The organism is Vibrio sp. 10N.286.51.B11 (assembly GCF_041469245.1).
GTDB lineage: Bacteria > Pseudomonadota > Gammaproteobacteria > Enterobacterales > Vibrionaceae > Vibrio > Vibrio crassostreae_C.
In genome coordinates this window covers 36,108-93,778 of sequence record NZ_JBFRKI010000040.1, presented here as the reverse complement: position 1 = coordinate 93,778, position 57,671 = coordinate 36,108, and the positions used below count along the sequence as shown (strand labels likewise).

The following is a 57,671-nucleotide window of genomic DNA, read 5'->3' as shown; positions in this document are numbered from 1 at the left end:
AGAGTGTGTAGTGGCCTGCAAATGCATTAAACAGCGTTTGTGCGACTGAAGCTAATGACGCATCTGAGTGCATCAATAAGAATATTACGCTCGATAAACCGAGGGAAATTGCAATTGGTACACCGACCAACATGAAAGCAATTACCATTAAAAATAGAAATAACATTGCCATGATTAGTCTTCCTTACCGTTAGATTTTGTACTCGACTCATTCGCTTTGTTCTGCGGAGTCGAATTCAATACCGCTGTTGCATCTTCGTCAGGGCCCGCTAGCACGTCTGCTTTCAACGCATCCAGCTCTTCTTCGGCTTCGTGTCCTGCAATCATGCGGTCAAGCTTGCCTGTGACGACTTGGTAAGCAACTTGAGCAAAACGGAACGTTAGCATTGCCATACCAATCGGCAGCGCCATATAAGGAATAAAACGTGGCAGTTTCTCGTATCGCTCGCCTTCATTCAGCCAGTCAGCAAGAAACTGAAGCATCTCTGGCATTGGAATATCGTCGGTCTCGTACCATGCGCGATCGGTCGCGAATGGGTACCAATAATTCCAAGAACCGATAAGAAGTAAGATTGAAAATGCTAGGCAGCTTGTCACGGCGATGAGCGCATACACTTTGCGTAGCTTTTCTGGGGCAAGGTTGATGATCACATCAACACCAATGTGGAAGTGTTTTTTAACGCCATAAGATGCGCCCACTAACACCATCCAAGCAAACATGAACACGGTCAGTTCCAGTGCCCATAAGATGTTGTCATTGAATGCGTATCGAAATACCACGTTGGCAAAAGTAAGTAGCGTCATTGCGCCAAGGAAAAATGCGATTAGTGACTCTTCAATCACATCCGTAACTCTTCCGACTTTGGAAAAAAGAGAGGTTTCCAGTGCTGATTCGCTAGAATTTGGTTGTTCCATTTGAGGCTTTTCCATAATTGACTCCGCTTATAATTGTTTTAATAAGGAGTGACGAATACTCGCCACTCCCTTAGCGGTGTTATTGGTTTGAAGCTAACGCTGCATCGATAAGGTCTGAACCGATGTCTTTTTCAAACTTCTTCCATACTGGTTGAAGTGCAGCTACCCATGCTTCACGCTGTTCAGGCGTAAGTGTACGAACCTCACCACCCGCTTCGATGATGTTGTTTTTGTTCGCTAGGTTAACTTTTGAAGATTCTGCGTTACGCGTCTCAGACACTTCTTGAACGATAGTGCCAAGCTGTGTGCGTACATCTTCAGGTAGGTCTTTCCAGAAGTCGTTTGACGTTACAACTAGGTAATCCAAGATACCGTGATTAGTTTCGGTCACGCCGTCTTGTACTTCAAAGAACTTCTTACCGTAGATGTTTGACCATGTGTTCTCTTGACCATCGATAACTTTAGTTTGCAAGCCACCGTACACTTCTTTGAAAGACATCTTCTGTGGGTTAGCGCCTAGTTGTTCAAACTGAGCCACCAATACATCCGATGCTTGAACACGGAATTTCAAACCTTTTGCATCTTCAGGGCTGATAAGAGGTTTGTTCGCCGACATCTGTTTCATGCCATTGTGCCAAAACGCAAGACCTTGCAGGCCACGACGCTTCATCGCGTTCTTCAGCTTTTCACCAGATTCTGAGTTTTGGAAACGGTCAACGGCTTCTACGTCTTCAAATAGGAAAGGAAGGTCAAAAATGCGGTATTTCTTAGTGAACTTCTCAAATTTTGACAGCGATGGCGCCGCCATTTGAACATCACCATTTAACAGGGCTTCCAGTACCTTATTATCATCGTAAAGTGTTGAGTTAGGGAAAACTTGCATACAAGCTTTTCCATTCATTTCTGTGTTTACTCGCTCTTCCAGTAAAGAAGCGGCGATGCCTTTCGGGTGCTTATCGGTATTGGTTACATGACTGAATTTAATCACGATTTCACCAGGGTCACAGTTTGCAGCAGCATTAAAACTTGTGAGCGCCAGAGCAGATACAGACAGCAGGGTAAGAGGCTTAAACATTATTATTCTCCTTAGTAAACAAAGCAGCCCTTCAATGGGAACTGCGTGCTTTCACTAAGGCAATTAGCGCGCCATATTGACACAACTCATTAACAAACCTTTAACCGCAAGGCTTCATCAGATCTGCCTGCAGTTGTCGCTAACTCGCTACAAAAATTAATGGGTGGAAAATGACACATAGAATATTTGTAAATGGGTGGGAGTTGACCAAAGCATCAGTGATAAATGAGGTCTGACCAAAAGCCCCTTTCACGATGATGCCTTGAAGTAATTTCAACCTATCCTGTAGAGTGCTGCACAACTTAGTCAGATTTACTGATCCACTACTTACCAAGAGTTGCTACCCATGAGTCAGATCTACCATCACCCAGTACAGATTTACTACGAAGATACCGATCACTCAGGTGTGGTTTATCACCCTAACTTTCTTAAATACTTTGAGCGTGCGCGCGAGCATGTGTTGGGCAGCGATAAACTGGCAGAGTTGTGGAATGAACATGGACTGGGGTTTGCGGTGTATAAAGCCAATATGACCTTTCAAGACGGCGTTGAGTTCGCAGAGATCTGCGATATCCGAACCTCTTTTGAGCTCGATGGCAAATACAAAACCTTATGGCGACAAGAGGTATGGCGTAAAGATGCAACCAAACCTGCCGTGATTGGTGATATCGAGATGGTTTGCCTAGATAAAGACAAACAACTTCAGGCTGTACCCGCAGAAGTATTAAAAGCGATGCTTGGCGAAACGAGTTAGCCAATATTACGAATGGCTGAGAGCGAGCCGTGTTCAAGATTAGAAGCTAAAGGTTCTAGTGTAACGAACGTAAACTCAGCCAAGTAGCTTCGATTTGGGGAAGCACTTAATCTCTAATTGCATAGGAAGCGTTGCACCACCAAGCGTCACGGCAAATCGAAACTGGTTATCCAGCCTTCCTAAACTGCATTGCCAATCTGTTGAAGTATTGTCATTTTCAGCAGCATCCAACCCTACACCGTTATGGACAATGATTCCTCCATGTAACTCTGGTCGTAAACCCGACGAATGAACTGGCAGCGTTTGTTGAGTTAGATTGGAAAAATCGAACGAAAAACTTTTCAATGATGTGGCCAACCCCTTACCTGTCGCTTTGATGTACGACTCTTTCAGTGCCCACAAATCAAAAAAACGTTCTCTTTGAGATACCTCATCCAGCTCGAGTAAATCGTTAATCTCAAATTCCGAAAAGTAATGCTTCATGATCGCCGCGATGTTGGTCGAGCTTCTTGCATGTTCTATATCCACCCCAAGCTGTAGTGGTTGCCCTTTCGTTCGGCAGACAGCAATCAGTAAATGATCTTGACTGTGGCTAATATTGAAATTCAGTCCGGTTTTGTGTTGCTGCTCTGCAATCAAGTTTGGTTTGCCTTTTTCACCATACTCAAATCGCCACTCTTCAGCCGTCAAATCAGAGTAGATCGACAGAACCTCTCGTAAGTAGTTACGAACATAGAGCGCTTGGATCTGAGATGAAGGCATTCGATAACGCTCAACCTTAGCGACTTCATCGTCGGTCAGTTTCTGTTTAAGGCACGACACATGATCAGTACCTTCATCCAAATTGCTTAGAGAACAAAGCCACAAATCAACGACTGGTGTTTCCATCTTTTGAGCACTCACTTCTTAAAAATCACTATTCATAAAGCCATCAATAAAACATCAAAACGAACAAATTTAACTCACCTATGTTTTGAGAGAAACATAGAGAATTTGGGCAGGAAACACCCTTCATATGCGGACTTAAAACTAATTTTTCAAATAATAACAAATTAAAACACAGATCACACTTAGCCTTATGGAACAGTCATCTATTAAATGTTACTTACAAAAATCTGACATAGATCTCACCAAGTCAAAAAATAGAGCATAAACACTAAAAAACTACTCATATCCATTAATTATCAATAAGTTAATTGCATTAAAAATACAAAAAACAAAAGTTCAGTAAAATCATCTGGTCTGAACAGATCATAGTGGCCTCTGGGAGCATTGTATCGGCCACTCACCTCGGGTAGCCTGCTCAACCATTAAACAAATTCACACGTTTTTATTGCGGATACCTGCTTTGCATAAAGCAGTACTTTGGACAGGATTTAAATGGACATTAACCTCACATTCGAATACCCCCTTCACGCATGAAACACGTTCTCAACGTCTGCAAGTCAATGAACTTCGCACCCCCTATTTCAGTCAGGTGGCCAACTTTCGGCAGCCTTACTCTTCAGCTGCGTTTGCCCAAATCTGTTTCAGATTTATTTTCGATTCAATTAAAAGCGCAGCCTCAAAACACGACATCGCCCTCAGTGATTTCAAGTGGAGACTCATAATGAGCCAACCCGAAAAAAATACACCGGAATCAGTCGACGACACTCGACTTAATAAACGTCTTAAAGACATGCCTATTGCTATCGTTGGTATGGCAAGCATGTTTGCGAACTCTCGCTACCTAAACAAATTCTGGGATTTGATCAGCGAAAAGATCGATGCAATTACCGAAGTGCCTGATACACACTGGCGCCCAGAAGATTACTACGATTCAGATCGTACTACGCCAGACAAATCTTACTGTAAGCGCGGTGGCTTCATCCCAGAAGTTGACTTCAACCCTATGGAATTCGGCCTTCCGCCAAATATCCTAGAACTGACTGATACGTCACAGCTGCTATCTCTGATCGTGGCAAAAGAAGTACTTGAAGATGCGAAACTTCCTGAAGGTTACGATCGCGATAAGATCGGTATTACACTCGGTGTAGGCGGTGGTCAGAAGATCGCTCAAAGCTTGAATGCTCGTCTTCAATACCCTGTTTTGAAAAAAGTCTTCAAGAGCAGTGGCATCAACGACGAAGACAGCGAAATGCTGATCAAAAAATTCCAAGACCAATACATCCACTGGGAAGAGAACTCATTCCCTGGTTCATTAGGTAACGTAATTTCAGGTCGTATTGCTAACCGCTTTGACCTTGGTGGCATCAACTGTGTAGTAGATGCTGCGTGTGCAGGTTCTCTAGCCGCAATGCGCATGGCACTGAGCGAGCTGGTTGAAGGCCGCAGTGAAATGATGATCACTGGTGGTGTGTGTACTGATAACTCACCAACCATGTACATGAGCTTCTCTAAAACCCCAGCATTCACTACAAACGAAACCATTCAACCTTTCGACATCGATTCAAAAGGCATGATGATTGGTGAAGGCATCGGCATGGTTGCTCTTAAGCGCCTTGAAGATGCTGAACGTGACGGCGACAGAATCTACTCAGTGATTAAAGGTGTCGGTTCTTCTTCGGATGGTAAGTTCAAGAGTATTTACGCGCCTCGCCCTGAAGGACAAGCAAAAGCACTCAAACGTGCTTATGATGATGCAGGTTTCGCACCGCACACGCTTGGCCTACTAGAAGCGCACGGCACAGGTACTGCAGCAGGCGATGTTGCTGAATTTGGTGGCTTAAACTCGGTATTCAGTGAGAACAATGAAGAGAAGCAACACATTGCGTTAGGCTCTGTGAAATCTCAAATTGGTCACACTAAATCAACCGCGGGTACTGCAGGTTTAATCAAAGCTGCCTTAGCACTGCACCACAAAGTACTGCCGCCAACGATTAACGTATCGGCTCCGAATCCTAAACTGGATATCGAAAACTCGCCGTTCTACCTAAACACACAAACGCGCCCTTGGATGAAACGTGTCGACGGCACACCACGCCGTGCAGGTATCAGCTCATTCGGTTTTGGTGGCACTAACTTCCACGTGGTATTGGAAGAGTACACACCAGAGCACACTCGCGGTGACAAATACCGTCAACGCCAAGTGCCGCAAACTCTGTTATTCAGCGCAGAATCTCGTCAAGCACTGATCAATGAACTTAAACAGGTTTCAACTCAAACTGCAGATGCAGCGTTCAAACTGGAAGCGCTTGCTGAGCAACACGCTCTACGCGAAGTTGACGCTAAGCATGCTCGTCTTGGTTTAGTTGTAACTGACCAAGCAGACCTTCAAGCGCAACTGACTCAAGCGATTCCTATGCTTGAGAGCCAAACCAAAGCACATTGGCAGATGCCAAACGGTACTAGCTACCGTGAGTCAGCACTGATTGCTGAAAACGGCACTAGTAAAGTAGCAGCGCTATTTGCAGGTCAAGGTTCGCAATATCTCAACATGGGTCGCGAGCTTGCTTGTCATTACCCAGAGATGCGCCAACAGCTTGCTCAAGCGGACCAAGTATTTGGTCAGCACAAGAAGACGGCTCTGTCCCAAATTCTATTCCCCATTCCAACCTTCACACCAGAAGCAACCAAAGCTCAAGAAGCGGTGTTAACCAACACGGCCAATGCGCAAAGTGCAATTGGTACTGTGTCTATGGGTCAGTTCGACATCATGACTCAAGCTGGCTTCAAAGCAGACATCGTTGCAGGCCACAGCTTTGGTGAACTAAGCGCACTATGTGCTTCGGGTGTTATCTCGCAAGACGATTACTACCAACTAGCTTTCGCTCGTGGCGATGCGATGGCGGCGACACCTGAACAAGGCGACAGCGGTACTATGTTTGCGGTCATTCTAGACGCAGACAAACTTCCAGCCGTTGAAAGCTGCATCAGCCAATTCGAAGGCGTGAGCATTGCCAACTACAACGCTCCGACTCAATTGGTTATTGCTGGTCCAACAGCAACCGTTCAGCAGGCAGCCCAAGCGCTAACTGAGCAAGGCTTCAAAGCAATTGCTCTGCCAGTATCTGGTGCTTTCCACACCCCGCTTGTTGCTCATGCTCAAAAGCCATTTGCAGCTGCAATTGATAAAGCTTCATTTAGCGCTCCAACGCTGCCGCTTTACTCAAACGCAACGGGCAAACTGCACAGCAAAGACGCTAAAGCGATTAAGAAAGCATTCAAACAACACATGCTGCAATCGGTTCGTTTCAGCGAGCAAATTGAAGCGATGTATGAAGCAGGCGCGCGCGTATTCGTTGAGTTCGGTCCGAAAAACATTCTTCAAAAGCTGGTTGAGAAAACACTGGCTGATAAAAACGAAGAACTTTACGCAATCAGCATCAACCCAAGCCCTAAAGGAGACAGTGACCAACAGCTTCGTTTAGCTGCGGTTCAACTGTGCGTGACAGGTGTTTCATTAGACAACATTGACCCTTACCAAGCTGACATTGCTGAACCTGCAAAGGCATCACCAATGAACATCAAGCTGAATGCAACCAACTACATCAGCCCTGCTACTCGTAAGAAAATGGATCAATCATTGGCTTCGGGCAACGTCACCGAAAAGACTGAGATTGTTGAAGTGAAAGTTGAAGTCGAGAAAATCGTGGAAAAAGAAGTGATTAAAACAGAAATCGTTGAAGTACCTGTGGCTGCTCCTCAAGCTTCAAATGTACAACAGTCAGTTGCAGCAGCGCCAAGTGCACAAGTAGCTCAGCAACCTCAAGTGGCGCAAGCTGCACCAGCGACTATTCAGCCAGCAGCTCAAGTAACGGTTGATGAATCTTCACTGCAATCGTTCTTCAATGCTCAACAACAAGCAGCAGAAGTACATCAGCAGTTCCTTGCAATTCCTCAGCAATACGGTGACACGTTCAACACCCTAATGTCTGAGCAAGCGAAAATGGCAACAGCAGGCGTAGCAATTCCTGAAAACCTACAACGTTCTATGGAGATGTTCCACCAGCACCAAGCAGAGACGCTAAAAGCTCACGCTCATTACCTAGAGATGCAAGCGCACAGCAACAACTCAGCACTTAATATGCTGACGCAAGGTTCAGTACAAACGGCACAACCAACCTTCGTTGCGTCAGTAAATGCTCAACCAGTGATTCAAGCGGCTCCAACAGCTATCGTTCAAGAACCTGTAGCTCAAGTACAAGCTGCTCCTGTACAAGCTGCGCCAGTTCAAGCTGCACCGCTTCAAAAGACAGCAGCTCAGCAAGCTCCAGTACAGAAAACCGCTCCTGCACCACAAGTAGCGGCTCAAGCGGCAGCGCCTGTTGCAGCTCAACCTGTGCCAGTTAAAGCGCAAGCGGCTCCTGTGGCGGCACCAGTAGCAGTACAATCAGCAGATGCTGAAAAAGTGATGCTGGAAGTGGTCGCTGAGAAAACGGGTTGCCCAACGGAGATGCTTGATCTAGAAATGGACATGGAAGCAGATCTTGGTATCGACTCAATCAAGCGCGTAGAGATCCTTGGTACCGTTCAAGACGAAATGCCAAACCTACCTGAGCTGAACCCTGAAGATTTAGCTGAGTGTCGTACTCTTGGTGAAATCGTTACTTACATGAACAGCAAGATGCCAGCATCAGCGCCTGTGGCAGCACAGCCAAGCGCAGCCGTTCCTGTTCAAGCCGCTAACGGTCTTGATGCGAAAGTCGTTCAACAAACCATGCTTGAAGTGGTTGCTGAGAAGACAGGTTACCCAACGGAAATGCTTGATCTAGAAATGGATATGGAAGCAGACCTTGGCATCGACTCAATCAAACGTGTTGAGATTCTTGGTACGGTTCAAGATGAACTGCCTACTCTTCCAGAGCTAAACCCTGAAGACTTAGCTGAGTGTCGTACTCTTGGCGAAATCGTTGCTTACATGAATACTAAAAGCATGAACAGCAAGCTTCCGGCTTCTGCTCCAGTCTCTTCACAAGCACCAGTAGTTGCTCCGGCAACAGCTAGCAATGGTCTAGATGCGGCTGTCGTTCAAAAAACCATGTTAGAAGTGGTAGCAGAGAAGACGGGCTACCCGACTGAAATGCTAGATCTAGAAATGGACATGGAAGCAGACCTTGGTATCGACTCAATCAAACGTGTTGAAATTCTAGGTACGGTTCAAGATGAACTGCCTACTCTTCCAGAGCTAAACCCTGAAGACTTAGCTGAATGTCGCACTCTAGGCGAAATCGTAGCCTACATGAACAGCAAGCTTCCAGCTTCTGCTCCAGTAGCAGCTCAAGCATCTGCGCCAGCAGTATCAAACGGTTTAAACGCAGAACAAGTTCAAAGCACAATGCTGAGCGTAGTGGCTGATAAAACGGGCTACCCAACAGAAATGCTCGACCTAGCAATGGACATGGAAGCAGACCTTGGCATCGACTCAATCAAACGTGTTGAGATCCTTGGTACGGTTCAAGACCAACTACCAACCTTGCCAGAGCTGATCCCTGAAGACCTAGCTGAGTGTCGTACTCTGGGCGAAATCGTTGACTACATGAATAGCAAGTTAGCTCCTAGTTCGGAAGCAGCGACAGTAGCTCCTGCTGCAGAAGTAGAGGCAATTGTAGAAAGCACGAGCAATGACCTAAACCCTGCTCACGTTCAATCAACCATGATGGAAGTGGTTGCCGACAAAACAGGTTACCCAGCAGAAATGCTCGACCTAGCGATGGATATGGAAGCTGACCTTGGCATCGACTCTATCAAACGCGTTGAAATTCTAGGTACAGTTCAAGACCAGCTACCAACGCTGCCAGAGCTAAACCCTGAAGACCTAGCTGAGTGTCGTACGCTTGGTGAAATCGTTACTTATATGCAAAGCAAGCTATCCACAGCTGCACCCGTAGCGACTCCAAAAGCTGAATCAGTAACGCCTATCGCAGAAACAGCGACAGCGGAACTTCCACCACACAATGAGGTGGCGCTAAAAAAGCTACCAGCGGCAGATAAACTCGTCGATTGTTTCTCAAAAGACGCTTGTGTCGTGATCACAGATGATGGTCACAACGCCGGTGTTCTAGCAGAAAAGTTGACCGCTAACGGCATTCAAGTTGCTGTAGTGCGTAGTGCTCTTTCTGCCGCGTCACCTTTAAACAGTGAAATCGCAAGCTACACACTCAACAGCGTCGATGATGCTGGTGTGACTGCAGTTATTAACGAAATCGAAGCAGACCTTAAAACGTCGAACAAAGTGATTGCTGGCTTCATTCACCTACAAGCTATCGTTGATGCTAAACAAAGCAACGAGCAAGCGGTTAACTTGAATGCAGACTCAAGAGCTTCACTGACGACAGCGTTCTTATTCGCCAAGCACCTAAATGGCCAACTGAATGCCGTTTCTGGTCGTAGCGTGTTCTTCACACTAAGCCGTATCGATGGTGGCTTTGGTTACCTAGATACTAAGCAATTAGCGAATGCAGAACTTAACCAAGCGGCTCTATCTGGTCTAACTAAGACACTGAGCCATGAATGGTCAAACGTATTCTGCCGTGCATTGGATGCTGACGCTTCTATTGATGCTCGTCACCTAGCTGAAGCTATCACAGGTGAACTGTTCGATATCGATACCAACACGGTTGAAATCGGCCTTAGCCATACGGAAAACGGTGAATCTGGTCGTGCAACACTGATTGCGACAACACCAGGCGCTGCACAAACTAAAAACACAGGCGCTCAACTCACCAAGAGCGACAAAGTTCTCGTAACTGGTGGCGCTAAAGGCGTGACGTTTGAATGTGCACTGACGCTTGCTAAGCAATGTAAATCTCATTTCGTTCTTGCAGGTCGTAGTAAGCATATTACTTCAGTTGAGCTACCTCAGTGGGCACAAGGTAAGCAAGAGAAAGAGCTAAAACCAGCGGCTATCGCTCACCTACAAGCAACAGGTGACAAACCAACGCCGAAGAAAGTAGATGCCTTGCTAAAACCTGTATTGAGCAGCCTTGAAATCAACGCAGCACTTGCCGCTTTCAATGAGATCGGCGCGAGCGCTGAATACCTAAGCCTAGATGTATCGAACCATGAGTCAGTAGCAAAAACACTGGCAAACTTCGAAGGCATCACAGGTCTTATCCACGGTGCAGGTGTACTGGCTGACAAGCATATTCAAGACAAAACGCTTGATGAACTGAACATGGTTTACGGCACCAAAGTGGGCGGACTAGAAGCGGTTCTTGGTGGTCTTGATAGCAGCAAGCTAAAACTGATTGCGATGTTCTCTTCGGCGGCGGGTTTCTACGGAAACACAGGCCAAAGCGATTACTCAATGTCCAACGAGATCCTGAACAAAGCGGCTCTACAGCTGTCTGCTCGTAACCCTCAAGCGAAAGTGATGAGCTTCAACTGGGGACCGTGGGACGGTGGCATGGTCAACGCAGCACTGAAACGTATGTTTACAGAGCGCGGTGTGTACGTAATTCCTCTTCAGGCGGGTGCAGAGCTATTTAGTTCTCAACTACTGAACGAAACTGGCATTCAACTGCTGGTTGGTACGAGCATGCAAGGTTCTGACAACAAGGAAGCTGCTGTAAAAAAGCTTAATGCGGAGTCTGTGCACCTTGCAGAGAGTCCGCTGAATACAAGCATTACTGTGACACGTCATCTTGATCCAAAGGCATTGCCTTTCATTCAAGATCACTGCATTGCCGGTAACCCAGTGTTACCGACAGTGTGTGCCATCCAATGGATGCGTGAAGTCGCAGAGCAACTGTTAGGGGTGAACGTTAGCGTTCACAACTACAAACTGCTGAAAGGTGTGATTTTTGATACTGATGAAGTGAAAGAGCTGAAACTGGTTCTTTCCTCTGATGCTAAATCAAAAGATCAGCTAAAAGCAGTAATCAGCTGCCAAGGACGACCACAGTATCAAGCTCAGTTGCAAGTTGCCTCTGTGCAAATGTCTGAAGATGTTCAACAAGCGTCGACAAAACGCTTTGAAGCCAGCACTTCAGCACCTGTAACAACGGCACAAGCTCTATACAGTGACGGCACTCTGTTTCATGGACCAAGATTGCAAGGTATTACCTCAGTTGAGCGCTTTGACGACTTAGGCTTATTGGCTCAGTGCCAGTTGCCTCAGATTGAAAACAGCGACTGCGGATCATTTATTCCTAAGCAAGGCTTTGGCGATAGCCAACCATTTGCTGAAGATTATCTGTTGCAAGCCATGTTGGTATGGGCTCGATTGAAATACGGCGCGGCAAGCCTACCGTCTGCAATCGGTGAGTTTGTGTGTTACGCACCGATGCACAATGGTGACCAAGGTTGGCTAGAACTGAGCGTGATAAAAAGCACGACTCGTTCACTGCAAGCTGATATCTCGCTTTACCACCAAGATGGTCGTTTAAGCGCAGTAATGAAAGGTGCCAAAGTCACCATCAGCAAGAGCTTAAATGACGCATTTTTGCCAAAATCTAGCTCAGCAGTGCCGAAGAAAGAAGCGACTAAGAACCCAGAAAAGGAGCAATTGTCATAGTGACTGTTCCTACTAATAAAGCGATGCCATTGCGCATCGCTCTTTTAGCTCAGCCAGCAAACGCGGCTGAGCTTTCTGCCGACTTATTTCCCTCGTTCCCAGAGATGATAACTGTTGTGGTTGATGGCAATTTTAATCAAGCACTTGCTCACGCCATCGAGACAGTCAATCAAGGTAATGTCGTTAAGCTCTGTTTGGATCATCACTCACCATCATTGTTGATGTTAAGTGCGCTGAATGCTGCTCAGAATAAGATTCACCCACACGCGAATTTGGCGAGCTTTGTAGATACAGCTACCGGAAATAGCATTCAGCTAGCTCTGGATATTGCACGCCGCCCCGCTTCAGATTTAAGTCATCAACAGCAACACTCTGACTTATCGGCTTCGCAGCAGTTTGATGAATTGTTGAATATAGTTAATGCGATATCGAGCCGTTCATTACCGAGCCATTCATTACCTAACCATTACTGGTTCACTGAGCCAAACAAAGCACGTGTTGCTGCGTTAACTTTCAGTGACGATAGCCCAAAAGCCACCAGCCTGATATTGACTCAAGCGACCGGTTTGCACGAGCCAAAGCCATTGCTATCCAGCGAGAGTTTGATGTTTGTGGTTTCTGGCTGCGAGCAAACTGAATTGGTTTCTCAGTTGGCCTCACTAAGAGCTGAGCTTAAATGCGTTAGTGATTCGGCAGACAGAGAACTTGCTATCGCCAGCTTGATGTATTCAAACCTAAGTCATTTCCAAAGCGCTCAACACAATGCTGACTGTGGTGCGAATATCGTGATTCAGGCGGCTTCAATCGATGCTGCACTGCAAGAGATCACAGCGCTAGAAAATGCGTTGCCAAAAATAATGGCTGACAATAGCCAATACAAGACTCCAGCAGGCAGTTGTTTCTCACCAAAGCCTCAAAGCAAAGGTGGCGTTGCATTTGTTTACCCTGGTGTTGGCACGGTTTATCCCGGTATGTTGCGCGATTTTCACCACCATTTCCCACAGTTATTTGCTCGTTTAGAACGTGAGGGTAACTTGAAAGAGATGCTGCAGGCAGAGAAAACCTACGCTGAAGATTCGCAAGAAATGTCGCTTAGTGAATTGGCAATTGCCGGTGTAGGCAGTAGTTACCTGTTAACACAACTGCTATGTGATGAATTCAAAGTGCAGCCAGATTTCGCTTTGGGTTACTCCAAGGGTGAGGCTTCCATGTGGGCCAGCTTAAATGTTTGGAAAAACCCACATGCGCTGATTGAGATGACTCAAACTAGCCCTATTTTCACCACGGCAATTTCTGGCGAACTCACTGCAGTGCGTCAAGATTGGCAGCTGAACGGCGACGAAAGCATCCAATGGAACAGCTTTGTGGTTCGCAGTGATGCGCAAGCGATTGAGGCTCTGTTACCAGAGTTTCCACGCGCTTATCTCGCTATCATCCAAGGTGACACTTGCGTACTGGCAGGTTGTGAAAGCACATGTCGTGCATTGCTCAAAAAACTGGGTAAACGTGGCATTGCCGCGAATCGTGTTACCGCAATGCACACCACACCAGCATTGAGCCAACATAGCCAAGTGCGTAAGTTTTACACGCAACCACTGTTCGACGAATTGCCAAAGCATATCCGCTTTATCAGCGCAGCAGGTCTAACGACGGGCGCACCAATCAATATCGACAGCGACAGCATCGCCCTTTCAATTGCCGATACTTTCTGTTCGACGCTGGATTTCACCGCGTTGATCCAGAGTGTGCGTCAGCAAGGTGCTCGTCTGTTTGTCGAAGTAGGTGCCGATCGTCAAACCAGCACATTGATCGACAAGATCAATCGTAGCGACAACGTAGCCGACCAGTACTGCACAATCGCTTCCAATGCCAAGGGTGGTGACGATATTGTCACGCTCATCAAGTGTATTGGCCAGCTCATTACTCATCAAATTCCACTGTCTGTCGAGCCACTTATTCAAGGGCTAGAACAACAGATCACCGCCGCTAAGCAATTACGTGGTGTGCCTCAAGGCAGCGCAGTGAATCATCAAGGAGAGCTAGTATGAGTTCTCAATCGAACCAGTATCAGGCTCAAACTAAGAATAAGCAGCAAGTGAAGTGCAATAAGATCGCGATTGTTGGTATTGCTAACCAGTATCCAGAAGCGGATACGCCAAAAGACTTTTGGCAAAACTTGCTAGATAAAAAAGATTCTCGCACCACATTAAGCGCTGAAAAGTTAGGTGCTAAACCTGAAAGCTATCAGGGCGTGCAAGGCGAATCAGACCGCTTTTACTGTGATAAAGGCGGCTACATCGAAAACTTCAATTTCGACAGCAATGGCTACCGCTTAACAGCTGAGTCATTCAACGGTGTTGACCAAAGTTTCCTATGGGCTTTGGACACCAGTCGTAAGGCTTTAGTCGACGCTGGCATTGATCTGAATGCCGATGTTTTAGAGCGCACAGGCGTGATCATGGGTGCCCTTTCGTTCCCAACCACACGCTCAAACGATCTGTTTCTGCCGATGTATCACTCGGTGGTCGAGAAAGCACTACAAGCTAAATTGGCTAATGACCAGTTTTCACTGCTGCCAACCAATGAAACCGTGCAAGACCTCAACCCGATCAACGGTGCGGCAGCACACAACGCCTCTAAGTTAGTGGCTGATGCATTGGGTTTAGGCAACGTCCAACTTAGCCTAGATGCCGCATGTGCAAGTTCCGTGTATTCATTGAAGTTAGCGTGTGATTACTTGAACACGGGCAAAGCCGACATGATGTTGGCGGGCGCAGTATCCGGTGCTGACCCATTCTTTATCAACATGGGTTTTTCCATCTTCCACGCTTACCCTGACCACAGTGTGTCGGTTCCGTTTGATAGCAACAGTAAAGGTCTATTTGCTGGCGAAGGTGCCGGTGTTTTAGTCCTAAAACGTTTGGCTGATGCAGAGCGTGATGGCGACAACATCTACGCAGTCGTCAGTGGAATCGGCTTGTCGAACGATGGCCGTGGTCAGTTCGTATTAAGCCCAAATAGCAAAGGACAAGTCCAAGCCTTTGAACGCGCTTACGAAGCTTCTAACCTAACACCAGACAGCATCGAAGTAATTGAGTGTCACGCAACCGGCACACCGTTAGGTGACAAGGTTGAGCTAACCTCAATGGAACGTTTCTTTGCTGACAAACTGAATGGTTCTAACCCGCCATTGATTGGCTCTGCGAAGTCCAACCTCGGTCACTTACTGACTGCGGCGGGTATGCCGGGGATCATGAAGATGATTTTTGCGATGAAAGAAGGTGTTCTTCCGCCAAGTATTAATTTGGACAAGCCGCTATCGTCGCCAGAAGGTTTATTTGGCTCACAGACGCTACCAACGCAAGTTCAACCTTGGCCAAGTAAAGCGGGCAACTCAGAGCGCTGTTCGGGTGTTTCTGTATTTGGTTTCGGTGGTTGTAACGCACACTTACTGCTTGAAGCGTACTCAGATAAGAGTCATGTAAACCAGACTCTAGAGTCGGCATCTCCAAGCCTACAGCCGTCTAATTTAAGCATTACTGGCCTAGCGTCTCACTTCGGTTCTCTGCAAAGCATCAACGCGCTGAGCACTGCGATTGAAACCAACAACGATGCTTTCATTGCTTTGCCTAAGAAGCGCTGGAAAGGTTTAGACCAACATCCAGAACTGCTGAATCAGTTTGGTTTACACGGCATTCCAAACGGGGCTTACATCGATCAATTCGACCTCGATTTCCTACGCTTCAAAGTACCGCCGAATGAAGATGACCGTTTGATCTCTCAGCAGTTGCTACTGATGAAAGTTGCAGACGAAGCGATCAAAGATGCCAAGCTTGTGGCAGGCCAAAAGGTTGCAGTACTGGTAGCGATGGAAACTGAGCTTGAGATGCACCAATTCCGTGGACGCGTAAACCTGCATAGCCAATTGGCTGACAGCTTTGCCAACATGGGTATTGAGCTAACACAAGACGAATACCAATCGCTAGAAACCATCGCGATGGACAGTGTGATGGACGCAGCCAAACTGAACCAATACACCAGTTTCATCGGCAATATCATGGCTTCGCGCATCTCTTCATTATGGGACTTTAATGGCCCTGCCTTTACGATTTCAGCCGCTGAACAGTCAGTTGCTCGTTGTGTCGATGTCGCGCAAAACCTGATGTCGCAAGAATCCATGGATGCAGTCGTGATTGCAGCCGTCGACCTAAGCGGCAGTGCGGAACATGTGATTCTGAAGAACAGCGTGAGCCCAGTGTCGCTTGATCCAAAATTCGGACAACCGCAAGACGGCAGTTGGAATGTGGGCGAAGGCGCAGGTGCAATTGTTCTTGTGGAAGAAGGTCGAGTAGCGAGCAACCAAGACACAGCTTACGGCAGCATTAACGCCTTGGCCTTTGGCTCAAGCGAGCGTAACAACGCCGTTGTTGATGAGTTACTGACTCAAGTCGGTATGAGCTCAAACGATGTTTCTCTGCTTGAGCTTAACCATGCACCTGAGTCTTTGTCACACGAGCTTGTATCTCTCAACTTAGAAGTTACCAAGACCACTCAAGCGAGCCAACGTGTTGGTCACTGCTCTGCAGCTTCTGGCATGGCAAGCCTGCTACACGGTCTCCTCAACCTGAACCTTGAGTCTCTGAATCCAAATATCAGCTCTAAGAGCGCGATTGTTGCCAACATCAGCGAAGGACAATGTTCACAGCTGCTACTAAGACAGTCGAGTGTTGAATCTCAGTCACTTTCCGTTCGTTTAAGCAATGAACTGGCGAGCGATGCTAAACGTCAATTGGTTAAGCAAGTGACTCTTGGTGGTCGCGATATCTATCAACATATTGCCCAAACCCCAGTGACTAACTTGGCAACGATTCAGCAGAAAGCTTCTGGCAAACAAGCAGCAAAAGTGGCGTCGATTCCAACGACAGCAAACATCAAAGCAGCCCTTGCGCAAAAAGAGTTAGAGAAGAAGGCATTAGCGCAGAACGCGGTAGAGCCAGTCATCGAAACTCCTACATCAGTATCCCCTACTCTGGCGCCAACTCGCCACAGTCAGCTAACAGGTAACCACAGCAATATGACTCATGTCCTATCCGCTAAAAATGGCGTATCAAATATCGACGCTAATACGGATGCAGCATCACAGCCGTCTGTAACACCACACAACCAAGCTTTTGCTCAAAATCAGCAAGCAGCTCAACAGGTACACAAAGCATTCCTGCACACTCGAGCCCAAGGCATGCAGATGGCTGATGCGCTATTAAAAGCACAGTTAAACGCAATTACGTCTGGTTTAGATAGCTCAGCCGAAACATCAACTCAGCCTGTGCAAGCTCAACCAGCTCAGGTTCAGTCAGCGCCAGTAAACGCACTTGCGACACCAGCACCAGTAAAACCTATCCGTAAACCATGTATCTGGGATTACGATGATCTGGTTGAATACGCTGAAGGCGACATCGCCAATGTATTTGGCCCTGACTACGCGATCATCGATAGCTACTCGCGCCGCGTTCGCCTACCAACCACAGACTACCTATTGGTATCTCGTGTAACCAAGCTCAACGCGACAGTGAACGAATACAAGCCAAGCACCATGACCACAGAGTACGACATCCCAGTTGATGCGCCGTATCTTGTTGATGGTCAAATCCCTTGGGCTGTAGCGGTAGAATCTGGTCAGTGTGACCTAATGCTGATCAGCTACTTAGGCATTGATTTCGAAAACAAAGGCAAGCGTGTTTATCGCCTGCTTGATTGTACACTGACCTTCCTTGGCGACTTGCCTCGTGGTGGCGATACGCTGCGTTACGACATCTCAATCAACAGCTTTGCTCGCAATGGCGACACGCTACTGTTCTTCTTCTCGTACGAATGTTTCGTTGGCGACAAGATGATCCTGAAAATGGATAACGGCTGTGCGGGCTTCTTCACTGATGAAGAGCTAGCCGATGGCAAGGGCGTGATTCACACTGAAGATGAAATCAAGGCTCGTAAACTTGCCACTAAGCAACGTTTCGACCCTATGTTGCACTGCCCTAAAACCCAGTTTAACCACCAAGAACTGCGCCACCTACTGACTGCAAACATTGCAGAGTGTTTTGGCCCGACTCACCAATCTGATCGCCACCAGCCTTCTTTGTGCTTCAGCGCAGAGAAGTTCATGATGATCGAAAAGGTTAGCCGTGTTGAACCGCAAGGTGGCACATGGGGACTTGGTCTGATTGAAGGTCACAAACAGCTAGAGCCTGAGCACTGGTACTTCCCTTGTCACTTCAAAGATGACTCAGTAATGGCTGGCTCTTTGATGGCAGAAGGTTGTGGTCAACTGCTGCAATTCTTCATGATGCACCTTGGCATGCACACGCTTGTTCAAAATGGTCGTTTCCAACCGCTTGAAAATGCCCCTCAACAAGTACGCTGTCGTGGTCAAGTTCTACCACAATCGGCAGAACTGACTTACCGCATGGAAGTGACCGAGATTGGTCTAAGCCCTCGCCCATACGCGAAAGCTAACATCGATATTTTACTGAATGGCAAAGTGATTGTTGATTTCCAAAACTTGGGTGTGATGATCAAAGAAGATGACGAATGTACTCGTTACCTGCCTTCTTTAGAAACAGCTGTCGCGACCCCTGTTATCGAAAACTTGGACCATAAAAGCTTGGGCCATACACCCGCCATTAATCAGCAGGCTTCAGCAAATGCGCCGTTGATGGCGCAAATTGAAGACCTAGAAACAGCGCCAAATAAAGGCGTGATTCCTCTTCAACATGTTGAAGCTCCGGTAACGCCTGATTACCCGAACCGCACACCCGATACGGTTCCATTCACGCCATACCACATGTTCGAATTCGCGACTGGCGACATCGAAAAATGTTTCGGCCCTGATTTCTCTATCTACCGTGGGATGATTCCACCACGTACTCCGTGTGGCGACTTGCAGTTAACCACTCGTGTCGTTGAGATCGACGGCAAGCGTGGCGACTTCAAGAAACCTTCATCGTGTATCGCTGAATACGAAGTGCCAGAAAATGCATGGTACTTTGATGAAAACAGCCACCATACCTTGATGCCTTACTCGGTGTTGATGGAGATTTCACTGCAGCCAAACGGCTTCATCTCTGGCTACATGGGCACCACACTAGGCTTCCCAGGTGAAGAACTGTTTTTCCGTAACCTAGACGGCAGCGGCAAAATGCTGCGTAACGTCGACTTGCGTGGCAAAACGATCACCAACGATTCTCGCCTGCTTTCAACCGTAATGATGGGTACAAACATCGTACAGAGCTTTAGCTTCGAACTGAGCACTGACGGCGTGCCATTCTACGAAGGTACAGCGGTATTTGGTTACTTCAAAGGCGCAGCACTGAAAGACCAACTGGGTTTGGACAACGGTAAGGTGACTCATCCTTGGCACGTTGATAACAACCGCACGCCGGATGTAAACATCAACCTGCTAGACAAAACGACGCGTTACTTCAATGCACCTGTCTCGTCTACTGGTGAAGTACAAGAGCACTACAAATTGGCCGGCGGTCGTTTGAACTTTATCGATACCGTGCAGATCACTAGCGATGGTGGTAAAGACGGTCTTGGTTACCTATACGCTGAGCGTACGATTGACCCAAGTGATTGGTTCTTCCAATTCCACTTCCATCAAGATCCTGTAATGCCAGGTTCTCTAGGTGTCGAAGCGATCATCGAGCTGATGCAAACCTATGCGCTAAACAAAGATCTTGGCGCTGACTTCCGCAATCCAAAGTTCGGTCAAATCCAATCTGAAGTGAAATGGAAATACCGTGGTCAGATTAACCCTCTGAACAAACAGATGTCTCTCGATGTACATATCACAGCGGTTAAAGACGAAGACGGCAAACGCACCATCGTTGGTGACGCAAACCTGAGCAAAGATGGTCTGCGTATTTACGAAGTGAAAGACATCGCCATTTGTATCGAAGAAGCATAAGCCTGACACGGAACTAGGAAAGAAATAATTATGACAACTCAAACTACTATCAATAACGAAAAGCTATCTCCGTGGCCTTGGCAGATTGAAGAGAACACAACTCATTTTGATAGCGCGGCAATGTCGACCATCTTAAAAGACTTAAGCCTTGCTTGTTACGTAGTGAGCCACCCAGAAAAAGGCTTAGGCGTCAGCCAACAAGCTGAAATTACATCGGGTGATTCAGCAAGTGCAGCGAACAGCCAACCTGTTAGCGCATTTGCTCCTGCACTCGGTACACAAAGCTTGGGCGACGAAGAGTTTCGTCGCTGTCATGGCGTAAAATACGCGTACTACGCAGGCGCAATGGCCAACGGCATCTCATCTGAAGAGCTTGTAATTGCGCTTGGTCAGGCAGGCATTCTTTGTTCATTTGGCGCGGCAGGCTTAATCCCGTCTCGCGTTGAGCAAGCGATCAACCGTATTCAAGCAGCGCTACCAAACGGCCCTTACGCGTTTAACCTGATTCACAGCCCAAGTGAACCTGCACTAGAGCGCGGCAGTGTAGAGCTGTTTTTGAAGCACAAAGTGAAAACGGTTGAGGCTTCAGCCTTCTTAGGTTTAACACCGCAAATTGTTCACTATCGTGCTGCTGGTCTAAGCCGTGATGCAAAAGGCGAAATCCAGATTGGCAACAAAGTCATCGCAAAAGTGAGCCGTACTGAAGTCGCAAGCAAGTTCATGCAGCCTGCTCCTGTGAAAATGCTGCAAGCTTTGGTTGATGAAGGTCGAATCACAGCAGAACAGATGGAGCTAGCACAGTTGGTTCCAATGGCGGATGACATTACTGCAGAAGCGGATTCTGGTGGTCACACCGATAACCGCCCTCTAGTTACCCTGTTACCAACGATTCTTGCGTTGAAAGAACAGATCCAAGCTCAGTACCAATTCAAAACACCGCTGCGTGTTGGTTGTGGTGGTGGCGTCGGCACGCCTGACGCAGCTCTAGCAACGTTTAACATGGGCGCGGCATACATTGTTACTGGTTCTATTAACCAAGCCTGTGTTGAAGCTGGCGCGAGCGAACACACACGTAAGCTGCTTTCGACAACTGAAATGGCTGACGTGACTATGGCTCCGGCAGCAGACATGTTCGAAATGGGCGTGAAGCTGCAAGTGGTTAAGCGCGGTACCTTGTTCCCAATGCGTGCAAACAAGCTTTACGAGATCTACACACGCTACGACTCCATTGAAGCGATTCCAGTTGAAGAACGTCAAAAGCTAGAGAAGCAGGTATTCCGTTCAACATTGGATGACATCTGGGCAGGTACTGTTGCTCACTTTAACGAGCGCGACCCTAAACAGATCGAACGCGCTGAAGGCAACCCGAAGCGTAAAATGGCGTTGATTTTCCGCTGGTACTTGGGGCTTTCTAGCCGCTGGTCAAACACGGGCGAACAAGGTCGTGAAATGGATTATCAAGTATGGGCTGGCCCTGCACTTGGCGCATTCAACGCGTGGGCAAAAGACAGCTACCTAGATGATTACCAGCAGCGTAATGCGGTCGACCTTGCTAAGCACCTGATGCACGGTGCGGCTTACTTAGCACGTGTTAACCTGCTGACTTCGCAAGGCATCAAGCTTGATCCAGAACTAGCACGATGGAAGCCAACTCAAAGAATGGCGTAAATGACCTAAATGGACTGGTTGACGAGTAACTAATTACTCAGCGACAGGAAACAAAAAAGCGACCTTATCGGGTCGCTTTTCTTTTGGTTGTTCTTGCCAGGCTCGCTACAAAATTAAGACTTCTGCATACGCTTTTTCAAGCGCGCTAAATCAATTGCACTTGAGCGTACAGTAAGCTTGATGCATTCGTAGTCGTATTCTTCCTTCACCACACTCATGTTTGAGCGAATCTCACCGATAATGCCTTGTCCAGAATAAGGAATCGTGATCTCTTCTTCGATCATGCCTTGTTCAGCCACACCCACAATGTACTTGTGTAGTTTGGTGATATCGAGCGGGTCACGAGTCGAGGTCAGCATTGCATCTGGGAATTCTTCAATCAGCTCTAACTGTTCTTCTTCGCTCAATCTATCGCACTTGTTCAGTACCAATAGTTTTTCGCTGCCTTCAACGCCCACTTGCGCTAATACTTCGTGTACCACATCAAGCTGTGCGCGGAATGAAACATCAGAAGCATCAACCACATAAAGCAGTAATGAAGCATCATGCGCTTCTGCTAGTGTTGAGTGGAATGAAGCAACCAGATCGTGTGGCAGTTTCTTGATGAAACCCACCGTATCTGACACTAAGATACGCGGCTGAGTGATCGGCTGAAGTGCACGAACCGTGGTATCTAAGGTCGCGAATAGCTTATCTTCACCGCTCACTTCGGTTGCGGTCATAGCGCGCATCATCGAAGATTTACCCGCGTTGGTGTAGCCAACCAGAGCAACAGTGAAAAGCTCCGAACGCTGAGTGCGTCGGTTCTTCATTTCGTCTTGTACGCTAACCAGCTCACGCTTAAGTGCAGCAATTTGGTCACGTACTTTACGGCGGTCTAGCTCTAGTGAAGTTTCACCTGCACCCTGACCCATTTGACGCTCTTTATCACCGTCGGCCGTCTCACGCAGTCGAGGCACTAGGTAGTTTAGTCGAGCGATTTCAACTTGCAGACGTGCGGTACGAGTACGAGCATGACGGCTGAAGATCTCAATGATGATACCAGTACGGTCAAACACCTCGACACCCAAGTGAGCTTCTACATTACGCAGTTGAGATGGGCTCAAATCACAGTCGAATACCACTACGTCAGCAGTACCAAACTCCACGTCTTCAGATGGAAGATCATCAAAATCTAACTCATCGATACCAGCACGAAAATCAAAAGACTCATCGATAAAATCTTCATCTTCGGCTTCTTCAATCGAACCTTGGTAACCGGTTAAGTGTGCAATTTCTGCAAGCTTACCTGCGCCCAACACGTTTTGTCGTTGTGTTGAACTGTGGTGCTGTGATTGTGTACCGACCACTTTAAACCCTAGGGTTGTTACTAAGCGAGCAAGTTCGGCAAGAGACTCTTTTGCTTCGTCACCTTTGAAGTCCGGTGTCGTAATAGAAATAAGTAAAGCGTTACTAGCTGAGGGTTTTGCTGTTAGTTTCATGTATTCTTCTGTTTATGCACTAATGTGCAACCTAGTATTTGGTCTAAAGTAGCGCGATCCTACGCTGTTCTCGGTCAGCTTTATAGAGCTAACGGAGGCTAATTAGCGATATTATTGCAGTTAATCCATTTATCTCGTTTATCCCTCTGTTTTCGTGAGGAAATAAAACAGGCTAAAACACAAAAAAGACAGCATCACGTTACTTATTATAAGTTAGTGATACTGCCTTTGTTTAAGCTTAGACTCTCATTGAGCTACTGTCTCAAAAACTAAAAATCAATTCTCGCTTCAGTCTGAGCATCAAAGAATACCGCCTTTGATAAGTCAAAATGCAGCGGCGCCATTTGCCCAACTGACACTTCAAATTCTGGCGACAAGCGACACGCTACTTCTTGGTCGTTCACTTTCACCATCGCAATCGTATCTGGCCCTGTAGGTTCCAAGACTTCCAGCTGTAAATCTAGCTTGGTCGTTGCCGACACATCTTCACTTTCCTGCTCAGTGATGTGTTCAGGGCGCAGGCCAATCACCACTTCTTTGCCATCTTGTTCACGCATGCTTTGTGGTAATCGAATGTGGTGCTCTTGCTCAGACGTACCCGTTACTTTGATGATCGGATTCTGATCATCATCCAAATCCACCATGGTCTTAATGAAGTTCATTGATGGTGAACCCATAAAGCCCGCGACAAACATATTGTTTGGCTTGGTGTAGATCTCTTGCGGCGTACCGAGTTGCTGCAGTTCACCATCTTTCATCACCGCAATACGATCCGCCAAGGTCATCGCCTCTATTTGGTCATGGGTGACGTAAACAATGGTGGTGTTCAGCTTTTGGTGCAGACGTTTAATCTGATGACGCATTTCAACACGCAGCTTGGCATCCAAGTTAGAAAGCGGTTCATCGAACAGGTACAACTTAGGACGACGCGCTAGTGCACGTCCCATCGCGACACGCTGGCGCTGACCACCAGATAGCTGTGATGGTTTACGATCAAGCAGTTGCTCAATTTGCAGCATTTCAGCGACGCGATTCACTTCTGCGTCGATTTCGTCTTGTGGCATCTTGCGGATCTTCAAGCCGAAGGCGATATTGCCGCGTACCGTCATGTTTGGGTAAAGTGCGTACGACTGGAATACCATCGCGATGTCGCGGTCTTTAGGTTCAACCTGGGCCACGTCAACACCATCAATCACGATTTCACCCGAGCTAATATTTTCTAGCCCAGCAATGGTGTTCATTAGGGTGGATTTTCCACACCCCGAAGGGCCGACAAGTATCAAGAACTCCCCCGAATCGATACTGATGTCGATGCCCTTTAACGTTTCGTTGTCCGCGTTGCGATAGGTTTTACGGATCTGTTTTAAATCTAATGTTGCCATGGGTAATTATCCTTTTACTGATCCTGCCGTTAGGCCACGAACAAAATATTTTCCTGCGAAGACATACACCAACAGCGTTGGCAGCGCGGCGATGATCGCGGCAGCCATATCAACGTTGTATTCTTTAACGCCCGTGCTGGTGTTGACTAAGTTATTTAATGCTACGGTGATTGGCTGAGTCTCTGAGCCGGAATACACCACCCCGAACAAGAAATCGTTCCAGATTGCGGTGAACTGCCAGATCACCGTCACCATGATGATAGGCGTAGAGATCGGTAATAAGATCTTGAAGAAAATGGTAAAGAAGCCTGCACCATCCAGTTTTGCTGCTTTGATCAATTCATCCGGAATCGAGATGTAGAAGTTACGGAAAAACAGAGTTGTAAACGCCATGCCGTAGATAACGTGCACAATCACCAAGCCGATGGTTGTGTTCGCTAGCCCCATCTTGCCGAGCATGGTTGCCATTGGTAGTAGCACCACTTGGAACGGAATGAAGCAACCAAACAACAGTAAGCTGAAGAACAGATTCGAGCCTCGGAATTGCCATTTCGTCACTACATAACCATTGAATGCACCGAGCAATGTTGAAATCGCAACCGCAGGAATCACCATTTGGAACGAGTTCCAGAAGTAGCCTTTGATGCCTTCACATTTCACGCCCGTACAGGCGGTGTCCCACGCTTTATACCAAGCATCAAACACCCACTCTTTCGGTAAGCTCATCAAGTTACCTGCCTTGATGTCTGGCAGAGTTTTGAATGAGGTCAGCGCCATGACAAACAATGGCATTAGATACACCAAGCAGAAGAAAAGCAGTGCTGAATAAATAAAGATTCGAGCAAAATTGATGTTATTCATCATGACTTTTTCTCCCTAAGTTCAGAGTAAAGATAAGGCACGAGAATCACTAAGATACCAGCAAGCATCATCATGGCACTGGCAGCACCAAGGCCGATTTGTCCACGCGTAAATGAGTGTGCGTACATGAATAGCGCAGGAAGATCCGATGAATAACCTGGGCCACCCGCTGTCATCGCGGTCACAAGGTCGAAACTCTTAATCGCAATGTGTGAGGTGATGATCACCGCGCTGAAAACCACAGGGCGCAAGCAAGGTAGAATGATTTTCAGATAAATAGTGGGTAAGCTTGCCCCATCAATTTGAGCGGCTTTGATGATTGAAGAATCAATGCCACGAAGGCCGGCTAAGAACATCGCCATCACGAAGCCTGACGACTGCCAAAGTGCTGCGATAACCAAGGTATAGACCGACATTTCAGAGTCGACTAACCAATCGAATTTGAAGTCGGTAAAGCCCCAATCTTGCATCAGTTTTTCAATGCCAAGACCCGGATTGAGAATCCATTTCCAAGCAGTACCCGTCACGATGAATGACAAGGCCATTGGGTATAAATAAATGGTACGAATCGCGCCTTCTTGACGGATGTTCTGGTCAAGCAATACCGCCAAACCCACACCCAACAAGATAGCAATCGCCATGAACAGAAAACCAAACACACCGAGGTTGGTGATTGAGGTGATCCAGCGATCGTTGTCCATCAGCTTTTCATATTGAGCTAAACCAACAAAGTTGAAGCTCGGTAAAAATCGAGAATTCGTAAACGACAGCGCCGCCGTCCAGAATATATAGCCGTAGATACACACCACGGTCACTAACGCGGTCGGCGCCAGTACAATCTTGGGTAACCAATGTTGCAACCTGTCAGCAAAGCTAGGCTTGGGCGCAGGCTGGCTCCTTGTGGGTTTTGGAGTCGACTCAGTCAAAACATGCTCCATAACTTATCCTTGTTGCACAATCGAGCCAATGGCTTACCTTTCGGCACCACATCAGCATCACGCATATCAGAATTGGGAGTGAAGAGTAGATAGGCTCCCTACGAGCCTACCCACCCTGGGGGTTTGGTAAAGCAACACAACCCGTCACTCACGTGCGTTGTGTGTCGCTTATCAAGTTATATTAGATAGCCGCTTTCACAGCTTTCGCTAACTTAGCCGCCGCTTGTTTTGGATCGGCATCTTTTTCGTTGAAGAAGTTGGTTACCACGTCGTAAATCGCGCCTTGAGCGTAGCTTGTTGTCGCTAGGCCGTGAGCCATACTCGGAACAAGATCGCCAGATTTCGCACTCGCTTTGAAGGTTGCCATTGAATCCAACGCACATTGGTCGAACTTAGACATGTCCATATCTAGACGTACAGGGATAGAACCCTTGTTAAGGTTGAAGACTTCTTGGAAATCTTTGGTAAGAATGGTTTTCGCTAGGTCTTGCTGCGCTTTTTGGTTCTCTTTGTCACTCAGCTCAAAGAACGCAAAGCTATCGATGTTGAAAGTGAATTGGCCATCAGTGCCCGGTGCTGGTGCACAGATGTAATCTTTACCCGGTACTTTGCCTGCCGCAGTAAATTCACCTTTCGCCCAGTCACCCATGATCTGCATTGCCGCTTCGCCATTGATAACCATCGAAGTTGCTACGTTCCAATCACGACCCGGAGAGTTGCTGTCGATGTAATCACGCATCTTTTTGAACTTGGTGAATACTTCCACCATTTTGTCACCAGACAACACGTCCATATCCAGGTCAACGAACGCTTTGTTGTAGTCTTCACTGCCTAGCACATCAAGTGCCACCGCTTCGAATACCGTCGCGTCTTGCCAAGGTTGACCACCGTGAGCCAGTGGAATGAAGCCAGCCGCTTTAATCTTGTCTGCGGCAACAAAGAACTCATCTAACGTAGTTGGAACCGTCACGCCTGATTTTTCTAAAACAACAGGGTTCGCCCAAAGCCAGTTAACACGGTGAACGTTGACAGGAACTGCGACATATTCGCCATCCCACTTCATCACTTTAGTGACCACTTCTGGCAGTAGCTCATCCCATTTTTCTTGTTTCGCAGTTGCATCGAGAGACGTTAGAAAACCTAAACCACCCCACTCTTGAATATCATGACCTTTAATCTGCGCCGCAGATGGAGGATTGCCCGACACTGCTCGAGTTTTCAAAACAGTCATCGCACTTTCACCGCCGCCACCAGCAACAGCGAAATCTTTCCAAGTATGGCCTTGTTCTTCAATCATCTCTTTCAGTACAGCTGCGGATTTCGCTTCGCCACCGGCAGTCCACCAGTGAAGCACTTCCACTTCACCAGCTTGAGAAAATGTTGAGGCAGCAAGAAGAGATAGAGTAAGTAGGGTTTTATTGATTTTCATTATTATCTTCCATGTTTTAGCGGACTCGACGTCCGGTTCAATACAGAGTCTACTTATTCTGGTTTGTAAGATTGAAACAAAAGGTAAGCTCAATGTAACACAATTGTTACATTAAACTTCTAGGCCGCGTGGAATATAGACTTTAGCTTCTATGCCGCCTTGAGGGGAGTTACGAATAATGAGATCTCCGCCGTGTCCGTGTAGGATGTTTCGACAGATTCCAAGCCCTAAACCGTGTCCTTGGTCGTCAGTGGCGAGCCTGAAGTAAGGTTCAAACACCAACTCTAACTTGTCTTCAGGAATACCTTTTCCGTGATCTTGAATAGTCACGATAACCCACACCGAATCACTGTTAATATCGACTTCAGCTGATGTCCCATATTTCACAGCGTTGTCGATAAGATTGGTCAGCACACGTTTAATGGCTAATGGTTTGGCGACTAACGGGTCAACCACAATGGGCTCAAACTCAACCAAGGTTTGATGTTGGTTGTGCAGTTCAATCACGGAGAGCATCATCTCATTGAGGTCGATAATGGCGTTGTTTTCGTGAAGGTCGGTATCTCTTACCGCTTGTAAAGCGCCCTTAACCATCATCTCAAGCTCATCCAAATCCTTATTGAACTTGTCTTTCTTTACTTCGCTTTCCAATAGCTCGGCTCGTAGTCTAAGCCGTGTTATTGGTGTCTTTAAATCATGTGAGATTGCAGAGAAAAGGTGCTCACGGTCGGCAACATAGCGACGAATCCGTTGCTGCATTCGATTAAACGCTCGGGTCGCCGTCACCAGCTCAGTAGCCCCCTCTTCGTTAAGTGGCGGCTGCTGAATATCCATACTCATCTCATTGGCCGCTCTTGCTAATTTTTTAAGAGGGCGTACTTGCCGACGAATCATCAAGTAAGTCAAAACCAAAAGAATGAGGGTCGAGGAAACTAAGAAGATCACCTGTTCTCTGCCGAGAATCGTATCGTCGAGTTTGACGTAAGGCGCAGGCAACAACGCGGCGATATACACCCATTCATGACTGGCTAATTCTATCTGAACAACCAGAATAGGAGGGTTAAGAGGTTCTAAGGTTAAAGTATGATGTGCCCACGATCGTGGGAGATCGCTCAAGTAGATGTCATTTTTAAGCAAACGAAGATGTTCAGGGCGAGAGAAATCAACCCGCACTGATTCGACTTTATTGAGCTTGCTACTCAAAACACTTTCTATCGCTTCAATCGAGGCGGTTTTTAAACGGGTATCAGGGATCGGTTCGACAATCAACGCCTCTTTATTGAAAGAAACGAAGAAGCGCGTACCGCCCATATTGCGGATTTGATCCAACACGATATGGCGATATTTAACGGGCAGAGACTGGAAGAAAGTCACCGTCGAGGCAAACATATTGGCCATGCTTGAAGAGGCAGAACGAATCCCCTCCAGTTCTTTGTGTTTGGATTCGCTATACCAAATAGACGTTGCGATACCTTGAGCTATCACCACAGCTAACAAGGTCAGTAACAATGTTCTGGCAACCAAAGAGTTTGGCTTTAACCGACTCAACCCGTTCATAGGAAATACTTCATTGCCGAGGTGCTCATTAACATCACTTGATTATCAGTGTTCATACTGAACAGGCACAGCGAGGATATAGCCATTACCGCGCATGGTTTTGATGTAGTGAGGATACTTGCCACTGTCGCCCAATCGGCTTCTCAGACGACTAAGCTGCACATCAATGCCTCGCTCAAAAGGCAACGCTTCACGGCCTCTGGTCGCGAATGAGATAGTGTCACGGTCGAGAACTTCGTTAGGGCGAGTTAAGAACAACATCAACAGAGAAAAATCACTGCCCGATAAATCCATCTCTTCCGAGTTTTCATTGTGGGAAATTCGATGCGCTAACGTATCAAGCGTCCAATCACCAAAAACAATCTGTTTTGGCAATGCATCACTTGTCTTGTCATCCACCACTTGAACGCGGCGCAACAACGCTTTGATACGCGCCATTAACTGACGAGGGCTAAACGGCTTGGCAATGTAATCATCAGCACCAATTTCTAAGCCGATAATTTGGTCGGTTTCATCCGATACGGCAGTCAGCATGATGATAGGCACATTCGATTGCTTACGGACGCGTTGACACAAGGTAAAACCATCGTCACCGGGTAGCATCACATCAAGCAGAATCAGATCTGGATAACCTTGGTTTTGCAGATGAGCTTCTAGTTCAACACCATCTCCCACAGAAGAAACATCGAAACCAGATTTTGTGAGGTACTCTTCCAGCAGCTCGCGGATTTCTTGATCATCATCCACCACGAGAATTCGAGTATTTGTTGGCATCGCCCAAACCTATTAAATTTACAACTTATTCACATAGTGTATAGGCTGGCCGATTGTTTGATTATTGACATGTTTGTAAAGTTAGAAGAACAAACAGATAAAGATCACAACTTAGTGACCTCTATCTGAATCTTTAGGGCTTAATCCGCTATTGGTTGGTTATGAAGAGCAGCTGATCTCCATGGCTTTACCCCACTCAGGAGGTAGAGCCGCAAGGTATTCATAATCCGGGTGTTCCGCATAAGGGTCTGCCAGTACCACCATCAAAGCGTCAATATCGCTGCTATCACCGCGCTCTGCTTTGTCTATCGCTAGCTGAGCTAGGTAGTTTCTGAGGATGTATTTCGGGTTTACCTGTCTCATATTTTCGCAGCGCTCGACCACTGAGCTATCTTCCAATTCGCAGCGTTGTAAGTAGTTATCTACCCACAGTTTTGCTGCCTCTCGATCAATTATCAGATCAATCACTTCTTGTGGCGACAAGGTGTCTAGGTTCGATAGCGTTCTAAAGAACCTTGGGTAGTCGACTTTGTTTTGCGACATCAGCTCGAACATAGATTCAAACAAACGACTGTCGCCTTCTTGTTTCGAAAGTAGCCCCAACTTACGACGCATCATCTGACTAAAGTAACCGTTCATTTGCGGTTCGTACTGCTCTAAAGCCGCCTCTAAGTCGGCCTTATCCACCAGCGGAGAAAGTGAGTGAGCCAGTGCCGACAGGTTCCAAAGCCCTATTCTTGGCTGCTGGTTAAAAGCATAACGACCTTGGTAATCCGAGTGATTACAGATCAATCTTGGGTCATATTCATCAAGAAACGCGAACGGGCCATAATCGAAAGTTTGCCCGATGATCGACATGTTATCGGTGTTCATCACGCCATGAGCAAAACCATTCGCTTGCCACAACGCAATCATCTCCGCGGTACGGTCAACAATCTGATTAAACATAGCAGCGTAGGGTTTCTCTTCATCGAGACACTCAGGGAAGTGCCATTCAATGACTTTATCGGCCAGCAACTTATGCTCAGCCAACTGATTGGTATAAAACAGATGTTCAAAGTGACCGAAACGGATGTGTGATTCGGCAGCACGCACCAACAATGCGCCCCACTCTTGCTTCTCTCGATATACCGGTGTGTCGCTGGTCATCATAGCCAACGCGCGAGTGGTTGGGATATTGAGCCCTGCCATCGCTTCGCTACATAAGTACTCACGAACGGTTGATCGAATAACAGCGCGTCCATCGCCCATACGTGAATAGGGCGTTTTACCGGCACCTTTAAGGTGTAAATCGAACGTTTCGCCACTTTTCGCGACAATTTGAGCTAATAACAGCCCTCTTCCATCACCTAAATCCGGGTTATAAGAACCAAACTGGTGGCCTGCGTATTTCATTGCTACAGGCGAAAACTGCTCAGGTTCAACATTGCCAGATAACGTTTCAAGCAATTCCTCGGAAGCATCATCAAATGACAAAAAACCGAGTTCATCCGCAAGCTTATGATTCCATGCGAGCCATTGGACATTGCTGAGCGGTGTAGGTTGAATTGGGGTATAGAACAGTCGAGGTAATGCAGTAAATCGATTGTTAAATGAAATAGAATCCCAGACAGACATGAGAGATACACTGTAGATAAAAGATAACTTAAGATTATCACAGTTTCGTAACAACTTCAGAAGTGCGATGGCGCTTGTTTATAGAGGTAAGGTGATAAACCATTCCACAAGAAGAAAGTGGTGACTAGGAGTAAATTACTGGGGGATGCTTGCTAGAAGAAGATGACTAAGAAAAAGTTAAGTGGCTAGCCTGATGAGAAAAGCCACATTTATAAGAGAAAGAGTTCTGACTTTGAAGACTTTTTAACAAGTGATTTCATAATAAAAACTAAAACTATAGAGCCATGAAGCTGACTACATTAGAGCAAGAATACCCACTAGAGAAAGGGTAGAGAAAATCCAAGTACGACTGATTACGCCAAAGTTACTGTGTTGAATCATTTCTTGATGCTGCATATGTCTCTCCTTGAGAACGTGATGGTGTAACTACAATATATCGGCTTTTCGCCAAAAGCAGCAAGCACATTAATATTAACCTTTTATGACAGCATCAAGAATATTCTGTAACCATTCACCTCTCTGATAAAACAGAAAGTTATGCTCGACTGGTCGTCGAAAGCAGTGCGCCAGCCCCAATAAAGACACCTCCAGTGACACGATTAAAGACCTTGGCTCGACCTTTCGCAAACAACCAATTTGACGACTTCGCCCCCAAGTAGGCATACACCAATAACCAAGACAATTCCATCACTGCGAAGGTAAAAGCAAACACGGTAAACTGTGGTAATAGCGCAATTGAGGGATCAATAAACTGTGGGAAAAGTGCAGTAAAAAACAAGATAGCTTTGGGGTTACTCGCGCCAACAATAAAGCCACTTAAGTAATGCTGCGCAGCGCTTTCTTTGACAGATTGAGCACCGCCTTGTTGATCCGATAACTTGTCATAATCTTGTTGGCTAGAGCGCAGAGACTTCCAACCGAGGAAGATCAGATAAGCTGCACCAGTCCATTTTATGACATTAAATACCACTTCAGACGAAGCAATAATTACCCCTAGCCCGGTAAACGATAAAGTTAAAATACCAGTAATCGCAGTTAAGCTCCCCAAGGCAGTAAATATCGATAATTTAAAGCCAGATTGCACACCTTTGGTCATGCACAATAAAGAACTTGGGCCTGGTGATGCCGTTAAAATTAGCACCGCTAATAAATAATAAATCCATGTATCAAAGCTCATCGTGAATCCTCCTTAACTCACTAAAACGACTAAATATTAAACACCAATATGTAATAAGCCCTCATATTAATCAACTAAATATTGCGCTTAACGTCTTCGATATAAATGCAAACATCTTTAATCTAGGCAATAAAAAACGCCATGCATTGCTGCATGGCGTTTAAATAAAAACGTTTCAAATCGAACGTCTTACTAGATGTCAGGTTCTAAGCTTACAGCCCTAAGATAGGGGCACTAACCTAATAATTGAAACCTAGTCTTTGTAGATAGAGAACTCATCAGCGCAAGCAACAAGCTGCTCACGAGTGATCATGAATACGCCATGACCACCGTTAGAGAATTCAATCCAAGTGAATGGAATCTCTGGGTACTGATCCATCATATGAACCATTGAGTTACCAACTTCACAGATAAGAATACCGTCGTCAGTTAGGTAGTCTGGTGCATTAGCTAAGATGCGACGAACCAATTTCAGACCGTCTGTACCCGCTGCTAGGCCAAGTTCTGGCTCGTGAGTAAACTCATCTGGCAGGCTGTTCATATCTTCTTCGTCCACGTAAGGTGGGTTAGATACGATCAGGTTGTATTTCTCTTTTGGCAAATCACGGAAAAGATCTGAACGGATTGGGAACACTTGCTGCTCCCTCCCGTGATCTTGAACGTTCTGCTCTGCAACTTGCAATGCGTCAGTAGAGATATCAATCGCATCTACTTCAGCGTCTGGGAATGCGTGAGCACAAGCAATAGCGATACAACCACTACCCGTACACATATCCATGATGCGAGTTGGCTCTTCAGTTAACCAAGGTTGGAATTGAGCTTCGATCAGCTCACCAATTGGAGAACGAGGCACAAGAACGCGCTCATCAACGAAGAACTCAAGACCACAGAACCAAGCTTTGTTGGTTAGGTAAGCCGTTGGTGTACGATCATTAATACGCTTGATTACGCGCTCAACAATACGTAGACGTTCGCTGCTCGTTAGACGAGAGTTCATCACATGCGAAGGAACATCAATCGGCAGATAAAGAGTAGGTAAGATAAGTTGTACTGCCTCATCCCACGCGTTATCAGTGCCGTGACCATAAAATAGGCCCGCTGCGTTAAAGCGGCTAACAGTCCAACGAATCACATCTTGAAGCGTGTGTAGTTCTGATACCGCTTCTTCTACAAAAATCTTATCCAAAATTGTCTCCGAAAAGCGCTACAATACTGCTAATTACGTTTCTAATTAGAATTCATAACCTGATGAGCAAAAAAGACACCGACTTCGATGACGATTTCGCCCTGTTCAACGATGCAGTAAAGGGCGTTAAAAAGTTGCAACAGGATACCATAGTCCAGCAGCCAAAAAGAAATGCCAAGCAAAAAGAAATTACTCGAACGGCAAGACAAGCCAGTGATAGCGAGTTTTATTTCTCGGATGAGTTCATTCCGCATCTTAGCGAAGACGGTCCGACGCGTTATGCGCGTGATGATGTCTCTAAATATGAGGTCAAGCGCCTCCGTCGTGGTGTCTACGTGCCTGACGTGTATCTCGATATGCATGGTATGACTCAACAAGAAGCCAAACGTGAGCTTGGCGCGATGATTGTGCACTGCGTGAAAGAGAGCGTGGCGTGTGCCTGTGTTCAACACGGTATCGGTAAACACATCCTTAAACAGAAGGTGCCTTTGTGGTTAGCACAGCACCCAGACGTGATGGCTTTCCACCAAGCGCCGTTAGAGTTTGGCGGCAATGGCGCGCTGTTAGTCTTGCTTTCGGTTCCTGAGAAGTAATTCTGGTTAACAAACTCTCTCTCACCAAAAAACAACAAAGGGCATCCCAATCATATTGAGATGCCCTTTCTAATTGTCTGCAACTTTGTCATCAAACAGAGCTCAACGAGCTTATGGATTGATGTTCCAAAGCAACTCACCTTTTTGTGTCTCAAGGTTGAAGTCGATACACGCTAGGCCCGAAGTGGGAAACATAGGCGGCGCCATGCCTGTTGCAAACTCTGCAGTTAGGTAGCCAACTAGAGGTAAATGAGAAACAAATAAAATGGTCTCTAGTTTTTCTACTTCAGCCATTGCTAAGGTCAAATCAAACACATCGTCGGACATTCCATAAGGCGTAATATCATCACAGGTTTCTACTTTCTTTCCAGAAAACGCCTGAGAGATCTCTAACCACGTTTCTTGTGCCCTTAAATATGGGCTCACCAGCACTTTATCGAATTGACTAACCCCCTGCTCATTTGCAGCTTGTGCCACGGCAAGAGAAGCCATTTTCCCGCGCTTGGTCAACGCTCTTTCTGCATCCGAGTTGGCAAAATGTTCTGCTTCACCGTGGCGCATAATGAATATTTTCATGTTCAATCCTGTCTTCGTAACATGTCGAAAGTCGATATATCCCATATATCAGCGAAACGCTACTTAGGTTTGGCTCTCAATCCAGAGAAACCGCAGTCAATATAAATAATTATATCAAGTCACTTGCCAAAGAGTTCGACTTTCTTAACAATCTTGTTAAAAGAAAATAAATTACTGATAAAAATCGATAAAAGTGATTTAGAAATCGCCAAAAAGCACTTCATATCCCAAAATATGATCACAAGGTTTGCACGCCGAATCATCGGGTACATAATTTAAAAACCACCTTCTCTGGAGATGCTCCTGTGCACTTAAGCCCAAATGATGAACATCAATACCGCTACATAACCTTAAATAACGGGTTACGTGTACTGTTAGTTCAGGATCAAAATGCTCAAAAAGCAGCAGCCGCATTAGCCGTCAATGTGGGGCATTTTGATGACCCTACAGACCGAGAGGGTTTAGCTCACTACTTAGAGCATATGCTATTTTTGGGAACTGAAAAGTATCCAAAGGTCGGAGAGTTCCAAAGTTTTATCAGCCAGCATGGCGGTAGCAACAACGCTTGGACAGGAACAGAGCACACCTGCTTCTTTTTTGATGTTGAATTGAATGCCTTTGAAACCGCACTCGATCGCTTCAGCCAATTTTTTACCGCTCCCCTTTTCAACGAAGAAGCGTTAGACAAAGAACGCCAAGCCGTTGACTCCGAATACAAGATGAAACTCAACGACGACTCACGACGCTTGTACCAAGTTACCAAAGAACTGGTGAATCACAATCACCCATTCTCGAAGTTTTCTGTCGGTAATATCGATACGTTGGGTGACAGAAACGGCGAGACGATTCGACAAGAGATCTTGGCTTTCCACCAGCAACAATACTCTGCTGACTTGATGACACTGACACTGTCTGGCAATCAGTCGTTAGATGAGATGCAAAGCTGGGTTGAGGATCGCTTTAGCTCAATCACCAATCACAACCTACAAGGCAAAAAGGTTGAAGTTCCGATTGTCGGCGAGTTAAGTACAGGTGTACAAGTCCGCGTTGAGCCGATTAAAGAAGTGCGCAAACTGATCTTAACTTTCCCGATGCCAAGCATGGACGAACACTACGGCGTTAAGCCTTTGTCGTTCTTTGCCCACCTTTTAGGTTACGAAGGTGAAGGCAGTTTGATGATGCAACTCAAAGAGAAAGGCTGGATAACATCTCTCTCTGCAGGTGGTGGCGCGAGTGGCAGTAACTACCGTGATTTCACAGTCAGTTGCTCATTGACCATAGAAGGTTTAACCAAAACCGATAACATCATCCAAGCGATATTTCAGTACATCAAGTTAGTCGAACAACAAGGCATAGAAGAGTGGCGCTACCTAGAAAAACGCGCCGTTTTAGAGTCTGCTTTCCGCTTTCAAGAGCCAGCAAGACCGCTTGATGTCGTCAGCCACCTCGTCATCAACATGCAGCACTACCAAGAGCAAGATGTGGTGTATGGCGATTACAAAATGTCGCATTTCGATGACGAATTACAGCGTTCTTTGCTGCCTTACTTAACCGTAGACAACATGCGAGCGACCATTGTTGCTCAGGGATTCGAGTATGACAGGGAAGCGAAGTGGTACTTTACTCCCTACTCGGTCACACCTTTTAGCGCTGAACAAGTTCAATGCTTTACGTGCATTAACCCCGGTTGGCAGTTTGAACTCCCAAGCAAAAACCCGTTTATTTGCTACGATCTAGACCCGACTGAACTGGAAGGTGACGCTAAGTTCCCACAACTGTTAGAAGAGCTCGACGGCTTTAAGCTGTGGCACCTGCAAGACCATCAATTTCGAGTTCCTAAAGGTGTGGTGTATGTCGCTATCGATAGCCCGCACTCAGTTGCTAGCCCAAGAAATATCGTTAAAACACGCTTGTGCGTAGAGATGTTCTTAGACTCACTCGAAAAAGATACGTATCAGGCTGAAATCGCCGGAATGGGCTACAACATGTACACCCATCAGGGCGGTGTAACGCTCACTCTGTCCGGGTTTAGCGAGAAACAGCCACAACTGCTCAATATGATTCTTGAACGTTTCCAAGCACGCGACTTTAGTCCAACACGCTTCGAAACCATCAAGCATCAATTGCTCAGAAACTGGAACAACGCGTCGCAAGATCGCCCTATTTCGCAGTTGTTTAATGCAATGACTGGGATACTTCAACCAAATAACCCGCCTTATTCCGTGTTAATTGAAGCCCTAGAAACGATAGAGGTCGATGAGCTCTCCTCTTTTGTTCAAGCAATCTTGGCGGAACTTCATGTTGAGATGTTTGTGTATGGCGACTGGAAAAAAGCCGATGCACACAAGATGGCTGAAACGCTAAAAGATGCACTGCGTGTTCAAGATCAGGCTTACGAAGAATCACTGCGTCCGCTCATCATGCTCGGTGAAAACGGCAGCTTCCAACGTGAAGTGGTGTGTAACCAAGATGATTCAGCAATTGTGGTTTATTACCAATGCCCTGATATTTCACCTAAAAATATCGCGCTGTATTCATTGGCAAACCATTTGATGTCGGCCACTTTCTTCCATGAGATACGAACCAAGCAGCAGCTAGGTTACATGGTCGGTACTGGCAATATGCCGCTCAACCGACACCCTGGTATTGTGTTGTATGTGCAATCACCGAATGCCGCCCCTGCTGACTTGTTAGCTTCAATAGATGAGTTCCTCAATGCCTTTTACATGGTGCTGTTGGAGCTTAACGACTATCAATGGCACAGCAGTAAGCGCGGTCTCTGGAATCAGATTTCGACACCAGATACGACTTTGCGAGGGCGAGCTCAGCGCTTATGGGTTGCGATAGGCAATAAGGATGTTGAGTTCAACCAGAGAGAGCGCGTATTGGAAGACCTTAAGGGGTTAACTCGCTCTGACATGATGCGTTTTGTGGTTAGCCAGCTAAAACCACGCACGGCAAATCGCCTGATTATGCATGCTCACGGTAATGCTCATAATGAGGAAGAGAAGCTGTCAGCAGGTGTTGAAATTGGCTCTATTGATGAGTTTCAGTTACGCCCGAAAGATACTGAGCTAGGCTGATAAAGCTGGAATGAAAATCATAAGGTTGATGTGAAAGCATCAACCTTTTTTATTGGATGCAGTCCAAAAGCAGATCTCCTATTACGCTCCTTCGTCGCTTTAGGAGATGACGGTAGTTTTGATTGACGTGTGTTTGACCACCTTTCTAATCAACGCAATAACTTACTTTTTATCTCTCAATCATCATTCCCGAGAAGGAGGAACGACTGAGTCGGGAATCTCATATCTCTAGCATGTCTCCATAAAAATAAAGCCCGCATCAATCGCTTGATGCGGGCTTCTTAATCAATGAATTAGAGAGTTACTTGTAGAAAGACTCACCCAAACCAGCACGTGTCAGTAGGCCATCACATGGCGCAAAACGATCACCGTACTTCTTAGCGAAATCGTTCATCATCTCAACCAATGACTTAATACCGATTTGATCCATGTAGCGGAACGGACCACCTAGGAATGGAGGGAAGCCGATACCGAAAATCGCACCGATATCACCATCACGAGGGCTGCGGATAATACCGTCATCCAAACAACGAACCGCTTCGTTTAGCATAGGTAACACACAGCGCATCGCGATATCGTTATCGCTCAACTTAGGATCTGGTTGCAGCTTAAGCAGCTTGTAAACTGACTTATCGACTTCCTTCTTCTTCCCTTTGTAAGTGTAGAAACCTTTGCCACTCTTACGGCCTTTACGGTTGTCATTCAACAGAATGTCGAACACATCAGGTCCTTGGAAACGATCGCCAAGCTCATTCACTAAAATAGGAATGATCTTAGCTCCGATATCAACACCCACCTCATCTAGCAATGTGATAGGGCCAACCGGGAAACCGAAGTCCAATAACGTGCTGTCGAGCTTTTCAATCGGCTCGTTCGCTAGCAGTAAATGCGCTGCTTCGTTCATGTACGGAGCAAGAATACGGTTCACATAAAAACCAGCTGTGTCTTTGACAACAATCGGTGTTTTGCCTTGCTTCTTCGCTAATGCGACAACCGTAGAAATCGTCTCTTCAGAGGTTGTTTCATGGGGGATAACCTCAACCAACGGCATTTTTTCTGCAGGGCTGAAGTAGTGAAGACCGACCACGTTTTCTGGTCGCTGTGCCTTCTCTGCAATTTTATGGATTGGCAGTGAAGACGTATTCGTCGCGAAAATAGTCTCTGGCTTGGCATTAGCTTCGATATCCGCAACCATTGACTGCTTAAGGTCGAGGTCTTCAAATACCGCTTCAATCACCACATCGGTGTGATTAAAACTGGTAAAGTCGATACCACCAGACAGTTGAAGCATCTTACTTTCAAGACCCGCTCGGCTCAGGATGCGACGCTTACGCTGCTTATCGAATAACTTAAAGTTGTAGTTAAGCGCGTTCAGTACACCTTCATTTGATACGTCTTTAATGCGCACAGGTACTTTCGCCTTAGCAACGCTGACATGACTGATACCTGCGCCCATAAGACCACCGCCAAGCACACCAACACGCTTAACCGCTTTGGGTTCTGCGTCTGCGCCGTGCTCTTTTTTCATTTCCGTAGTCGCAAAGAAAATAGAACGAAGGGCTTTAGATTCTGAAGTCATAACCAGTTCAGAGAAACGCTTCGCTTCATACTGAAGACCTTTGTCAAAGCCGTTCTCAAGGCCATAACGAATGACATCTAGAATCGCATCCGCTGCTGGGTAATTGCCGCGTGTTTTCTGATTAGTCTTCTTAGAAGCTTGTTCAAAAATCACTTTACGACCAAGGCCGTTACGTGAAATCAGCTTTTCTTTGGTCGACGCTTGGCTTTTCGACGCAAGACGCTTACCTTTTTTACTGCCCGTATTCTTTTCAACAAAGCTCTTAGCGACTTCAAGCAGGATAGTTTCAGGCACGCAAGCATCCACAACACCAAGCGATTTCGCTTTCTTAGCTCGCAGTTGCTTGCCCGTTAGGATTAGGTCAAGAGATGGTAACAAACCGATAAGGCGAGGTAGACGCTGTGTACCGCCAGAACCCGGCAATAAGCCTAGTTGTACTTCTGGCAGACCAAGGCGAGTCTTATCTGAATCGGTACATACGCGGTAATCACACGCCAGTGCAAGCTCTAAACCACCACCTAAACATGGTCCGTGAATCGCTGCGACCACTGGGTACGGCAGTTCAGACAGAGTTTGGAACATCTCCTGCCCTTGGCGAGCCAGAGACTGTGCTTCGTCAGCCGTTTTACACGCATCAAGCATTCTTACATCAGCACCAGCGACAAAGTTATCTGGCTTAAGAGAATGAACGATTAGGCCCTTAACTCGGCTCTGCTTTTCTTTGAGTTGCTCAAAGATGGCTTTCATTTCTTCAGCAAAAGCCGCTTGCAGCGTGTTCATTTTCTCGTTTGGTACATCAATCGCTAACCAAGCAATATCTTGCTCATCGATATTGAGAGTAAATGCTGTCGCTTTCTTTTTAGTTGATTCAGTCGCAGACGTTGAATCTGGTTGAGCGACTGTTTCGTTTTCTGTTGTTGCATCAAGAGTCGTAGACATTATTCTACCTCCAAGATCATTGCAGCACCTAAACCACCAGCCGCACAAGCTGTGTTCAGTGCCAAGCCGCCACCGCGACGTTTCAGTTCACGTAATGTTTGAGTCATCATGCGCGCGCCAGTCGCTGCAAACGGATGTCCGTAAGCAATCGAGCTACCCAGCACGTTGAACTTCTCCATATCAATCTCACCGATCGCTTTATCGCGGCCAAGATTCTTCTGTGCAAACTCATCGCTTGCGAACATTTTCACGTTAGCCAAAACTTGGGCAGCGAATGCTTCGTGCATTTCGATCAGTGTAAGGTCTGACAACTCTAAACCGGTGTTCTTTAATACTTGTGAGGTCGCGTAAGTCGGGCCCATCAGCATATCTGTTTCAACACCAATCGCTGAAAACGCATAACCACGAATATAACCAAGCACTTCTAAGCCTAGTTCTTTCGCTTTACCTTCGCGCATCAACATCACTGCTGCACCGCCATCGGTAAGAGGCGTAGCATTGGCTGCCGTTACACTGCCGTACTTTCTATCAAAAGCAGGACGCAGCTTAGCGTAACCTTCAACCGTTGAGTCGTGGCGAATGTTGTTGTCTTCCGCTAGATACTTTTTGTAAGGTGCCGGGAATGCCGTCATCACTTCGTCTTTAATCTTGCCTTCTTTCCATGCTTGAGAAGCCAAAGAATGAGAACGGTGAGCAAGTGCATCTTGAGCTTCGCGAGTAATACCATGCGTCTTCGCCATCTGCTCTGCCGTTTGTCCCATGGATAAACCGGTCGAGTACTCTGCAACTGCAGGTGGTACTGGCATCAAATCTTTTACGGAAAGCGTTTTAAGAATCTTCAGCTTTTGACCCATAGTTTTCGTTTTGCTCAGCGCTAATAGATTTGCCGCCAACTTTTTCGATACACCGATAGGCAATACAGAAGAAGAGTCCGCACCGCCCGCAATACCGACATCAATCGTGCCAGCCATAATGCTTTCGGTCACGTTGACTGCCGCTTGGAAGCTGGTCGCACATGCTCGTGTCACACTGTAGGCATCGGTATTGATGTCCATACCTGTGCCCAACACGATTTCACGCGCAATGTTCGGCGCTTCTGGCATTTGCACGACTTGGCCGAACACAACTTGTTCGATAAGCGCAGGATCAACATCCGTTCTTGCAAGCATTTCGCTCACAACCATTTTGCCTAGGTCAACCGCAGGCACTTGGCTAAATTCTGTGCTCTGACGAGCAAATGGGGTTCGTAATCCAGCGACAACGGCAACACGTTCTCCAGAACGCGTTTTGACTTCCTGTTTGCCCATGGTTTCTCCTTAAAGTTAAGAGGTCTGACCTGAAGCATTGTAAAGAAGTTGTTAATTAAATCAAACGAGCGTTTAAATAAACGTGATACGAGTATCCCACTGTTTGAAAATATAACTGCACATTCAGGCGAACCTTTTTGGGGGAAAGGTTGTCGTAAGAGACTAAACTATTGTAAGCCAAGACTGTTATCGCAATGTAGAGAATGGTTTTCTTGAGGCAAAAAAAAACCACACAAAGCTGTGTGGTCGGAATGTATATAAAGCAATTAACTTAGCGCCAATTGAAATAATCAGTTTCCTGATTAGGAGAAAGTAAAGTCAGCCTTCAAAAGGAAGTGTCGTCTTGCTCAACATGCTAGCCACGAATGACTAACTAGACGACAAGGTGTACTATAACGGGTTCGAGGCCTTAGATTTTGAAGTAGATCAATTTTAATGTGATTTTACGATTTCCTGCCGATCGTTAGCTCTAGAAATATAAAAACGAAGCACAACGTATAGAGGACAGCTATACGCAGAGCAATTATGGAGGCTCGTGTGTCAATAATAAAAATGTTTGGAAAGAAAACAGCCAAGCGTCCGGTCAACTCTGATATGGACAAACAAAGAAAATACGAAGCACTTGTGCGTGCCTATCATCGTGACCTCTTTCGCTACGCCTATTGGTTATGCAAAGACAAAAGCATTGCCGAAGACTTAGTTCAAGAAACTTGCCTTCGTGCATGGAAGTCACTCGATAGCCTTCAAGATGAAAAAGCCGCTAAATCTTGGCTGATTACCATCTTGAGACGCGAGAACGCTCGACGTTTTGAACGCAAACAGTTTGATCTGGTTGATATCGACGATCACGGTAACGATGCTAGTGTCAGTGATGACCCGCACCATCAGCACCAGTGGTTACAAGCCCAGATCATGAAACTTGAAATTGATTACCGTGAACCTCTCTTCTTGCAAGTGATTGGTGGTTTTAGTGGTGATGAGATTGCCGATATTCTCGATCTCAACAAAAACACGGTGATGACACGTTTATTCAGAGCTCGAAATCAGTTGAAAGAGCTGTTGGATACAGAAGAGGCAGAGAGGGGGCAACATAATGGATGATTTGGAATTTCGTCGTCGTGTATTGTCGGAACCTAAACAACGTACACAAGATATTGTTGATGCGGCCGCGAATAGCGAAGCCAATAGTAACTTCTTAGACGATGTACTAGCGCTTGATAAACAGATCCACTCAGCGATGAATGTGGATGTGCCAGACGATCTTGCTGATCGTATTCTGTTCAATCAGACCTCAAGCGAAGAAAGCAAAGTAGTAAGGCCTACGTTTGCGAGACGAGCAATGGCAATGGCTGCCTCGGTGGCGTTTGTTGCTGGTTTATTAGTTGGCCAAGTGAATTGGGGAAATGCATTCGTTTCACCTGCGCAAGCTAGTTTGGTTGATACGGCGATGAAGCATGTTGTTGATGAGAAGAGCTTTGTTAGTAACATCGATGAACAGGTCACATCACAGCAGATCAACGCAAAAATGAACCCATTTGCTTTTCAGTTTGATGATGCTTTCCCTTACCACGTCTATTACCTAAACCACTGTGGCTTTGGCAAATCTAACGCGGTCCATATGGTCTTCCAAGGCGCAAAAGGCAAAGTAACACTGTTTTTAACTGGTATTCCAACAGACAAACCTATCGACTTTGATGAAAAAGGCATGTCCGGCTCGGTAACCCCCGTCGATGGCAGCAGCTTAATCCTTGTGGGTGAAAATGGTGAGAATGTTTCCAAAATCGCCGAAAAGCTGACAAAAATGATCAAACCAATGAGCTAATTCACTCTTAAAGCCCCGTCACAAAAGGCCCAGCAATTATATTACTGATATTGCTGGGCTTTATTTATAAATAAATCAGAAAACCATTCACACCATCAATATCTCTAGAGTTAAAACTCTAAAAATCAGCATTTCGCACCATTTTCGTGCCAGATAGGCGTCATTTCCATAATTTTCCACTCAAAATTCCCAATGGTCGGATTTGTATATCGTATACTTGCGAATAGGATCAGCCACCATTGAGCAATTGCTCAAATTAATCGCCCTGTAGAGGCGGATATATAAAGGAATAAATGAATGACTACCAACAACACGCGTCTGTTTAAAAAGTCTCTTTTAGCAGTAACAATTACACTGGCGTCTTCGCAAACGATGGCAGCAGGTTTCCAACTTAACGCACAATCAGCAACCGGCATCGGCCGTGCTTTCGCTGGTGATGCAGTAATCGCAGATAACGCGTCAGTAATGGCACGTAACCCTGCAGCAATGGCACTATTTGACAAAACTGAGCTTTCGCTTGGTTTTGAAAGCATTACTTCAATGATTGAAGTAAACGATGCTGAATACAATATTAATGGCAGTCCAATTCCGGTTGCCGACACGGATGATGTTGGTGATACATCTATCGCGCCAAATATCCACCTTATCGTTCCAGTAAATGATAAATTCGCTTGGGGTGTTAATGCGTACTCAAACTTCGGTACTAAGACAGAGTTTGATGATAGTTATACTGCAGCTGAATACGGCGGCTTAACAGATGTTCAGAGCATTAACTTTGGCCTTGCTGGTTCATACCGACTGAATAAACAATGGAGCTTTGGTGCAGGTTTAGACCTTATTTACGGTCAAGGCACCATGAAAAGAGAAACTAGTGCAGCTCTAGGTGTAGCTAGTGGCGGTTTAGTTCCTGCCGGAACAACATTAGTCGATGTTGATGAGGCTGATGGTTGGGCTGTGGGCTTCAATGTTGGTACTGTATATGAACTAGACGAAAACAACCGCTTCGGCTTAGCTTACCGCTACAGTCCAGAGATCACAGCTAAAGATGATAAAGGCCAAGAAATCACCTTACCTTTACCTGATATCGCTGAATTCTCGGGTTACCACAAAATCGAAGATACTAAATTCGCAGTTCACTACTCTGTACAATGGATTGGTTGGGGTGCATTCGATCAAATCGACTTTGAAAACTTACAAGGCTCACCTCTTGGCTCGTCGTATGCGAAACAATACCAATGGCAAGATGGCTGGCACTACGCTATTGGTGGTACATACTACCTAAACTCTGATTGGACTCTTCGTGCAGGTTACATGTACGACACAAGTGCACAGGATGAACTGACTTCAATTTCTGTTCCAGATTCTGATCGTCAATGGTTCTCTGCTGGTTTCACATACCACATTGACACAGTTTCTAATGTTGACTTCGGCTTCACATACCTAATGGGTGATGATGTAGATGTATCAGAAACTACGCCAGTCGCTCCTGGGCTTTCAACCGGTGTTAACGCAACAACACATGCTGATGCAATCCTGATGGGTCTGCAGTACAGCCGTAGCTTCTAATATAAGCTAATAATTTATCCCCAAAGGGTCGCATTATGCGACCCTTTTTTATTACCTAAACCACTGACCCACTTCAATTTAAGCTTACAACTGTAGCCTGCAAGGTCAATATATGACTACAAGTGTACGCTCAAACTTCGCAACACAGCCGAAACATTTAGATTATTTCTCTAATAATTAAACACATTTACTCATTAAATCCCTAAAACACTGTTTTATTCGAATTTCATTTTTAAAGTAATGACTCTAAAAGTAGAATCACGCCACTAAATACTTATGATTCAGCGAACATAATAATGAAAATGAATAAGACTCTTCTATCTGCTGCAGTGGCAGTTGGACTACTTTCGACTTCTACCGTAACTCTCGCGGCAGGTTTTCAACTAGCAGAATACTCAGCAACAGGCCTAGGCCGCGCATACGCGGGTGAAGCAGCAATGGCTGACGGTGCAGACGCACAATGGCGTAACCCTGCTATGCTGACTTACCTAGAAGGCACACAAGTTTCTGTTGGTGCTATCTATGTTGATCCAAATATTGATATAGATGGAACCTCAACACCAGGTGGTACGTCAACGCCTTCAAGCTCTAGCGACTTCGCCCACAGCGCTGTAATCCCAAATTTTTACGTTTCTCATAAGTACAACGAAAAGTTCGCTTTAGGCTTTGCTGCAGGTACTAACTACGGTATGGAAACAGACTTAGGTAAGGACTTTGGAGGTGCGAACTTTGGTAACGAAGCAAGTGTTACTTCGATGGAATTAAACCTAAACGCAGCTTACCAAGTAATCGAAAGCGTATCTATTGGCGGTGGTATTCGCTATGTAATGGCTGAAGGTAGCTTTGGTGCCGTATCTGCTATAACTATTCCAAATGCTATCAACCAAGGCGATACACTCAAATACATGGAAGGTGACGATACTGCTTGGGGTTGGCAGATCGGTACAGCTTGGCAAATCAATGAAAACAACCGCCTAGGTTTTACCTATAAATCAGAAGTAGATCTGACCCTTGAAGGACATGCTGAAGGAATGGGTTTTGGTCTAGCTTCTGGGCAAAAAAAATCTGGCAGTATGGATTTGGCTCTTCCAGCAACAGCAGAAATTGCTAGTTTCCATCAGTTAACAGAGAAAGTGGCAGTTCACGCAAGCATCAACTGGACTGACTGGAGTAGCTTCGAAAAATTAGTTGCAGACTTCCCGGGTGAACAGTCAGACACAATAAAGATGGAAAACTGGGAAGATAACTACCGTTTTGCGATTGGTACAACTTACCAAATGACGCCTAAGCTAGCTCTTCGCTCTGGTATTGCCTACGATACATCAGCAGTTAGTGAAAAAAATCGTACCGCAACAATCCCTGAAACAGATCGTACTTGGTTAAGCATTGGTGCTGGTTACCAATGGTCTGAGCAACTCACGTTAGATGCTGGCTTCACGTACATTCTAGCGAAAGATGCAAAAATGCACGAAGAGCGCGAAGGTATGACTATTACAGATCCTGCAAATTTTGGTGGCGAATTCCAAGGTGAAGTAACAGGTAGCATTTGGCTAGTTGGTATCCAAGCGAACTACCGCTTCTAGTCTACCGCCCTAAAAGTAGAAAATATTAAAAAGGCTCGATGTTGCATCAACATCGAGCCTTTCTTTTATCGGTTCTCTAAATCGTGTTTCTAGTAATCTTCTAGATAACCATCGATGAAATCTTCCTCTTCAAGGTCGACCTCTTCAGGTTCTATCTCGGCTTTGAAATCACGACGTTGAATGTAAACATCACGCGTTAATGCATATGGATCAGGAGAGTTATCCAACAGAGCTTCTTGAGAAACTAACTGAGCACGTGTTTCCATGCCTTCAAATGCCCACTTGCCTAAGCTTGCCCAGAAGTTCAAGAAAGACAGAGGCACATACATACCATCAACGGTTTCAGTCACTTCGCGCGTTGTTAGTGGACCATAACCCGGTACCATGAAGTACGGACCGTTCCCTACCCCGTAATGACCAATCGCATCAGAGAACGACTTATCATCGTATTTGGTGATCCCAGCTTCGCTGGCAATATCGATTAAGCCTAACAAACCAATCGTTGAGTTAATCCAAAAACGATTGAAATGGTCGAGTGCTTTTTCACCATTGCCCATAATAAGGTTATTCACCATGCTTGATGGTTCGTCTAAGTTGGCTAAAAAGTTGGAGATACCAGAACGCACTGGCACAGGGGTGTAGTCAACATAAGCGAGGGAAACAGGGCGAACTAAGTAAGGATCTAGATATTCGTAGTTGATATCCCACATCGCTCGGTTGAAGCCTTCAAAAGGATCATTCGGGTGGGGCTCTTCGACGTATTCAGAGGTTTCGAGGTTATTATCGTTCGTGCTTTCATCTGGCGCGCTAGAACAGCCCACCGTTAAGCTTGCGATAAAAAGTAAACTCGAGAGTCTTAAAACACTGACAGACATATCACCTTTTCCATAAGGAATTCAAATAATAAAAAAGGCCAGCAATCGCTGGCCTCAATTGTTTGGCTAAGTCTATACCGTTTATCTGCAAATCGGAATAGCTAACACCTATGCAAAGTGATGATTAATATTGCTTATTGATATCAATGGTAACTGGAGCACCCAGTTCAACCACTTCACTTTCACCGTACCAATCACCTTCGCGAGTTGAAACGTTGCCGTCTGTATCAAGCCTAGCTCTAACCATCAGAGTTTCAAGGCTAGACAGCTTTTGTCCTTCCAGCATGCTGTTGCCATCATCTAGCACAACAGTACGAGGGAAAGTCCCTAGTGGGTAACGAGCGGCTGCGATAGGCATTGGAGAACCATCTGCTCTATGTACTGACACAATTAACACAGAGTTAGGGTCAGCGTTAACGTCAGCAGATAGATCGAGCGTTACAGCAACAGTCTTACCTTGGTCGACACCCATAGTGTCGCCCATTTTCTTCTGAGCACTTTCAATACTGCGAGAAAGCATTTCATAGCGACTGTCTTGTGGACCAATCATCTGTTGCATGATGCTCCAGTACTTCACAGCACCCGGGTAATCTTGACGCTCAAATGCATCGAACGCTAGCAGTGAGAACACACGAAGGTCGACGTAATCGTTTTGAATCAAACGGCTCAAAATCAAACGAGCTTGGTTCTGGTCGGCTTCATCAGGTGAAAGCATCAGAGCTTGTGCGAAACCTAACTGAACATCTTCATTCTTAGGTTCAAGCTTGTAAGCTCGCTCCATAGAATCTTTTGCTGTTTCAGCATCACGGTTAGCCAGTGCAATACGACCGAGTAGCAACCAACCTGTTGAATCTTTTGGCTGGTAATGCAGACGCGTACGAAGCGCTAGAGTCAAATCTTCCAGTTCATCATCCGTTAGTGCACCACCTTCCGATGACATTAGCTTTTTAGACAATTCAGGAAGGTTCGAGCTCACTTCTTGCCAGTGTTGAACTTTGTCCAATGCACCGAACTTAAAGTACATACCATAAGTCACAACGACGACAAGAATGATCGACGGCACAACCACACCAAGCGTAGAGATTTGAGTCTTCTTCATCTCGTCTTGTGCAGGAACATCATCAAGCAGAGACTGTTTCAAATCAGCGATCAGTTCTTGTTGGTTATCAACAAGACCTTCTTCTGCTTCTACTTCTAACTCGACAAGACGGTCTTTATAGAATGCTTTGTTCAACTCGTCGCGAAGCATTTCGTCATTGTTTGCCTTCTTGTTAATGAAAGGCAGAACAATTAATAAAATTGCCGCTAGCGAAAGGATAATGGTAGAAATCCAAAATAGAGTCATTACTTCTTATCTCCGTCGTTCTCTTCATCGAGTAACGCTTTTAAGCGAGCTTCTTTGTCTGCATCCCAGTCTTTATCTGACTCTACTGCTGCTTTTGATTTTGACTTTCTGCTTCGTAAAATAATCAAACCAAATCCAAACACAACAACCGCAAACGGACCAATCCAAAGGATCGATGTAGCTAGTGTCAGTGGTGGATTGTAAGTCACAAAGTTACCGTAGCGAGCAATCATGTAATCGATGATATCTTGCTTCGACTTGCCGTCTTTTGTCATCTCGTACACTTTTTGGCGTAAGTCGACCGCTAGCTCAGCATTCGAATCACCAATCGTGTTGTTCTGACATTTAGGGCAACGAAGCGTATTGCTCAAATCTTTAAATTGTTGCTCTTGATCAACCGTATCAAACTCATGAAATTCGATAGGCGCAGCCGTTACCGACGCAGAGATAGCGAAGGTGGCAAACATTGCTACAAGTGTTTGTTTAATCATTTCGCCTCCTCCAATAACTCTTGGTACATCGGCTGAAGCGTCGATGCCCAGTTAGTCGGGTTCACGTCACCAACATGGCGGTAACGAACCACGCCGCTGGCATCAATGAGGAAGGTCTCAGGTGCGCCATATACGCCAAGGTCAAGACCTAACATGCCGTTGCCATCGAACAAGCTGATTAAGTATGGGTTGCCCAGTTCTTTTAACCAACCAACCGCTTTATTACGATCATCTTTGTAATTAAGACCAATGATCTTAACCCCTTGACCAGCAAGTTTGTTCAGGTAAGAGTGCTCTGCATAACAAGTAGGGCACCAAGTCGCCCATACGTTAAGAAGCAACGGCTCACCTTTAAAGATAGCTTGATCATGCAGCTTACCTGGTTGCTCTAAATCTTCTAGGTCAAACTCAGGCACAGGCTTACCAATCAATACGGATTCAAGCTTAGTTGGGTCATCACCCGACTGGTTGCGCATTAATTGCGTTGCAAAGATTCCAGCTAGAACCATGAACGCAATCAATGGAATGAATAAAATCTTCTTGTTCATTCGGATTAAGCCTCCTGCTCTTGAGCCGACTTTTTGGTTGGCTTACGGAAACGGTAACGACGGTCACTGATAGCAATAGCGCCACCAATCGACATGATCAAAGAGCCTGCCCAGATCCAACGTACAAATGGTTTGTAGTAGATACGTACAGCCCAAGATTTGTTGTCGTCTAAACGTTCACCCATCGCGATGTAAAGATCGCGCGTTACACCACGGTCAATCGCTGCTTCCGTCATCATAGACTTAGCGGTGGTGTAGAAACGTTTTTCAGCGTGAAGCGTGTTGATGTATTTGCCTTCTTTAGTAATTTCAAAGTCAGCAATGTAACCATCGTAGTTAGGACCATCTTTGTCACGAACCCCTGTAAACAGGAAGCTGTATTCTTCAAGCTGGTAGCTTTCACCAGGTGCCAGACGAACATCGCGTTCGATGCTGTAGTTTTGCACCATCGCGATACCAATCACTGTCACAGCTAAACCGATGTGACCACACACCATCGCCCAGTGACTACGAGGCAACTTAGTTAGACCTTTCATAAACGTATGACGGTGAGTCGCACGTTCATGCAGCTCAAAGCCGTGCATGAAGATGATCCAGAATGCCATTACCCAGCCAGAAAACGCAGTACCACTGAAGCGGTCAGCCAATAGAGCAACCATTAGCGCACTCAAGCCCAGTGAGAATGCACCTGAAATCAGCATTGGTTTAACAAGCTTAGACAGGTTGTCACGTTTCCAGCGGATCAGAGGACCGATACCAAGCAAGAACGAGAACGGAATCATTAACCAAAAGAACAGCATGTCAAAGAATGGAGCACCGATAGATACCGATCCCAAGCCTAACTGTTTGTGAACTAGTGGTAATAACGTACCTACTAACACAACCACTAGGGCTGCAATCAATAAGATGTTGTTGCCAAGCAGTGCGTTTTCACGAGAAACCAGATCGAAGTTACCACGAACACGAACCGATGCGCCTTTAACAGCAAACAACAGCAGTGAACCACCGATAACGAAGACTAGGAAACCTAGGATAAACATACCGCGAGCAGGATCCGACGCAAACGCGTGAACCGATACCAAGATGCCTGAACGAACTAAGAATGTACCTAGTAAGCTTAGCGAGAATGCAGAGATAGCCAGCAATACTGTCCAAGCTTTAAATGTGCCACGCTTTTCTGTTACCGCTAGTGAGTGCATCAGCGCAGTACCAGCCAACCAAGGCATGAATGAAGCGTTTTCTACTGGATCCCAGAACCACCAGCCACCCCAGCCAAGTTCGTAGTAAGCCCACCAAGAGCCTAGTGCGATACCTACTGTTAGGAATAACCAAGCTGCGATTGTCCAAGGACGAGACCAACGAGCCCATGCCGTATCTAAACGACCACTCATTAGAGAAGCGATGGCGAAAGAGAACGCTACCGAGAAACCTACATAACCCATGTAAAGCATTGGCGGGTGAATAATCAAACCCGGGTCTTGCAGTAGTGGGTTCAAGTCGCGGCCATCTACAGGGAAGAAAGGCAATGTACGTAGGAACGGGTTAGACGTTACGATAATGAACAGCAAGAAGCCGACAGTAATCAAACCCATGATAGCCAGTACGCGAGCCACAGACTCTTGAGGCATACCACGGCTAAACGTCGCTACTGCAACTGTCCAACCCGCTTGGATAAGAACCCACAGCAGTAATGAACCTTCGTGAGCGCCCCAAACCGCCGTAATTCGGTAGTACCAAGGCAGTTGGCTATTCGAGTTACTTGCTACGTATTGAATCGTAAAATCATTGGTGTAGAACGCGTAACACAAGATAAAGAACGAAATCGCTAAGAATCCGAACATACCCCACGACAACGGTCGTGCGCTGTTCATCAATAATGTGTTATTTCGAGCGGCTCCATACAATGGGAGCATGCTTAGCAGCAATGCAAGTCCCAAGGACAGGATCATCGCAAAATGGCCGATCTCGGCTATCATTGAGCATTTCCTTCTTTTTGTTCAGTCGTGTATTGCAAAGGCTCATGGGTTTTCTTCATTGCTTCCGCAACTTCAGAAGGCATGTACTCTTCATCGTGCTTTGCCAACACCTCAAACGCTTCGATTGTCGTTGCATTTTTAAGCACACCCTGAGCAACAATACCTTGGCCTTCACGGAAAAGATCAGGAAGGATGCCATCGTATAGAATCGTTACTTTAGGGCCTACATCTTGCAAATCAAAGCTTACACGTAGTGATTCATTGTCACGGCTTACAGAGCCGACTACGACCATGCCACCAATACGTAGGCGTTGACCAACTTCAGGTTTTTTACCATCTTTGCCGTTGACCAGCTCAGTTGGTGTGTAGAACAGATCCATGTTCTGGTTAAGTGCGTAAACCATCAATCCAACAGTCGCACTGATACCAAAAAAGATCGCTAAGACAATGCCCAGCCTCTTTTTACGTCTTGGGTTCATAGAGTGTTCTCCATATTTTTTGCTGCATCGATACGAGCCTGACGATCAATCTTAGCTTGTACTTCATTTAGTAATTGCTTACCACGACGAACGCTTACGACCAGTAAAATGATCATCGCGAGAAATGTGATTCCAAATGCACTCCATACATATGAGGCGTAGCCCCCCATGGCAAAGAAATCACTCAAAGATTCAAAATACATAATTACCTACCCTACTACGCTTTTTCGGCCGCAAGCTTGCGAACCCATGGACGGTGACTCTCTTTACTGATGATTTCGTTACGGAAACGAACCATAGTCACAGCACCAAAGAAAAAGGCGAAGCCGAAGATGTTAAGAAGAAGCGGCCATAGCATGTCACTTGAGATCGAAGGTTTTGCGAACTTAGTAATGGTCGCGCCTTGATGAAGTGTATTCCACCACTCTACAGAGAAGTGAATGATAGGGAGGTTAATCACGCCTACGATAGCCAAGATACCCGCCGCTTTCGCTGCTGTTTTTTGGTCGTCAAAAGCGTGGTGTAGTGCGATCACACCCAAGTATAGGAATAGAAGAATCAGCTCTGAGGTTAAACGCGCATCCCAAACCCACCAAGCACCCCACATTGGTTTACCCCAAACTGCGCCAGTTAGTAACGCAATGAAGGTAAACACAGCGCCAATCGGTGCCATCGCCAGTGCGGCCATGTCTGATAGCCTTACCTGCCATACCAAACCGATAAAGGCAGCAATCGCCATCGACATGTAAACGCCCATCGACCAGATGGCAGACGGAACATGGATGTAGATGATACGGAAGCTATCGCCTTGTTGGTAATCAGAAGGCGCAAACGCAAGCCCCCACACGGTACCGACGGATAGACACAATAGCGCTAGGATCGAAAACCATGGCAAAAGTTTACCAGCAAGCTGATAAGAGGTTTCTGCTTTGGCATAGGGATGGAGCCATTTCCACATGTTGTAATCTCACTCTTACTTCATATTGCTTACAGCTATTAAAGCTATAATTATAATAATTTTATTTGTCTTGCTTTCAGTTTTATTGACTCTATGAGTCCAATCGACACATTTGGTTCACATTGGCTATACGATAACGGAACCCCAATCAGTTCACACTTACTCTAAGTGCGGCACTGATCGCAAAAGGCGTCATAGTCATCGCACCCATTAACATTGCCCCAAGCACCGCCAATTGACCGTTGTATGCAACGCCCAAAGCCGCAGCGTCAATTGCTGACGTCGCGAAGATTAAAATGGGGATGTAAAGCGGCAAGATTAACAGGCTTAACAGGACTCCGCCCTTCTGTAACCCAACGGTTAACGCAACACCAATCGCACCAATAAAACTCAATGCGGGTGTTCCTACCAGCAAGGTCAACACAACTGAGAGCCATGTATCAAAATCTAAAGACAACAAAACAGCCAATAATGGGCTGATTAAAATCAATGGTAACCCGGTCAACAACCAGTGTGCTATGACTTTGGACAATACTACCAACTGCAACGGGATTGGCATCAGCATCATCTGTTCAAGGGCGCCATCTTGAAAATCATCACGGAAAAGACGCTCTAAAGAGAGCAATGCAGAGAGCAAAGCGGCCACCCAAACAATACCCGCAGCAATACGCGCAAGTAGGTTTGGCTCTGGGCCAATACTCAAAGGGAAAAGCGTGATAACAATGATGAAGAACCACAAAGGGTTAAAGATATCCGCTTGACGTCGAAACGCGATAAGCAGTTCGCGTCGGATAATCGTGGTCATTGAAGAGATCATATTACTCACCCAACTTTATTTTTCTTAGTTTCGGGCTATCAGCAAACATATCTTGGTGTGTGGTTAACAACACAATGCCACCGTTGTCTGCATGCTGAGAAAAAAGAGATTCGAGAACTTTCACGCCCTGCTTATCAATGGCAGTCAGCGGCTCATCAAGAATCCACAACATTTGCTTGCTCAACCAAAGGCGAGCCAACGCAACTCGGCGTTGTTGGCCTGCTGAAAGTTGCCCCGCAGGTACGTCTTCTCTGCCCGCAAGCCCGACTTGAGCCAGCGCGTGATAAAGCTCTTCTTTGCTGGTACCGCCACTGTGAATCGACTGATAAAAGCTCAGATTCTCATAAGCACTAAGCTCGCGCTTTACGCCTGTTTGGTGACCAAGAAAAAGTAAATTTTGATGATAAACATCTCGACTCGATTCAATAGACTCACCGTCCCAAGAGATAGTGCCGTCATCGCGATCGCCTAAGCCAGTAATAATCCTAAGGAGTGTCGTTTTCCCGGTACCGTTACGACCTTCAACTTGAACCAGCTCACCTGGTTTCAATTGAAAAGACAACGATTCAAACAGAATCCTGTCGTCACGAATAGCAGTTAAATTTGAGACTTCTAGCATAGGTAAATTTAGTCGAGTAATGAGAGCGCTATAGTAGCACACCAACATGGTGACAAAACAGGACTAGGCGTTTTCGATAGAACAAAGTCGGTAAGAAACTGTTACCACCTCATCACAATTTACACATTTTCATCAACAAACAAGATATTGTCGTAGATACAAGCACTTATAAACATCGTTCTATATAGATCGGACAGGCATAAAAAAAGAAGCCGAAGCTTCTTTTAAGAGGAATACGTAATAAACATCAATTGCTCAATACGAATTAAGCGCTCAATTTAACGACGTCGAGGCGGGTCTCTGCGATCGCGAGAGGCATCGGGTTGCTGATCGTACGATGAAGGGTCGCTTCGTAATGAAGGAATTTTCTCTTTACCAGCAAGCTTGTTCTGCAGAGACATCATCAGCTCAGCTTCCGCTTTAGGTAATTCACACTCTTCGATCAGTTCGTTTATCCCGGCACCAAGCTGAACCATTTTCGTTGCACGTGTGTACAAACGTCCATCGGTATCCGCATGTTCCAGCTCAACAATACGTTCATTCAAATGTTTGATAAGATCTTGTTGTTCAGTCACTTTCTGGCCAAGGCCAACCACAACAGAGCGAACCTCAAGTAATTGCTTACTCGATTTTTGAAGCTCTTTGTCCAAGTTACGAACTTGCAGGCGTGACTGATCGAGCTGCTTTTGAATCGCACGTTTTACTTTGCTAATCAAAATCAGGATAAATAACGTAAAAACCCCAACGCCTGATATCAGAGCGACAGGGCTTAAAGGAAGCGCTTCAAACATTACAGGTGAGCCATCTCATCCCATTCGTCTTCGCTTAGTAGTTTGTTTAGATCTACTAAGATAAGTAGCTTGCCATCTCGGTTACTTACACCTTGGATGAACTTAGCACTTTCATCAGTACCAACACTTGGCGTTGTGTCGATTTCAGAAGAACGCAGGTAAACCACTTCAGCAACGCTATCTACTAGAATGCCAATTACTTGACGCTCAGATTCAATAACGATGATACGAGTGTTGTCTGTGATTTCACCTTGCATCAAACCAAAGCGAGAACGAGTGTCGATAACAGTAACAACGTTACCACGTAGGTTAATAATACCTAGAACGTAATCTGGAGCACCCGGTACTGGAGCAATTTCGCTGTAACGTAGTACTTCACGTACTTGCATTACGTTGATGCCGTAAGTTTCTTCTTCTAGCTGGAAAGTCACCCATTGAAGTACTTCATCATTCGTTTGCTCTTTTCTTACTTCAACTTCACTCATATGAGACATAGATAATCCTCTTGCCGTCGTTACCGACCACTATTATTAACTTGATGCTTATTGTTAGCCCAATGCTTATTACTAGCTTAATGCTTTTACATCTAGCCCTGCGTTTAGCATGGCGATTAATGCTTCAACATGAATCAAAGCACACATTTTTTCTTTTACCATACCAGCGAGCCATGGGCGTTTCCCTGCCATTTCTCGCCAACGTACTTTGTCTGTATTAAGTAGCTCGGTGCCTTTGAGCTCTGTGCCCGCCAGGCCCCACAAGCTCTCTCCAAGCATCACTATATATTGATAGTTTTCTTTGTATTCGTCACCTGATAGTTTCTCAGACATCACCCATTTTGCGGTGTCGACCACATCTAGCTGACTATCACGGTTGGTTTGTAAACCCAAATACCAAGCTGGCTTACCAATGATATGACTTAACTCTTCAAGGCGATGGATGCCGCCAAGCTCATCAAGTGGCACCGCAAAGGTCACGCCGTTTACATCAAAATACAAGACTTGAAAGTCTTCTTTGCGAACCGTACTTTCCCAAGAGGTAAACTGGTCAGCACCTCCTGCTTGAGTTTCGGGTTCAATAACTGTCTCGGGATCAGGAACGTCAAGTTCAGGCTCAACAGCCTTAACTTCTACTTGTTCCGTCTCCAACGATTCAGCTTGTAACTCTTCAATTTGCTGCGATTCAACAGGTGGCTCTAAAACAATTGATAAATCGGGTTCTGGAAGATTCCAATCCTGAATCTCTGGCTCTTCGAACACTTGAACAGACTCAACCGCGGCATCAAACATTTGCATGTCTGCTTGCTGGGCGATTTTCTGGGTGTTCTGATCCATCAACTCATCAAGGTTCAGTTCATCAACAACATTGGTCGCCTCTAAACGGCTGAGTAGTTTCTGAACATCTTCAAGGTTAGGAACCTCAAACTCAGCCGCGCGTATTTCTGCGTAGCTAGAGTGGTGACTCGAAAATTGGCGCTCTGGCTCTGGCTCTGG

The 57,671-nt window shown here is 46.0% G+C and carries 41 protein-coding genes (1 of these 41 only partly in view); 11 read left to right on the top strand and 30 right to left on the bottom strand.

Annotation, left to right across the window (positions count from 1 at the left end; all coding sequences use genetic code 11):
• The 3 genes from AB4154_RS19620 to AB4154_RS19610 all read right to left on the bottom strand — a co-directional run.
• Window positions 1–172: the 5' end (the start) of a TRAP transporter large permease gene (locus AB4154_RS19620; protein ID WP_017060625.1), read on the bottom strand. The gene continues 1,190 nt to the left of window position 1, outside the view; only the first 172 of its 1,362 coding nucleotides appear in the window; the start codon lies at window positions 170–172; its stop codon lies beyond the left edge, outside the window.
• A 2-nt stretch (window positions 173–174) separates the two neighbouring features.
• The gene (locus AB4154_RS19615; RefSeq protein WP_029235189.1) at window positions 175–930 is read right to left on the bottom strand and encodes a TRAP transporter small permease; all 756 of its coding nucleotides are present in this window, start codon (window positions 928–930) and stop codon (window positions 175–177) included.
• A gap of 64 nt (window positions 931–994) precedes the next feature.
• Window positions 995–1,990 carry a TRAP transporter substrate-binding protein gene (locus AB4154_RS19610; RefSeq protein WP_016788636.1) on the bottom strand — a complete coding sequence of 332 codons (996 nt, stop codon included), beginning with the start codon at window positions 1,988–1,990 and terminating at the stop codon, window positions 995–997.
• A gap of 346 nt (window positions 1,991–2,336) precedes the next feature.
• Here AB4154_RS19610 and AB4154_RS19605 point away from each other — a divergent pair, with 346 nt between their 5' ends.
• Complete coding sequence (locus AB4154_RS19605; RefSeq protein WP_136974224.1) at window positions 2,337–2,744, top strand: thioesterase family protein; 408 nt, start codon at window positions 2,337–2,339, stop codon at window positions 2,742–2,744.
• A gap of 75 nt (window positions 2,745–2,819) precedes the next feature.
• Here AB4154_RS19605 and AB4154_RS19600 read toward each other — a convergent pair whose 3' ends face one another.
• Entirely contained in the window at window positions 2,820–3,632 is an 813-nt protein-coding gene (locus AB4154_RS19600; RefSeq protein WP_372123895.1) for a 4'-phosphopantetheinyl transferase superfamily protein, read from the bottom strand.
• 721 nt (window positions 3,633–4,353) lie between these two features.
• On the opposite strand from AB4154_RS19600, the gene AB4154_RS19595 reads away from it, so the two are divergent.
• The 4 genes from AB4154_RS19595 to pfaD are packed head-to-tail and all read left to right on the top strand — an operon-like array spanning window position 4,354 to window position 21,832.
• Complete coding sequence (locus AB4154_RS19595) at window positions 4,354–12,201, top strand: phosphopantetheine-binding protein (protein ID WP_372123893.1); 7,848 nt, start codon at window positions 4,354–4,356, stop codon at window positions 12,199–12,201.
• Window positions 12,201–14,249, top strand: a complete 2,049-nt coding sequence (locus AB4154_RS19590) for a PfaB family protein (protein WP_065583680.1) — start codon at window positions 12,201–12,203, stop codon at window positions 14,247–14,249. Before AB4154_RS19595 ends, AB4154_RS19590 begins: the two co-directional genes overlap by 1 nt.
• Entirely contained in the window at window positions 14,246–20,164 is a 5,919-nt protein-coding gene (locus AB4154_RS19585; RefSeq protein WP_372123891.1) for a beta-ketoacyl synthase N-terminal-like domain-containing protein, read from the top strand. The genes AB4154_RS19590 and AB4154_RS19585 overlap by 4 nt, the downstream gene beginning before the upstream one ends.
• 30 nt (window positions 20,165–20,194) lie before the next feature.
• The gene (gene pfaD / locus AB4154_RS19580) at window positions 20,195–21,832 is read left to right on the top strand and encodes an eicosapentaenoate synthase subunit PfaD (RefSeq protein WP_136974228.1); all 1,638 of its coding nucleotides are present in this window, start codon (window positions 20,195–20,197) and stop codon (window positions 21,830–21,832) included.
• Between the two features lie 113 nt (window positions 21,833–21,945).
• Here the strand turns inward: pfaD and hflX are convergent, their stop codons facing one another.
• The 10 genes from hflX to prmB all read right to left on the bottom strand — a co-directional run bounded on the left by hflX (window position 21,946) and on the right by prmB (window position 34,234).
• Entirely contained in the window at window positions 21,946–23,313 is a 1,368-nt protein-coding gene (gene hflX, locus AB4154_RS19575; RefSeq protein ID WP_017071725.1) for a GTPase HflX, read from the bottom strand.
• Window positions 23,314–23,582: 269 nt separating this feature from the next.
• Window positions 23,583–24,695, bottom strand: coding sequence for an ABC transporter ATP-binding protein (locus AB4154_RS19570; protein WP_017068959.1), 1,113 nt, complete (start codon window positions 24,693–24,695; stop codon window positions 23,583–23,585).
• A gap of 6 nt (window positions 24,696–24,701) precedes the next feature.
• Entirely contained in the window at window positions 24,702–25,559 is an 858-nt protein-coding gene (locus AB4154_RS19565; protein WP_009848502.1) for a carbohydrate ABC transporter permease, read from the bottom strand.
• Window positions 25,556–26,494, bottom strand: coding sequence for a carbohydrate ABC transporter permease (locus AB4154_RS19560; protein WP_372123890.1), 939 nt, complete (start codon window positions 26,492–26,494; stop codon window positions 25,556–25,558). The genes AB4154_RS19565 and AB4154_RS19560 overlap by 4 nt, the downstream gene beginning before the upstream one ends.
• 181 nt (window positions 26,495–26,675) lie before the next feature.
• Window positions 26,676–27,923, bottom strand: coding sequence for an ABC transporter substrate-binding protein (locus tag AB4154_RS19555; RefSeq protein WP_017066147.1), 1,248 nt, complete (start codon window positions 27,921–27,923; stop codon window positions 26,676–26,678).
• Between the two features lie 111 nt (window positions 27,924–28,034).
• A complete protein-coding gene (locus AB4154_RS19550; protein ID WP_372123888.1) occupies window positions 28,035–29,480 on the bottom strand; it encodes an ATP-binding protein in 1,446 nt (481 codons plus the stop codon).
• Window positions 29,481–29,525: 45 nt separating this feature from the next.
• Window positions 29,526–30,254, bottom strand: coding sequence for a response regulator (locus tag AB4154_RS19545; protein WP_017060637.1), 729 nt, complete (start codon window positions 30,252–30,254; stop codon window positions 29,526–29,528).
• 159 nt (window positions 30,255–30,413) lie between these two features.
• Complete coding sequence (locus tag AB4154_RS19540) at window positions 30,414–31,871, bottom strand: protein adenylyltransferase SelO (RefSeq protein ID WP_065583674.1); 1,458 nt, start codon at window positions 31,869–31,871, stop codon at window positions 30,414–30,416.
• A 535-nt stretch (window positions 31,872–32,406) separates the two neighbouring features.
• Window positions 32,407–33,048 (bottom strand): LysE family translocator, encoded by a 642-nt coding sequence (locus AB4154_RS19535; protein WP_017060639.1) that lies wholly within the window; start codon window positions 33,046–33,048, stop codon window positions 32,407–32,409.
• A 253-nt stretch (window positions 33,049–33,301) separates the two neighbouring features.
• The gene (gene prmB / locus AB4154_RS19530; protein ID WP_372123886.1) at window positions 33,302–34,234 is read right to left on the bottom strand and encodes a 50S ribosomal protein L3 N(5)-glutamine methyltransferase; all 933 of its coding nucleotides are present in this window, start codon (window positions 34,232–34,234) and stop codon (window positions 33,302–33,304) included.
• A 62-nt stretch (window positions 34,235–34,296) separates the two neighbouring features.
• On the opposite strand from prmB, the gene smrB reads away from it, so the two are divergent.
• Complete coding sequence (gene smrB / locus AB4154_RS19525) at window positions 34,297–34,827, top strand: endonuclease SmrB (RefSeq protein WP_017060641.1); 531 nt, start codon at window positions 34,297–34,299, stop codon at window positions 34,825–34,827.
• A gap of 111 nt (window positions 34,828–34,938) precedes the next feature.
• On the opposite strand, the gene sixA is transcribed toward smrB, so the two are convergent.
• Window positions 34,939–35,403, bottom strand: coding sequence for a phosphohistidine phosphatase SixA (gene sixA, locus AB4154_RS19520; RefSeq protein WP_372123884.1), 465 nt, complete (start codon window positions 35,401–35,403; stop codon window positions 34,939–34,941).
• Window positions 35,404–35,708: 305 nt separating this feature from the next.
• Here sixA and AB4154_RS19515 point away from each other — a divergent pair, with 305 nt between their 5' ends.
• Complete coding sequence (locus AB4154_RS19515) at window positions 35,709–38,486, top strand: insulinase family protein (protein ID WP_017064099.1); 2,778 nt, start codon at window positions 35,709–35,711, stop codon at window positions 38,484–38,486.
• 301 nt (window positions 38,487–38,787) lie between these two features.
• On the opposite strand, the gene fadJ is transcribed toward AB4154_RS19515, so the two are convergent.
• Together fadJ and fadI are read right to left on the bottom strand one after the other, a co-directional pair.
• Window positions 38,788–41,004, bottom strand: a complete 2,217-nt coding sequence (gene fadJ, locus AB4154_RS19510) for a fatty acid oxidation complex subunit alpha FadJ (RefSeq protein WP_372123882.1) — start codon at window positions 41,002–41,004, stop codon at window positions 38,788–38,790.
• On the bottom strand, window positions 41,004–42,311 hold the full coding sequence (gene fadI / locus AB4154_RS19505) for an acetyl-CoA C-acyltransferase FadI (RefSeq protein ID WP_048607862.1): 1,308 nt from the start codon (window positions 42,309–42,311) through the stop codon (window positions 41,004–41,006). Before fadI ends, fadJ begins: the two co-directional genes overlap by 1 nt.
• Window positions 42,312–42,863: 552 nt before the next feature.
• Between fadI and AB4154_RS19500 the strand changes: the two genes are divergently transcribed.
• The 4 genes from AB4154_RS19500 to AB4154_RS19485 all read left to right on the top strand — a co-directional run bounded on the left by AB4154_RS19500 (window position 42,864) and on the right by AB4154_RS19485 (window position 47,282).
• Window positions 42,864–43,412 carry a sigma-70 family RNA polymerase sigma factor gene (locus tag AB4154_RS19500; RefSeq protein ID WP_017060646.1) on the top strand — a complete coding sequence of 183 codons (549 nt, stop codon included), beginning with the start codon at window positions 42,864–42,866 and terminating at the stop codon, window positions 43,410–43,412.
• Entirely contained in the window at window positions 43,405–44,133 is a 729-nt protein-coding gene (locus tag AB4154_RS19495) for a DUF3379 domain-containing protein (RefSeq protein WP_372123880.1), read from the top strand. The genes AB4154_RS19500 and AB4154_RS19495 overlap by 8 nt, the downstream gene beginning before the upstream one ends.
• A 297-nt stretch (window positions 44,134–44,430) precedes the next feature.
• Window positions 44,431–45,699, top strand: coding sequence for an outer membrane protein transport protein (locus AB4154_RS19490; protein WP_372123878.1), 1,269 nt, complete (start codon window positions 44,431–44,433; stop codon window positions 45,697–45,699).
• 296 nt (window positions 45,700–45,995) lie between these two features.
• Entirely contained in the window at window positions 45,996–47,282 is a 1,287-nt protein-coding gene (locus AB4154_RS19485) for an outer membrane protein transport protein (protein WP_136974233.1), read from the top strand.
• A gap of 89 nt (window positions 47,283–47,371) precedes the next feature.
• Here AB4154_RS19485 and AB4154_RS19480 read toward each other — a convergent pair whose 3' ends face one another.
• From AB4154_RS19480 to AB4154_RS19420, 13 genes are all read right to left on the bottom strand, one after another.
• A complete protein-coding gene (locus tag AB4154_RS19480) occupies window positions 47,372–48,157 on the bottom strand; it encodes a VacJ family lipoprotein (protein WP_372123876.1) in 786 nt (261 codons plus the stop codon).
• 124 nt (window positions 48,158–48,281) lie between these two features.
• Window positions 48,282–49,502, bottom strand: coding sequence for a c-type cytochrome biogenesis protein CcmI (gene ccmI / locus AB4154_RS19475; RefSeq protein WP_136974974.1), 1,221 nt, complete (start codon window positions 49,500–49,502; stop codon window positions 48,282–48,284).
• The gene (locus tag AB4154_RS19470) at window positions 49,502–49,993 is read right to left on the bottom strand and encodes a cytochrome c-type biogenesis protein (protein WP_372123874.1); all 492 of its coding nucleotides are present in this window, start codon (window positions 49,991–49,993) and stop codon (window positions 49,502–49,504) included. Before AB4154_RS19470 ends, ccmI begins: the two co-directional genes overlap by 1 nt.
• Window positions 49,990–50,541, bottom strand: coding sequence for a DsbE family thiol:disulfide interchange protein (locus AB4154_RS19465; protein ID WP_372123872.1), 552 nt, complete (start codon window positions 50,539–50,541; stop codon window positions 49,990–49,992). Before AB4154_RS19465 ends, AB4154_RS19470 begins: the two co-directional genes overlap by 4 nt.
• A 5-nt stretch (window positions 50,542–50,546) precedes the next feature.
• The gene (locus tag AB4154_RS19460) at window positions 50,547–52,517 is read right to left on the bottom strand and encodes a heme lyase CcmF/NrfE family subunit (RefSeq protein WP_372123870.1); all 1,971 of its coding nucleotides are present in this window, start codon (window positions 52,515–52,517) and stop codon (window positions 50,547–50,549) included.
• Window positions 52,514–52,996, bottom strand: coding sequence for a cytochrome c maturation protein CcmE (ccmE, locus tag AB4154_RS19455; RefSeq protein WP_017064106.1), 483 nt, complete (start codon window positions 52,994–52,996; stop codon window positions 52,514–52,516). The genes AB4154_RS19460 and ccmE overlap by 4 nt, the downstream gene beginning before the upstream one ends.
• Window positions 52,993–53,199 (bottom strand): heme exporter protein CcmD, encoded by a 207-nt coding sequence (gene ccmD, locus AB4154_RS19450; protein WP_009848525.1) that lies wholly within the window; start codon window positions 53,197–53,199, stop codon window positions 52,993–52,995. Before ccmD ends, ccmE begins: the two co-directional genes overlap by 4 nt.
• Before the next feature lie 14 nt (window positions 53,200–53,213).
• Window positions 53,214–53,954: a heme ABC transporter permease gene (locus AB4154_RS19445; protein WP_102332830.1), complete on the bottom strand. Its 741-nt coding sequence runs from the start codon at window positions 53,952–53,954 to the stop codon at window positions 53,214–53,216.
• Window positions 53,955–54,102: 148 nt separating this feature from the next.
• On the bottom strand, window positions 54,103–54,771 hold the full coding sequence (gene ccmB / locus AB4154_RS19440) for a heme exporter protein CcmB (RefSeq protein WP_017060658.1): 669 nt from the start codon (window positions 54,769–54,771) through the stop codon (window positions 54,103–54,105).
• A 1-nt stretch (window position 54,772) separates the two neighbouring features.
• Entirely contained in the window at window positions 54,773–55,390 is a 618-nt protein-coding gene (gene ccmA / locus AB4154_RS19435) for a cytochrome c biogenesis heme-transporting ATPase CcmA (protein WP_017060659.1), read from the bottom strand.
• 278 nt (window positions 55,391–55,668) lie between these two features.
• Window positions 55,669–56,181 (bottom strand): DUF2802 domain-containing protein, encoded by a 513-nt coding sequence (locus AB4154_RS19430; protein ID WP_017060660.1) that lies wholly within the window; start codon window positions 56,179–56,181, stop codon window positions 55,669–55,671.
• Window positions 56,181–56,675, bottom strand: coding sequence for a chemotaxis protein CheW (locus AB4154_RS19425; protein WP_017064109.1), 495 nt, complete (start codon window positions 56,673–56,675; stop codon window positions 56,181–56,183). Before AB4154_RS19425 ends, AB4154_RS19430 begins: the two co-directional genes overlap by 1 nt.
• 72 nt (window positions 56,676–56,747) lie before the next feature.
• On the bottom strand, window positions 56,748–57,671 hold a 924-nt coding region (locus tag AB4154_RS19420; RefSeq protein ID WP_136974976.1), incomplete at its 5' end, for a chemotaxis protein CheW.

Bases quoted from the DNA above. Each gene is read 5' to 3' on its own strand.
- AB4154_RS19485 (WP_136974233.1), top strand. From the start codon at position 45,996: ATGAAAATGAATAAGACTCTTCTATCTGCTGCAGTGGCAGTTGGACTA.
- AB4154_RS19615 (WP_029235189.1), bottom strand. From the start codon at position 930: ATGGAAAAGCCTCAAATGGAACAACCAAATTCTAGCGAATCAGCACTG.
- AB4154_RS19500 (WP_017060646.1), top strand. From the start codon at position 42,864: ATGTTTGGAAAGAAAACAGCCAAGCGTCCGGTCAACTCTGATATGGAC.
- hflX (WP_017071725.1), bottom strand. From the start codon at position 23,313: ATGAAACTAACAGCAAAACCCTCAGCTAGTAACGCTTTACTTATTTCT.
- AB4154_RS19560 (WP_372123890.1), bottom strand. From the start codon at position 26,494: ATGGAGCATGTTTTGACTGAGTCGACTCCAAAACCCACAAGGAGCCAG.
- pfaD (WP_136974228.1), top strand. From the start codon at position 20,195: ATGACAACTCAAACTACTATCAATAACGAAAAGCTATCTCCGTGGCCT.
- AB4154_RS19460 (WP_372123870.1), bottom strand. From the start codon at position 52,517: ATGATAGCCGAGATCGGCCATTTTGCGATGATCCTGTCCTTGGGACTT.
- AB4154_RS19535 (WP_017060639.1), bottom strand. From the start codon at position 33,048: ATGAGCTTTGATACATGGATTTATTATTTATTAGCGGTGCTAATTTTA.
- AB4154_RS19430 (WP_017060660.1), bottom strand. From the start codon at position 56,181: ATGTTTGAAGCGCTTCCTTTAAGCCCTGTCGCTCTGATATCAGGCGTT.
- AB4154_RS19585 (WP_372123891.1), top strand. From the start codon at position 14,246: ATGAGTTCTCAATCGAACCAGTATCAGGCTCAAACTAAGAATAAGCAG.
- fadJ (WP_372123882.1), bottom strand. From the start codon at position 41,004: ATGTCTACGACTCTTGATGCAACAACAGAAAACGAAACAGTCGCTCAA.
- ccmB (WP_017060658.1), bottom strand. From the start codon at position 54,771: ATGATCTCTTCAATGACCACGATTATCCGACGCGAACTGCTTATCGCG.
- AB4154_RS19540 (WP_065583674.1), bottom strand. From the start codon at position 31,871: ATGTCTGTCTGGGATTCTATTTCATTTAACAATCGATTTACTGCATTA.
- AB4154_RS19565 (WP_009848502.1), bottom strand. From the start codon at position 25,559: ATGATGAATAACATCAATTTTGCTCGAATCTTTATTTATTCAGCACTG.
- AB4154_RS19445 (WP_102332830.1), bottom strand. From the start codon at position 53,954: ATGTGGAAATGGCTCCATCCCTATGCCAAAGCAGAAACCTCTTATCAG.
- smrB (WP_017060641.1), top strand. From the start codon at position 34,297: ATGAGCAAAAAAGACACCGACTTCGATGACGATTTCGCCCTGTTCAAC.
- AB4154_RS19495 (WP_372123880.1), top strand. From the start codon at position 43,405: ATGGATGATTTGGAATTTCGTCGTCGTGTATTGTCGGAACCTAAACAA.
- ccmD (WP_009848525.1), bottom strand. From the start codon at position 53,199: ATGTATTTTGAATCTTTGAGTGATTTCTTTGCCATGGGGGGCTACGCC.
- ccmA (WP_017060659.1), bottom strand. From the start codon at position 55,390: ATGCTAGAAGTCTCAAATTTAACTGCTATTCGTGACGACAGGATTCTG.
- AB4154_RS19470 (WP_372123874.1), bottom strand. From the start codon at position 49,993: ATGATTAAACAAACACTTGTAGCAATGTTTGCCACCTTCGCTATCTCT.
- ccmI (WP_136974974.1), bottom strand. From the start codon at position 49,502: ATGACTCTATTTTGGATTTCTACCATTATCCTTTCGCTAGCGGCAATT.
- AB4154_RS19490 (WP_372123878.1), top strand. From the start codon at position 44,431: ATGACTACCAACAACACGCGTCTGTTTAAAAAGTCTCTTTTAGCAGTA.
- AB4154_RS19465 (WP_372123872.1), bottom strand. From the start codon at position 50,541: ATGAACAAGAAGATTTTATTCATTCCATTGATTGCGTTCATGGTTCTA.
- AB4154_RS19600 (WP_372123895.1), bottom strand. From the start codon at position 3,632: ATGGAAACACCAGTCGTTGATTTGTGGCTTTGTTCTCTAAGCAATTTG.
- sixA (WP_372123884.1), bottom strand. From the start codon at position 35,403: ATGAAAATATTCATTATGCGCCACGGTGAAGCAGAACATTTTGCCAAC.
- AB4154_RS19555 (WP_017066147.1), bottom strand. From the start codon at position 27,923: ATGAAAATCAATAAAACCCTACTTACTCTATCTCTTCTTGCTGCCTCA.
- AB4154_RS19545 (WP_017060637.1), bottom strand. From the start codon at position 30,254: ATGCCAACAAATACTCGAATTCTCGTGGTGGATGATGATCAAGAAATC.
- AB4154_RS19595 (WP_372123893.1), top strand. From the start codon at position 4,354: ATGAGCCAACCCGAAAAAAATACACCGGAATCAGTCGACGACACTCGA.
- ccmE (WP_017064106.1), bottom strand. From the start codon at position 52,996: ATGAACCCAAGACGTAAAAAGAGGCTGGGCATTGTCTTAGCGATCTTT.
- AB4154_RS19480 (WP_372123876.1), bottom strand. From the start codon at position 48,157: ATGTCTGTCAGTGTTTTAAGACTCTCGAGTTTACTTTTTATCGCAAGC.
- AB4154_RS19610 (WP_016788636.1), bottom strand. From the start codon at position 1,990: ATGTTTAAGCCTCTTACCCTGCTGTCTGTATCTGCTCTGGCGCTCACA.
- AB4154_RS19605 (WP_136974224.1), top strand. From the start codon at position 2,337: ATGAGTCAGATCTACCATCACCCAGTACAGATTTACTACGAAGATACC.
- AB4154_RS19425 (WP_017064109.1), bottom strand. From the start codon at position 56,675: ATGTCTCATATGAGTGAAGTTGAAGTAAGAAAAGAGCAAACGAATGAT.
- AB4154_RS19550 (WP_372123888.1), bottom strand. From the start codon at position 29,480: ATGAACGGGTTGAGTCGGTTAAAGCCAAACTCTTTGGTTGCCAGAACA.
- AB4154_RS19570 (WP_017068959.1), bottom strand. From the start codon at position 24,695: ATGGCAACATTAGATTTAAAACAGATCCGTAAAACCTATCGCAACGCG.
- fadI (WP_048607862.1), bottom strand. From the start codon at position 42,311: ATGGGCAAACAGGAAGTCAAAACGCGTTCTGGAGAACGTGTTGCCGTT.